General features: G+C 67.3%; 56 protein-coding genes and 1 other RNA gene (2 of these 57 cut by a window edge). 23 read left to right on the forward strand and 34 right to left on the reverse strand.

Features of this window, described 5'->3' with window-relative positions:
• Positions 1-1,272: the 3' portion of a protein adenylyltransferase SelO gene (locus ACGRVM_RS04195; RefSeq protein ID WP_377168383.1), read on the forward strand. 153 nt of this gene lie to the left of the window's left edge; only the last 1,272 of its 1,425 coding nucleotides appear in the window; the start codon falls outside the window, past its left edge; the stop codon is at positions 1,270-1,272.
• Between the two features lie 13 nt (positions 1,273-1,285).
• Here the strand turns inward: ACGRVM_RS04195 and ACGRVM_RS04200 are convergent, their stop codons facing one another.
• Together ACGRVM_RS04200 and ACGRVM_RS04205 are read right to left on the reverse strand one after the other, a co-directional pair.
• Positions 1,286-1,444 (reverse strand): hypothetical protein, encoded by a 159-nt coding sequence (locus tag ACGRVM_RS04200; RefSeq protein ID WP_377168381.1) that lies wholly within the window; start codon positions 1,442-1,444, stop codon positions 1,286-1,288.
• Positions 1,445-1,573: 129 nt separating this feature from the next.
• A complete protein-coding gene (locus ACGRVM_RS04205) occupies positions 1,574-2,881 on the reverse strand; it encodes a DEAD/DEAH box helicase (RefSeq protein ID WP_377168379.1) in 1,308 nt (435 codons plus the stop codon).
• Positions 2,882-3,263: 382 nt separating this feature from the next.
• Here ACGRVM_RS04205 and ACGRVM_RS04210 point away from each other — a divergent pair, with 382 nt between their 5' ends.
• Positions 3,264-3,677: a Fur family transcriptional regulator gene (locus ACGRVM_RS04210; protein WP_377168377.1), complete on the forward strand. Its 414-nt coding sequence runs from the start codon at positions 3,264-3,266 to the stop codon at positions 3,675-3,677.
• On the opposite strand, the gene ACGRVM_RS04215 is transcribed toward ACGRVM_RS04210, so the two are convergent.
• Positions 3,664-4,812 (reverse strand): FAD-dependent monooxygenase, encoded by a 1,149-nt coding sequence (locus ACGRVM_RS04215; RefSeq protein WP_377168375.1) that lies wholly within the window; start codon positions 4,810-4,812, stop codon positions 3,664-3,666. The genes ACGRVM_RS04210 and ACGRVM_RS04215 overlap by 14 nt on opposite strands.
• Positions 4,813-4,883: 71 nt before the next feature.
• Positions 4,884-5,357, reverse strand: a complete 474-nt coding sequence (gene dksA / locus ACGRVM_RS04220) for an RNA polymerase-binding protein DksA (RefSeq protein WP_377168373.1) — start codon at positions 5,355-5,357, stop codon at positions 4,884-4,886.
• Between the two features lie 143 nt (positions 5,358-5,500).
• On the opposite strand from dksA, the gene ACGRVM_RS04225 reads away from it, so the two are divergent.
• The 4 genes from ACGRVM_RS04225 to ACGRVM_RS04240 all read left to right on the forward strand — a co-directional run bounded on the left by ACGRVM_RS04225 (position 5,501) and on the right by ACGRVM_RS04240 (position 9,292).
• A complete protein-coding gene (locus ACGRVM_RS04225) occupies positions 5,501-6,340 on the forward strand; it encodes an AAA family ATPase (protein ID WP_377168371.1) in 840 nt (279 codons plus the stop codon).
• A gap of 214 nt (positions 6,341-6,554) precedes the next feature.
• On the forward strand, positions 6,555-7,919 hold the full coding sequence (locus ACGRVM_RS04230) for a DUF2927 domain-containing protein (RefSeq protein WP_377168369.1): 1,365 nt from the start codon (positions 6,555-6,557) through the stop codon (positions 7,917-7,919).
• 3 nt (positions 7,920-7,922) lie between these two features.
• Entirely contained in the window at positions 7,923-8,093 is a 171-nt protein-coding gene (locus tag ACGRVM_RS04235) for a hypothetical protein (RefSeq protein ID WP_377168367.1), read from the forward strand.
• 14 nt (positions 8,094-8,107) lie between these two features.
• Positions 8,108-9,292: a vWA domain-containing protein gene (locus ACGRVM_RS04240; RefSeq protein WP_377168365.1), complete on the forward strand. Its 1,185-nt coding sequence runs from the start codon at positions 8,108-8,110 to the stop codon at positions 9,290-9,292.
• Between the two features lie 64 nt (positions 9,293-9,356).
• Here ACGRVM_RS04240 and ACGRVM_RS04245 read toward each other — a convergent pair whose 3' ends face one another.
• Positions 9,357-9,923, reverse strand: coding sequence for a 5-formyltetrahydrofolate cyclo-ligase (locus ACGRVM_RS04245; RefSeq protein WP_377168363.1), 567 nt, complete (start codon positions 9,921-9,923; stop codon positions 9,357-9,359).
• Entirely contained in the window at positions 9,920-11,320 is a 1,401-nt protein-coding gene (mgtE, locus tag ACGRVM_RS04250; protein WP_377168361.1) for a magnesium transporter, read from the reverse strand. Before mgtE ends, ACGRVM_RS04245 begins: the two co-directional genes overlap by 4 nt.
• A 203-nt stretch (positions 11,321-11,523) precedes the next feature.
• Between mgtE and ACGRVM_RS04255 the strand changes: the two genes are divergently transcribed.
• Complete coding sequence (locus ACGRVM_RS04255) at positions 11,524-11,778, forward strand: hypothetical protein (RefSeq protein WP_377168359.1); 255 nt, start codon at positions 11,524-11,526, stop codon at positions 11,776-11,778.
• A gap of 3 nt (positions 11,779-11,781) precedes the next feature.
• Here ACGRVM_RS04255 and ACGRVM_RS04260 read toward each other — a convergent pair whose 3' ends face one another.
• The 3 genes from ACGRVM_RS04260 to ACGRVM_RS04270 all read right to left on the reverse strand — a co-directional run bounded on the left by ACGRVM_RS04260 (position 11,782) and on the right by ACGRVM_RS04270 (position 13,600).
• Complete coding sequence (locus tag ACGRVM_RS04260; RefSeq protein ID WP_377168357.1) at positions 11,782-12,237, reverse strand: CAP domain-containing protein; 456 nt, start codon at positions 12,235-12,237, stop codon at positions 11,782-11,784.
• Positions 12,238-12,314: 77 nt separating this feature from the next.
• Positions 12,315-13,133: an inositol monophosphatase family protein gene (locus ACGRVM_RS04265; RefSeq protein ID WP_377168355.1), complete on the reverse strand. Its 819-nt coding sequence runs from the start codon at positions 13,131-13,133 to the stop codon at positions 12,315-12,317.
• 86 nt (positions 13,134-13,219) lie between these two features.
• Positions 13,220-13,600, reverse strand: a complete 381-nt coding sequence (locus ACGRVM_RS04270) for a helix-turn-helix domain-containing protein (protein ID WP_377168353.1) — start codon at positions 13,598-13,600, stop codon at positions 13,220-13,222.
• Positions 13,601-13,897: 297 nt separating this feature from the next.
• On the opposite strand from ACGRVM_RS04270, the gene ACGRVM_RS04275 reads away from it, so the two are divergent.
• Positions 13,898-14,860 carry an NADPH:quinone oxidoreductase family protein gene (locus tag ACGRVM_RS04275; protein ID WP_377169997.1) on the forward strand — a complete coding sequence of 321 codons (963 nt, stop codon included), beginning with the start codon at positions 13,898-13,900 and terminating at the stop codon, positions 14,858-14,860.
• A 4-nt stretch (positions 14,861-14,864) separates the two neighbouring features.
• Here the strand turns inward: ACGRVM_RS04275 and ACGRVM_RS04280 are convergent, their stop codons facing one another.
• Positions 14,865-15,734 (reverse strand): LysR family transcriptional regulator, encoded by an 870-nt coding sequence (locus ACGRVM_RS04280; RefSeq protein WP_377168351.1) that lies wholly within the window; start codon positions 15,732-15,734, stop codon positions 14,865-14,867.
• 126 nt (positions 15,735-15,860) lie between these two features.
• Between ACGRVM_RS04280 and ACGRVM_RS04285 the strand changes: the two genes are divergently transcribed.
• Both ACGRVM_RS04285 and ACGRVM_RS04290 read left to right on the forward strand, forming a co-directional pair.
• Positions 15,861-16,070 (forward strand): DUF1127 domain-containing protein, encoded by a 210-nt coding sequence (locus ACGRVM_RS04285; RefSeq protein ID WP_377168349.1) that lies wholly within the window; start codon positions 15,861-15,863, stop codon positions 16,068-16,070.
• A gap of 153 nt (positions 16,071-16,223) precedes the next feature.
• Entirely contained in the window at positions 16,224-16,943 is a 720-nt protein-coding gene (locus tag ACGRVM_RS04290; RefSeq protein WP_377168347.1) for a Bax inhibitor-1/YccA family protein, read from the forward strand.
• A 63-nt stretch (positions 16,944-17,006) separates the two neighbouring features.
• On the opposite strand, the gene ACGRVM_RS04295 is transcribed toward ACGRVM_RS04290, so the two are convergent.
• The 7 genes from ACGRVM_RS04295 to gatC all read right to left on the reverse strand — a co-directional run bounded on the left by ACGRVM_RS04295 (position 17,007) and on the right by gatC (position 21,734).
• Positions 17,007-17,507: a VOC family protein gene (locus tag ACGRVM_RS04295; RefSeq protein ID WP_377168345.1), complete on the reverse strand. Its 501-nt coding sequence runs from the start codon at positions 17,505-17,507 to the stop codon at positions 17,007-17,009.
• Positions 17,508-17,680: 173 nt separating this feature from the next.
• The gene (gene rpmG / locus ACGRVM_RS04300; protein ID WP_007204264.1) at positions 17,681-17,848 is read right to left on the reverse strand and encodes a 50S ribosomal protein L33; all 168 of its coding nucleotides are present in this window, start codon (positions 17,846-17,848) and stop codon (positions 17,681-17,683) included.
• 198 nt (positions 17,849-18,046) lie between these two features.
• An RNA gene (gene rnpB / locus ACGRVM_RS04305) (RNase P RNA component class A) lies at positions 18,047-18,444 on the reverse strand.
• An 11-nt stretch (positions 18,445-18,455) separates the two neighbouring features.
• Positions 18,456-19,160, reverse strand: a complete 705-nt coding sequence (locus tag ACGRVM_RS04310) for an N-acetylmuramoyl-L-alanine amidase (RefSeq protein WP_377168342.1) — start codon at positions 19,158-19,160, stop codon at positions 18,456-18,458.
• Positions 19,161-19,169: 9 nt separating this feature from the next.
• Complete coding sequence (locus ACGRVM_RS04315; RefSeq protein WP_377168340.1) at positions 19,170-19,910, reverse strand: hypothetical protein; 741 nt, start codon at positions 19,908-19,910, stop codon at positions 19,170-19,172.
• 49 nt (positions 19,911-19,959) lie between these two features.
• The gene (gatA, locus tag ACGRVM_RS04320; protein WP_377168338.1) at positions 19,960-21,447 is read right to left on the reverse strand and encodes an Asp-tRNA(Asn)/Glu-tRNA(Gln) amidotransferase subunit GatA; all 1,488 of its coding nucleotides are present in this window, start codon (positions 21,445-21,447) and stop codon (positions 19,960-19,962) included.
• The gene (gene gatC, locus ACGRVM_RS04325; RefSeq protein ID WP_377168336.1) at positions 21,447-21,734 is read right to left on the reverse strand and encodes an Asp-tRNA(Asn)/Glu-tRNA(Gln) amidotransferase subunit GatC; all 288 of its coding nucleotides are present in this window, start codon (positions 21,732-21,734) and stop codon (positions 21,447-21,449) included. The genes gatA and gatC overlap by 1 nt, the downstream gene beginning before the upstream one ends.
• A 169-nt stretch (positions 21,735-21,903) precedes the next feature.
• Between gatC and ACGRVM_RS04330 the strand changes: the two genes are divergently transcribed.
• On the forward strand, positions 21,904-22,608 hold the full coding sequence (locus tag ACGRVM_RS04330) for a metal-dependent hydrolase (RefSeq protein ID WP_377168334.1): 705 nt from the start codon (positions 21,904-21,906) through the stop codon (positions 22,606-22,608).
• Positions 22,609-22,719: 111 nt separating this feature from the next.
• Here ACGRVM_RS04330 and ACGRVM_RS04335 read toward each other — a convergent pair whose 3' ends face one another.
• Positions 22,720-23,172, reverse strand: a complete 453-nt coding sequence (locus ACGRVM_RS04335) for a nucleoside deaminase (protein WP_377168332.1) — start codon at positions 23,170-23,172, stop codon at positions 22,720-22,722.
• Positions 23,173-23,247: 75 nt separating this feature from the next.
• On the opposite strand from ACGRVM_RS04335, the gene ACGRVM_RS04340 reads away from it, so the two are divergent.
• From ACGRVM_RS04340 to dtd, 11 genes are all read left to right on the forward strand, one after another.
• Positions 23,248-24,342 carry a pseudouridine synthase gene (locus ACGRVM_RS04340; protein WP_377168330.1) on the forward strand — a complete coding sequence of 365 codons (1,095 nt, stop codon included), beginning with the start codon at positions 23,248-23,250 and terminating at the stop codon, positions 24,340-24,342.
• A gap of 205 nt (positions 24,343-24,547) precedes the next feature.
• Positions 24,548-24,754 (forward strand): hypothetical protein, encoded by a 207-nt coding sequence (locus ACGRVM_RS04345; RefSeq protein WP_377168328.1) that lies wholly within the window; start codon positions 24,548-24,550, stop codon positions 24,752-24,754.
• A 4-nt stretch (positions 24,755-24,758) separates the two neighbouring features.
• Positions 24,759-25,661 (forward strand): 5-bromo-4-chloroindolyl phosphate hydrolysis family protein, encoded by a 903-nt coding sequence (locus tag ACGRVM_RS04350; protein WP_377168326.1) that lies wholly within the window; start codon positions 24,759-24,761, stop codon positions 25,659-25,661.
• Positions 25,661-26,857, forward strand: a complete 1,197-nt coding sequence (locus ACGRVM_RS04355; RefSeq protein ID WP_377168324.1) for a toxic anion resistance protein — start codon at positions 25,661-25,663, stop codon at positions 26,855-26,857. Before ACGRVM_RS04350 ends, ACGRVM_RS04355 begins: the two co-directional genes overlap by 1 nt.
• Positions 26,858-26,863: 6 nt before the next feature.
• A complete protein-coding gene (locus ACGRVM_RS04360) occupies positions 26,864-27,826 on the forward strand; it encodes a DUF2927 domain-containing protein (protein WP_377168322.1) in 963 nt (320 codons plus the stop codon).
• A gap of 72 nt (positions 27,827-27,898) precedes the next feature.
• Positions 27,899-29,170: a Hint domain-containing protein gene (locus ACGRVM_RS04365; protein WP_377168320.1), complete on the forward strand. Its 1,272-nt coding sequence runs from the start codon at positions 27,899-27,901 to the stop codon at positions 29,168-29,170.
• Positions 29,149-30,273, forward strand: coding sequence for an SPFH domain-containing protein (locus ACGRVM_RS04370; protein ID WP_377168318.1), 1,125 nt, complete (start codon positions 29,149-29,151; stop codon positions 30,271-30,273). Before ACGRVM_RS04365 ends, ACGRVM_RS04370 begins: the two co-directional genes overlap by 22 nt.
• A 49-nt stretch (positions 30,274-30,322) precedes the next feature.
• Complete coding sequence (locus tag ACGRVM_RS04375; RefSeq protein WP_377168316.1) at positions 30,323-31,429, forward strand: TFIIB-type zinc finger domain-containing protein; 1,107 nt, start codon at positions 30,323-30,325, stop codon at positions 31,427-31,429.
• Positions 31,430-31,505: 76 nt separating this feature from the next.
• Complete coding sequence (locus ACGRVM_RS04380) at positions 31,506-32,267, forward strand: DMT family transporter (protein WP_377168314.1); 762 nt, start codon at positions 31,506-31,508, stop codon at positions 32,265-32,267.
• On the forward strand, positions 32,252-32,410 hold the full coding sequence (locus ACGRVM_RS04385) for a hypothetical protein (RefSeq protein WP_377168312.1): 159 nt from the start codon (positions 32,252-32,254) through the stop codon (positions 32,408-32,410). The genes ACGRVM_RS04380 and ACGRVM_RS04385 overlap by 16 nt, the downstream gene beginning before the upstream one ends.
• 46 nt (positions 32,411-32,456) lie before the next feature.
• Positions 32,457-32,894 (forward strand): D-aminoacyl-tRNA deacylase, encoded by a 438-nt coding sequence (gene dtd / locus ACGRVM_RS04390; RefSeq protein WP_377168310.1) that lies wholly within the window; start codon positions 32,457-32,459, stop codon positions 32,892-32,894.
• A 52-nt stretch (positions 32,895-32,946) separates the two neighbouring features.
• Here dtd and ACGRVM_RS04395 read toward each other — a convergent pair whose 3' ends face one another.
• From ACGRVM_RS04395 to ACGRVM_RS04410, 4 genes are all read right to left on the reverse strand, one after another.
• On the reverse strand, positions 32,947-34,134 hold the full coding sequence (locus tag ACGRVM_RS04395; RefSeq protein WP_377168308.1) for an HlyD family type I secretion periplasmic adaptor subunit: 1,188 nt from the start codon (positions 34,132-34,134) through the stop codon (positions 32,947-32,949).
• Position 34,135: 1 nt separating this feature from the next.
• Positions 34,136-36,370 (reverse strand): ATP-binding cassette domain-containing protein, encoded by a 2,235-nt coding sequence (locus ACGRVM_RS04400; RefSeq protein ID WP_377168306.1) that lies wholly within the window; start codon positions 36,368-36,370, stop codon positions 34,136-34,138.
• Complete coding sequence (locus ACGRVM_RS04405) at positions 36,367-37,596, reverse strand: TolC family protein (protein ID WP_394624022.1); 1,230 nt, start codon at positions 37,594-37,596, stop codon at positions 36,367-36,369. Before ACGRVM_RS04405 ends, ACGRVM_RS04400 begins: the two co-directional genes overlap by 4 nt.
• Before the next feature lie 225 nt (positions 37,597-37,821).
• Positions 37,822-41,625 (reverse strand): Ig-like domain-containing protein, encoded by a 3,804-nt coding sequence (locus tag ACGRVM_RS04410; RefSeq protein WP_377168302.1) that lies wholly within the window; start codon positions 41,623-41,625, stop codon positions 37,822-37,824.
• A gap of 341 nt (positions 41,626-41,966) precedes the next feature.
• Here ACGRVM_RS04410 and argE point away from each other — a divergent pair, with 341 nt between their 5' ends.
• Positions 41,967-43,133: an acetylornithine deacetylase gene (gene argE / locus ACGRVM_RS04415; RefSeq protein WP_377168299.1), complete on the forward strand. Its 1,167-nt coding sequence runs from the start codon at positions 41,967-41,969 to the stop codon at positions 43,131-43,133.
• Between the two features lie 4 nt (positions 43,134-43,137).
• Here the strand turns inward: argE and trmB are convergent, their stop codons facing one another.
• The 12 genes from trmB to nuoG all read right to left on the reverse strand — a co-directional run.
• Entirely contained in the window at positions 43,138-43,851 is a 714-nt protein-coding gene (trmB, locus tag ACGRVM_RS04420) for a tRNA (guanine(46)-N(7))-methyltransferase TrmB (RefSeq protein ID WP_377168297.1), read from the reverse strand.
• A 165-nt stretch (positions 43,852-44,016) separates the two neighbouring features.
• A complete protein-coding gene (nuoN, locus tag ACGRVM_RS04425; protein WP_377168295.1) occupies positions 44,017-45,462 on the reverse strand; it encodes an NADH-quinone oxidoreductase subunit NuoN in 1,446 nt (481 codons plus the stop codon).
• Positions 45,463-45,472: 10 nt separating this feature from the next.
• Complete coding sequence (locus tag ACGRVM_RS04430; RefSeq protein ID WP_377168293.1) at positions 45,473-47,026, reverse strand: NADH-quinone oxidoreductase subunit M; 1,554 nt, start codon at positions 47,024-47,026, stop codon at positions 45,473-45,475.
• Complete coding sequence (nuoL, locus tag ACGRVM_RS04435; RefSeq protein ID WP_377168291.1) at positions 47,026-49,098, reverse strand: NADH-quinone oxidoreductase subunit L; 2,073 nt, start codon at positions 49,096-49,098, stop codon at positions 47,026-47,028. Before nuoL ends, ACGRVM_RS04430 begins: the two co-directional genes overlap by 1 nt.
• A 4-nt stretch (positions 49,099-49,102) precedes the next feature.
• The gene (nuoK, locus tag ACGRVM_RS04440; protein WP_377168289.1) at positions 49,103-49,408 is read right to left on the reverse strand and encodes an NADH-quinone oxidoreductase subunit NuoK; all 306 of its coding nucleotides are present in this window, start codon (positions 49,406-49,408) and stop codon (positions 49,103-49,105) included.
• 89 nt (positions 49,409-49,497) lie between these two features.
• A complete protein-coding gene (locus ACGRVM_RS04445; protein ID WP_377168287.1) occupies positions 49,498-50,106 on the reverse strand; it encodes an NADH-quinone oxidoreductase subunit J in 609 nt (202 codons plus the stop codon).
• Complete coding sequence (locus tag ACGRVM_RS04450) at positions 50,103-50,513, reverse strand: carboxymuconolactone decarboxylase family protein (RefSeq protein WP_377168285.1); 411 nt, start codon at positions 50,511-50,513, stop codon at positions 50,103-50,105. Before ACGRVM_RS04450 ends, ACGRVM_RS04445 begins: the two co-directional genes overlap by 4 nt.
• Positions 50,510-51,004, reverse strand: coding sequence for an NADH-quinone oxidoreductase subunit NuoI (gene nuoI / locus ACGRVM_RS04455; RefSeq protein WP_377168283.1), 495 nt, complete (start codon positions 51,002-51,004; stop codon positions 50,510-50,512). Before nuoI ends, ACGRVM_RS04450 begins: the two co-directional genes overlap by 4 nt.
• Before the next feature lie 101 nt (positions 51,005-51,105).
• Positions 51,106-52,143 carry an NADH-quinone oxidoreductase subunit NuoH gene (gene nuoH / locus ACGRVM_RS04460; protein WP_377168281.1) on the reverse strand — a complete coding sequence of 346 codons (1,038 nt, stop codon included), beginning with the start codon at positions 52,141-52,143 and terminating at the stop codon, positions 51,106-51,108.
• 7 nt (positions 52,144-52,150) lie between these two features.
• Positions 52,151-52,519, reverse strand: a complete 369-nt coding sequence (locus ACGRVM_RS04465) for a hypothetical protein (RefSeq protein ID WP_377169995.1) — start codon at positions 52,517-52,519, stop codon at positions 52,151-52,153.
• A gap of 32 nt (positions 52,520-52,551) precedes the next feature.
• The gene (locus ACGRVM_RS04470) at positions 52,552-52,941 is read right to left on the reverse strand and encodes a hypothetical protein (RefSeq protein WP_377168279.1); all 390 of its coding nucleotides are present in this window, start codon (positions 52,939-52,941) and stop codon (positions 52,552-52,554) included.
• Between the two features lie 3 nt (positions 52,942-52,944).
• Positions 52,945-54,289, reverse strand: the 3' portion of a protein-coding gene (gene nuoG, locus ACGRVM_RS04475) for an NADH-quinone oxidoreductase subunit NuoG (protein WP_377168277.1). Its footprint extends 668 nt past the window's final position; 1,345 of the gene's 2,013 nt are visible here — the last part of the coding sequence; its start codon lies off the right edge, out of view; the stop codon is at positions 52,945-52,947.

Here is a 54,289-nt window from a genome sequence, read left to right on the forward strand (position 1 = left end):
TCCGAGCTCGCGCGCATCTTCGCGGGGAACGAGTTGCCCGAGGGCGCCGAGCCTATCGCGCAGGCCTATGCGGGCCACCAGTTCGGCGGGTTCTCCGCGCAACTCGGCGACGGGCGCGCGACGCTTCTGGGCGAGGTCGTGGACCATCACGGCGTGCGGCGCGACATCCAGCTCAAGGGCTCGGGGCCGACGCCCTGGTCGCGCGGCGGCGACGGGCGCGCGTGGCTCGGGCCGGTGCTGCGCGAATACGTCCTGAGCGAGGCGATGTACGCGCTCGGCATTCCGACCACCCGCGCGCTCGCCGCCGTGCGCACGGGCGAGGAGGTCTGGCGCCAGGAAGGCGCCCTGCCCGGCGCGGTCCTCACCCGCACCGCCGCGAGCCATCTGCGCGTCGGCACGTTCCAGTATTTCGCCGCGCGCCGCGATCTCGAGGGTCTGGCACGCCTTTTCGGCTATGCCAAGGCGCGGCACTATCCCGAGGCCGAGGGCCCGGCGGGCTTCCTGCGCGCCGTGATCGCGCGGCAGGCCGCGCTCGTCGCGCGCTGGATGGGCGTCGGTTTCATCCACGGCGTGATGAACACCGACAACACCTCGATTTCCGGCGAGACGATCGATTACGGCCCCTGCGCCTTCATGGACGCCTATTTCGCCGATCAGGTCTTCAGCTCGATCGACCGGCAGGGACGCTATGCCTATTCGAACCAGCCGCATCTCATCGTCTGGAACATGGCGCAGCTCGCCACCGCACTCGTGCCGCTGATGCCCGATCAGGAGGCCGCGATCGCGGATTTCACCGAGGCGGTGCATGCGATGCCCGGCCTTGTCGAGGCCGAGTGGCTCCGCGTCTTCGGCGCCAAGATCGGGCTGGCGGCGCCGTGCGAGGAGGATCGCGCGCTGATCGAGGATCTGCTCGGGATTATGGAGGATGGCGGCGCGGATTTCACCAACACCTTCCGGGCGCTCTCGCGCGGGACGGCCGCCGCCGAATTCACCGATCCGGCGCCAATCGAGGCGTGGCAGGCGCGTTGGCGGGCGCGCATCGCCCATGAGGATGGCTGGAGAGAGCGCATGGAGCGGAGCAACCCCGCCGTGATCGCGCGCAATCACCGCGTCGAAGAGATGATCGCCGCGGCGGTCGCCGGGGACGACGCACCCTTCCACCGCATGATGGAGGCGCTTGCGATGCCCTACGAGGATCGTCCGGAGGCCGCGTATCTCAAGACGCCGCCCAAGCCTTCGGAGATCGTGCGTCGGACCTTCTGCGGCACCTGACGCGCTGCGCGGCTCACTCCTTGAGGCGCTGCGCGCGGTAGAGACCGAAACCCACGAGCGCGGAGGCCAGCAACAGGACGGGCCAGAGCTGCGTGGCCGGACCCGCGAGGCCGGTGCCGGATTCTCTCAGGATCGCGCCGATCCAGCTGATGTCGAGACCTTCCGCTCCCATTGCGATTCCCTTCCGTGCCGCGTGGTATGAGGCGCGGGTAGTGCAACAATGGGGCGAAATTGTGGTGAGTGTTTCGCGGCGCGCGACAAACTGCCGGCGCGCCGCGTATCTTGTCGCTCGGGCGGACGGTCAGGCGGCCCGGCTGCTGCGTGCGCCGCCCCCGCCACCGCCACCGCGCCGACGGCGCGGTTTGGACGCGGCGCCGCCGCCACCGCCGCCACCCGGCTTGCCGCCACCGCCGCCCCGGCGGCGGCCAGCTCCGCCACCGCCGCCGCGCTTGGGCGCGGCCTTGGGATCGGGCAGCTCTTCCCAGGCGCGGCCCGAAGCGACGGGGATCGAGAGGCCCATCACCTTCTGGATATCCTTCAGCTCGCCCATCTCGTCGGGCGCGCAGAAGGCGATGGCCGCACCGTCCTTGCCCGCGCGGGCCGTCCGGCCGATGCGGTGGACATAGTTCTCGGGCACGTTGGGCAGATCGAAATTATAGACATGCTTCACATCCGGGATATCGAGGCCCCGCGCGGCCACATCCGTTGCGACCAGCACATGGATCTGCCCGTCGCGAAAGGCCTTGAGCGCCCGCTCGCGCTGGCCCTGGCTCTTGTTGCCGTGGATCGCCGCCACCTTGAAGCCCGCGCTTTCGAGCTTGCGCGCCAGCTTGTCCGAGCCGTGCTTGGTGCGTCCGAAGACGAGCGCCAACTCGCCCTTGTGCTTGGCCAGAAGCTCGATCAGAAGGTTCGGCTTCTCCGCCTTGGCGATGAAATGCACGGCTTGCGTGACCTTGTCGGCGGCCTTGCCCGGCGGGCTCACCTGCACCTTGCGCGGATGGGTCAGATAGCTCCCGGCAATCTCTTCCATCTGCTTGGACATGGTGGCCGAGAAAAGCATCGTCTGACGCTCCTTCGCCAGAAGCGCGGCGATCTTGCGCAGATCGTGGATGAAACCCATGTCGAGCATCTGGTCGGCCTCGTCGAGTACCAGAAAGCGCGTCGCGTCGAGCCGGATCGCCCGGCGGTCGATGAGATCGAGAAGACGCCCCGGCGTCGCCACCAGGATATGCGTGCCCTTCTCGAGCCGCGCGATCTGAGGATTGATCGACGCGCCGCCGACAACGACGTTGATCTTCATCGGCGTGTCCTTGACCAGCGGGAGCAGCGTGTCGCGGATCTGGTTTGCCAGCTCGCGCGTCGGCGCGAGGATGAGGCTTGTGGCCGTTCTCGGCTTGGGACGCTCGTCCGCGGCCATCATCTGCGCGATCAGCGGCAGGCCGAAGGCGGCGGTCTTGCCGGTGCCGGTCTGGGCGAGGCCCATGACGTCATGCCCGTCGAGCGCATACGGAATCGCATGCGTCTGGATCGGCGTCGGCTCGGTGATGCCCATGTTGCCCAGCTTGCGGACCATTACGGGCGGAAGGCCCATTTCTTCAAAGAGGTTCAAAATCTTGTCCTTTCGGACATGGGACTGCCCCATGCCGTTTCACGGGCGCCGCGCGCCCGCTCGAAGGGCGGCGTCCTGCCTGCCCTGTCGTGGTTCCGCCAAGGCCCTGACGCACAGGCGGAATTGCCCGTCGCGCCGATCCGGCGGCTGGCCCCACGCGTGATATTGGGATCAATTCGCGGCGTTTCGGTATCTGGGGGCGGCCATGCAGGCGGCCCGGCTGCTCACGCGGCAGGAAACGTCGTTGAACGCTAAATGGACGCGGACGGCATCAAAGTCAACCGCCCTGCGCATGTAGACCGTGTGCGCGGACGTCGAGAGCGGTGGAAATCCCGGCCCATGCGCGGTATTCAAGACGCCACGAGACCCAGCGGATGGCCCCATGACCGACACCATCACCGACCGTTGCGAAGCGCGCGGACTGCGCATGACCGGCCAGAGGCGCATCATCGCGGCCGTTCTCGAGGAGGCCGAGGATCATCCCGACGTGGACGAACTCTATGCCCGCGCCTCGGCGCGCGATCCGAAGATCTCGATCGCGACGGTCTACCGGACCGTGAAGCTCTTCGAGGAATCGGGCATTCTCGAGAAGCTCGAATTCGGCGACGGGCGCGCGCGCTACGAGGATGCCGAGCGCGGCCATCACGACCATCTGATCGACCTCGAGACCGGCGACGTGATCGAATTCTTCGACCCCGAGATCGAACGTCTTCAGGAAAAGATCGCGGCGCGGCTCGGCTACAAGCTGAAGGGCCACAAGATGGAACTCTACGGCCGCCCGCTCAAGAAGGGCTGAGGGGCGCCGCGCCGTCGGTCACGTCATGGCCGTAGATCCAGTCGAACCGGCCCATCATGCGCCCCGGCGCGATCGCACCGCCCAGCCTGAGCGCCGCATGAGCCGCGGCGCGGAGTGGCTTGAACTTCAAGTGATATTTCCACGCATTGCCGTTGGCCGCTTCGACGATCGCGCGGGCGCGATCCTCCCGGGCGGACTGGTAGGCGGCAAGCGCGGAGGCAAGATCGGGCGCTGTGTGCAAAGAGGCCGCCAAAACCCACGCATCCTCGAGCGCGAGGGACGCGCCTTGCGCCATGAAGGGCAGCGTCGGATGCGCGGCATCGCCGAGGATCGCGAGCCGCCCCTCGCCCCAGAGCGGCGCCACCGGATGCCGGAAGAGCCCCCATTTGCCCACGCGCTCCACCTGCGCCAGCATCGCCTGCGTCTCCGCGCCGAAATCGGCGAAACGCGCGCGCAGATCCTCAGGATCGCCCGCCGCGCTCCAGCTTTCTTCCGACCAGCCCGCGCGCTCCTCGATCGCGACGAGGTTGAGCGCGCTGCCGCCGCGCAGCGGATAGCTCACGATATGGCGGCGCGGCGCCATGTGAACGCGCGCCTCGCCCATCCGGCTGCCGTCATGCGGGATCACCGCGCGCCACGCCACCTGCCGCGTGAAGAAAGGCGCGAGCGTGCCGTTGAGCGCGCGGCGCACCACCGAATGGAGGCCGTCCGCGCCAATCACGAGATCCGCGTCGAGCGCCGCCGGATCCGTCACCCGGCACCCGAGCTCGATCCGCACGCCCGCCGCGCGCGCGCCCTCGTGCAGGATATCGATCAGATCGGCCCGGTGCAGGAACCAGTAGTCGCGCGAGGCGAGCCGCGTGAGATCGAGCCGCACGACAGGCCCGCGCCGGTAATCATAAAGCGCGACGGCGCTGCCCTGAACACCCGCGCCGCGTAGCGCGTCGCCGAGGCCGAGAGCGCGCAGCACCGCGAAGCCGTTGGGCGAGATCTGAAGACCCGCGCCGACCTCGGAAATCGCGCCGGCCTGTTCGAGCACACGGACCCGTGCGCCACGGAGCGCCAAAGCGCGTGCGGCGGCCAGCCCGCCGATGCCCGCGCCGATGACGGCGATATCGAGGCCCTGCATGTCCATGCCCCTAGATCATACGAAAAACGCCGGAGCGAAAGCCCCGGCGTTCCGAATTTCGGCCGAAGGCCACGCGCTCAATCGTCGCGATGCACCTTCTCGCGGCGCTCGTGGCGTTCCTGCGCCTCGAGCGTCATGGTGGCGATGGGGCGCGCATCCAGCCGCTTGAGGCTGATCGGATCGCCCGTCATCTGGCAATAGCCGAACTCGCCCTCGTCGAGGCGGCGGAGCGCCTGGTCGATCTTGGCGACCAGCTTGCGCTGGCGGTCGCGGGTGCGCAACTCGAGCGCGCGGTCCGTCTCCTCACTGGCGCGGTCGGCGACGTCGGGAATGGCGCGCGTGCCATCCTGAAGCGCCTCGATCGTGTCGCGGCTGCCGGCCAGCAGATCCTCGCGCCAGCTGATAAGCTTGCGGCGGAAATACTCTTGCTGGCGCTCGTTCATGAAGGGCTCGTCTTCGACGGGCTGGTAATCATCGGGCAGGAAAACTTCGGCTTTCAAGCGTTGATCCTCTTTATTATCAAGGTCCAAGGCGTCAGGATGCTGTGTCATCTGGCTCCCCCTCGAGTGGCGTTTACTGCAATGGGGCGCAGTTGTCACTACACGAAATATGCGCGCATTGATCGCGTGGCGCCTGCGCGCTATGCTGGCCTTCGCGCCGGATGAACAGTGCCGCCAAGAGGATTGAAAGAGCTATGAAATTTGAAGGGACGGACAGCTACGTCGCCACCGATGACCTGACCGTCGCCGTGAACGCAGCCGTCACGCTCGAGCGCCCTCTCCTCGTCAAGGGCGAGCCAGGCACCGGCAAGACCGAGCTGGCGCGGCAAGTGGCCGCCGCGATGGGCCTCGAGATGATCGAATGGAACATCAAATCCACCACCCGCGCGCATCAGGGCCTTTACGAATACGACGCGGTCAGCCGCCTGCGCGACAGCCAGCTGGGCGATGCGCGGGTGCATGACGTCGCCAATTACATCCGCCCCGGCAAGCTCTGGCAGGCCTTCACCGCGACCGAGCGGGTCGTCCTTCTGATCGACGAGATCGACAAGGCCGATATAGAGTTTCCGAACGATCTGCTGCAAGAGCTCGACCGGATGGAATTCCATGTCTACGAGACCGGCGAGACCATCCGCGCCGCGCGGCGCCCGATCGTCATCATCACGTCGAACAACGAAAAGGAGCTGCCGGACGCCTTCCTGCGCCGCTGCTTCTTTCATTACATCCGCTTTCCCGACATGGAGACGATGCGCCGTATCGTCGAGGTCCATCACCCCGGCATCAAGGAGGCGCTGCTGACCACGGCGCTGACGCAATTCTACGAGATCCGCGAGCAGCAGGGCCTCAAGAAGAAGCCCTCCACCTCCGAAGTTCTGGACTGGCTGCGCCTGCTTCTGGCCGAGGATCTGACGCCCGAGGATCTGCGCAAGGACGCCAAGGCGGCCCTGCCGCGTCTGCACGGCGCGCTTCTGAAGAACGAGCAGGACGTGCATCTCTTCGAGCGACTGGCCTTCATGGCGCGGCGCGGGGGATGAAGATCGCGCGGCCTCTGTGGCAGGTGGCCCCCACCCGCTTGCGGGGCGCGGTCGCTTTCGGCGCGATGCCTAAAAATGGTCTCAAATGCTCCTTAGAGAGGGCCACATGAGACGTCAGCGTGAGGATCGGCCCGTCAAGGACATCGGGCCGCGCCCCCGCTGCCAATCGGCCGACCGAGGTGCGTCTTTGTCCGATGCGACCATGGGGATGCACATGCGCCGAATGATTTTGCCGATCTGCCTGATGCTCGGAGCTTGCGTGCCGGGCACGTCCGGCGATGTCGCCTCGCGTGCGGCCACGCCCGAGCTGGGCGGAATGCCGGCGATCAAGATGTTCTCGGTGCCCCATCCCGATGCGCCCTCGCGCTCGAACAAGGACATGGCGCGCGACTTTATGGACCTTTCGATGCGCCTCGAGTCGGGCCGCGACCTGCCCGTTCTGACCCGCTTCGAGGGGCCGATCAGCGTGCGCATCACCGGCGCGCCCCCCGCGACGCTGCAATCGGATCTCTCGCGCCTGTTGCACCGGCTGCGCAGCGAGGCCAGCATCGAGATCAGTCAGGTGACCGGCCCCGCCAACATCACCATCGAGGCGGTGAGCCGCGACGACATCCGCCGCGCCCTGCCCCAGGCCGCCTGCTTCGTCGTGCCCAACATCTCGACCCTCGCGGAATACGCCAAGGCCAAGCGCAGCAGCGTCACCGCCTGGAGCAGCCTTCAGACACGGCGCAAGGTCGCCATCTTCGTGCCGAACGATTCGAGCCCGCAGGAGGTGCGCGATTGCCTCCACGAGGAGCTGAGCCAGGCGCTCGGCCCGCTCAACGATCTCTACCGCCTGCCCGATTCCGTCTTCAACGACGACAACGTGCACACGGTCCTGACAGGCTTCGACATGCTGATGCTGCGCGCCTTCTACGCGCCCGAGCTGCGCTCGGGCATGTCGCGCCGCGAGGTGGCGGCCAAGATCCCCGGCATCCTTGCGCGGCTCAATCCGAGGGGCGAGCGCATCGCGTCGCGCCCGCTGCCGACGACGCCGCGCGCCTGGGTGCGCGCGATGCAGACCGCGCTCGGGCCGGGCGCGAACAACGCCACCCGCCGCGCCGCCGCCGAGAAGGCGATGCGCATCGCCGAGACGGTGGGCCTGACCGATCACCGCCGCGCCTTCGCCCATTACGCCATCGGCCGCATCAGCCAGAGCAGCGATCCGGCCTATGCGCAGAACCAGTTCGCCGCCGCCGAGGCCTATTACCGCCGCGCGCCCGAAACCTCGCTTCACCGCGCCCATGCCGCGGCGCAACTTGCCGCCTATGCGATCACGCAAGGCCGCGGCGAGGCCGCGCTGGCCATTCTCGGCCCGCAGATCGTGGTGGCCGAGCGGCACGAGAATGCCAGCCTTCTCGCGCAGCTCATGATGATGCGCGCCGAGGCGCTCGAGCTGGCGGGCCGCGTCTCCGAAGCGCGGCAGGTCCGGCTGGACAGTCTGGGCTGGGCGCGATACGGCTACGGCGCGGATTGGGCCGTGCGCGCCAAACTCCGCGAGGTGTCGAACCTCAATCCTCTCAAGGGAAGGAACGGCTAAGGCATGATCGTCATACTCGCGGCACTCGTCGGCGCCCTCATCGGCGCGCTGGTGGCCCGCCGCCGTAAGGGCCGGCCCGCAGATATCGCGCAATTCGCCTTCGTCTATGCGCTGGTCTTCGGTCTTGCCGCGCTCTTCGTGACGATCCTGATCCAGCGCGCCAAGATGCTTTAGGCGGGCGGGACGCGATGTTCCTGCCCTTCTTCGAGGCCCTGCGCGCGGCGAAACTGCCGGTCTCGCTGCGCGAATATCTCGTCTTTCTCGAAGGCGTCTCGGCCGGTCTCGTCACCTACGACATCGACGGCTTCTATTATCTCGCCCGCGCCGCGATGGTGAAGGACGAGCGGCATATCGACCGTTTCGATCGCGCCTTCGCCGCGAGCTTCGAAGGCCTCGCGCAGATCTCCGACGCGGACGTGCTGCGCGCCGTCGATCTGCCCGAGGACTGGCTGCGCAAGATGGCCGAAAAGCACCTCACCCCCGAAGAGCGCGCCGAGATCGAGGCGCTCGGCGGCTTCGAGGCGCTGATGGAGACGCTGAAACAGCGCCTCGCCGAGCAGAAGGGCCGCCACCAGGGCGGCTCGAAATGGATCGGCACCGCCGGCACCTCGCCCTTCGGCGCCTATGGCTACAATCCCGAGGGCGTGCGGATCGGGCAGGACAGATCGCGCCACCAGCGCGCGGTGAAGGTCTGGGACCGGCGCGAGTTCGCCAATCTCGACGGCGACGTGCAGATCGGCACGCGCAACATCAAGATGGCGCTGCGCCGCCTGCGCCGCTGGGCCCGCGACGGCGCGCGCGAGGAGTTCGATCTGCCCGGCACGATCCGCGCCACCGCGCAGCAGGGCTATCTCGACGTCAAGACCCGCCCCGAGCGGCGCAACGCCGCGCGCGTCCTTCTTTTCCTCGATGTCGGCGGCTCGATGGATCCGCATATCCGCGTCGTCGAGGAGCTTTTCTCGGCCGCGCGGGCCGAGTTCAAGCATCTCGAATACTACTATTTCCATAATTGCCTCTACGAGGGCGTTTGGCGCGACAATCGCCGCCGCTGGGCCGAGCAGATCCCGACCGACGAGATCCTGCGCACCTACGGCCCCGAATATCGCTGCATCTTCGTCGGCGACGCGGCCATGTCGCCCTACGAGATCGCCTATCCCGGCGGCGCGAACGAGCATTGGAACGCGGAATCGGGCGAGACCTGGCTGCGCCGCGCCCGCGCGCAATGGCCCTCGAGCCTCTGGATCAACCCCTTGCCCGAAACCCGTTGGCCCTACGCCCAATCGACCCGCATGATCGCCGACATCTTCGAGGATCGCATGGTCCCGATGACACTACGCGGCCTCGACGAGGGCATGCGCCTCCTGCTGCGCTGAAGCGGCTTTCATCTTGGCCCGAATACTCCCGCCGGAGGCGCGCGCCTTTAGCTCAGCCGCCCGCTCAGCCGCGGGGCGGCTCGAGGATGCCGGCCTCGGTCACGATCAGATCGAGCGGCTGGTCCACGGGCTCGAGCGGCAGATCCTCGGCCTCCTGCGCGGCGAAGGCATAGCCGATGGCCATCGCCGGGCCCGCCGCCCTCAGCATCTCCAGCGTGCGGTCGTAGAACCCACCGCCATAGCCCAGCCGCCCGCCCTTGCGGTCGAAGGCGACGAGCGGCACGATCAGGATCTCGGGGGTGATCCACTCCTCGACCTCGGGAACGCGCGCGCCGAAGGGGCCGTCCTTCATCGGGGTGTCGGGCGTCCAGCGGGAAAAGCGCAGTGGCTGCGCGCGACCCATGATGACGGGCACGCAGACCGGGCCATGCGCCGCGGCCTCGCTCATGGCGGGCAGCGGGTCGATCTCGGTGCGCATCGGCATGTAGCCCGAGAGCGGCACGCCGCGATAGCCGGCCAGAACGGATGACAGGAAGGCGGCGGGCGCGGGACCGCGCGCGGCATGGGCGGCGGCGCGGCGCTCGAACGCGGCGCGGCGGGCGGCATCCTTGAGCGCGGCGAGATCGCTCATAGCAGGAAGGCCGCGGCGAGGCCGAGGAAGGCCAGAAAGCCCACCACGTCGGTCACGGTGGTCACGAAGGCGCCCGAGGCGAGCGCGGGATCGACGCCCGCCTTCTCGAGCAGCACGGGAATGCCCGTCCCGGCCAGGCCCGCGACCACGAGATTGATCACCATCGCCGCAGCGATCACATAGCCGAGCGCGGGCGAGCCGAACCAGATCACCCCGATCACGCCCATCACGACCGCGAAGATCAGCCCGTTGACGAGCCCGACCAGCGCCTCGCGCCGGATCACCCGCCAGACATTGGCGCCCGTGAGATCGCGCGTCGCGATCGAGCGCACCGAGACGGTGAGGCTCTGGGTGCCCGCATTGCCGCCCATCGAGGCCACGATGGGCATGAGGACCGCGAGCGCCACGAATTGCGAGATCGTCGCCTCGAACTGCGCGATCACCAGCGAGGCGAGGATCGCCGTCACAAGATTCACCGCGAGCCACGGGAAGCGCTGGCGTGTTGTGTCGATGAAATTGTCGTTGAGACCGCCCTCGCCCACACCGGCGAGGCGCAGGATGTCCTCCTCGTGCTCCTCGTCGAGCACGGCCATCGCGTCGTCGATGGTGATGACGCCGACAAGGCGCTCGTTCTCGTCGACGACGGGGGCGGAAATGAGGTGATACTGATTGAATGCATAGGCCACGTCCCCCTCATACTGCGTCACCGGAATGACGTGAAACGTCTCCTCGACAAGGCTCGAGAGCATCACCTCGCGGCGCGAGGACATGAGCTTGCCCAGCGTGACGTTGCCGACCGGGTGCAGCTTCGGATCGACGAGGATGATGTGATAGAACTGCTCGGGCAGGTCGGTCTGGTTGCGCATGAAATCAATGGCTTCGCCCACGTTCCAATGCTCGGGCGCCATGACGACCTCGCGCTGCATCAGGCGGCCGGCGGAGTATTCGGGATAGGTGAGCGACTGGCGCACCGCCATGCGGTCGCTGTCCTCGAGCACTTCGAGAATGGCGTTCTGCTGATCGTCCTCGAGATCCTCGACAAGATCGACCACGTCGTCGCTGTCGAGCTCACGCACCGCCTCGGCCAGAACCTCGGGGCTCAAATAGCCGAGCACCTCCTCACGGATCGAGAAATCCAGCTCCGAAAGGATATCGCCGTCGAATTCGTCGCCGTAGAGCTCGATCACCCGGCGGCGGTCGAAGGAGTTGATCTGCTCCAGAAGGTCGGCGATGTCGGCGGGGTGCAGCGGCTCCATCTCGGCGACGAGCTGCTCGCGGTCGCCGTTGTCGACCGCATGGACGATGCGCGCGGCGGTGTCAGGGCGCAGCTCGTAGGCGTCGTCGTGGCGCTCCTCATCGCTGGGCGAGACAATGGGTGTCGGGGTGTCGTCGCTCATCTCGGCCTCGCTCTGAAAGGATCGCTCGGCGCAGCATTAGCCAAGCGACGACGAAAAAACAATGCGCGCGCAGGGTGGCGCGCGTCTCGGCTCAACGCGCGCGCTGCGCCCCTGTTCCCCGCCACTCGCGCCGTGCATCGACGCCCCTCGCCGGGATCGCGGCGCGGGCTAGGTGCTGTTTGAGAAGAAGGAGAGACGCCGCGATGCCCGACAGCCCCGATACCGCCCCCGCCCGCCATCTCGCCGAGGCCGTGCGCGCCATAGATGCCGAGTTCGGCGCGGGATACGCCGCCAAGCATCCCGAGTTGGTCGCCTCGCTGGTGCAATCGGCGACGGTCGAGGCGGCGGTCTCGACCGGCTACGGCGCGCATCAGGAGGCGATGGGCCTCGCGCGCGAACTGACCTCGCAGATCTGCGAGACCCTGCTGAAACTCAAGCCGAAATTCTTCGGAAGCTGACGCTCAGCAGCCGGGCCGGCCCAGCACCATCACCCAGATGTTTCCCGCCTCTTCGACAAGCGCGAATTCGCGCGCGCCCTCGCTGAGGATGTTGCGGCGATGCCCGGTGGAGCCCATCCAGCCCTCCATCACCTGCGCGAGGCTGCCTTGCCCCTTGGCGATGTTCTCGGCGATGAAGCAAAAGCCATAGCCCGCCGCGCGTGCGCGGTCTCCGATGCCGGACCCGTTCGAGCCGGTATGGCTGAAGAACCCGTTGGCCTGCATGTCGCGCGCATGGGCGGCGGCGGCCTGAACCAGCCTCGGGCTGACATCGAGGGGCGCGAGGCCGTGCCGGCTGCGGATATCCGCGACGGCCGCGCGCGCGGCGGCGCTTCTGTCCTCTGCGGCGGCTGCGGAGGATGGAAAACCGAGGGTGAGGCCGATAACGATGGCCGGAATGGTGAACGGAAAACAACGCATGATCTGGCTCCGCTGAAGGGTCGGGCTGCGGGGACGTTAACCAATCGGCCCGCATCGCGCCAGTCCGAACGCGGGCGTCAGGCCACCTGCGAAAGGATATCGAGCGCGGCGCGGTGCTGCTCGGGCGCGGCGGCGGCGAGGATGCGCCCGCCGCGATGCGCCGGCCCGCCCCGCCAATCGGTCACGATGCCGCCCGCCGCCTCGATCACCGCGATGGGCGCGCAGATGTCGTAAGGCTTCAGCCCGGCCTCGATCACGAGGTCGATCTGTCCGAGCGCGAGAAGCGCGTAGGCGTAGCAGTCATAGCCGTAGCGCACCATGCGCGCGCCTTCCGCAATCCGCGCGAATGCCGCGCCCTCCGCCTCGGTGCCGACAGCGGGAAACGTGGTCATCACCGTCGCCTCGCCCAAGCTGCGGGGCGCCCGAGCGCGCAGGGCGCGCGGGCCCATCGGGCCGACCATCCCGGCGCGGCCGAGACCGCCCTCGAACCGCTCCTGCGTATAGGGCTGGTCGATCACACCGTAGAGCGGCCCCGCATCGGTGCAGGCGGCGATGAGCACACCCCAGGTGGGCGTGCCGGCCAGAAACCCGCGCGTTCCATCGATGGGATCGAGCACCCAGGTCAGCCCGCTCGCGCCCGCGCTCTCGCCGAACTCTTCGCCCAGAATGCCGTCCTCGGGCCGCAAGCGCGCCAGAACTTCGCGCATCGCCCGCTCGGCGGCACGGTCGGCGGCGGTCACCGGATCGAAGCGCCCCTCGCTCTGCACGCCGGGCGCGTATTTGTCCTCGATTTCGAGCGCATCCAGCCGGAAATAGGGCAGGATCGCCGCGCGCGCCGCATCGGCGGCCGCATGGGCCGCGCGGATGATTTCTTGATGGTCGTGCTGATCGTGCATCGCGGCGCTTCACCCGAAAGAGCGGGCCGCGGTGTCGGGCCCGGGCCCAGCTTTAGGCCGGGCACGGGCTGAGGCGCAAGGGGGCGTCAGGCGACGTCGCTGAGAACGCGGGCCAGATCGAAGAGACGGCGGCGCTGGTTCTCGGGGATGGCATAGTAGGAGCGCACTAGATCGAGCGCTTCCTTGTCCCCCAGAAGATCGGCGGGGCCGCTGCGCGCAGGCACCTGAGCGGCGTCCTGGCCATTCGCCGCGTCCACACCCTCGAAGAAGAAGGCGACATCGACATCCATCGAGGCCGCGATGTCCCAGAGGCGGGAGGCGCTAACGCGGTTCGCGCCGGTCTCGTACTTCTGGATCTGCTGGAACTTGATCCCGACGCTTTCGGCAAGTTGCTGCTGGGTCATCCCGACCAGCCACCGGCGGTGGCGAATACGTTTACCCACATGAATATCGACGGGATGCGGCATGAATTTTTCCTTTTACCAAGAGGATAACCGACGAAGATCGGCCATCATACATTCGTTACAACGGCCAATCGCCACGCTGTCATACCTTCGTTCAGTAACGTCGAAAGATTAACATCCCGGATGCGATACACAAGAAAATTTATACGCGCCAGGATGTTTGATCAAAAAATTCACAATCAAAACGGGTGTTTTTGAAGGGATTTCTTCGTTTCCAGAAAAATTGACAGCAGCCTCACAGGTCCGTTACGTCGCTTTAGCCATAAAAGCGTTACACGCGAAGGGTGTCATAAGATGAAGATGCGCAGCTTTCGCGTGACCTCGCACCAAGAGCAACCTTCGATTGTCGAAGGCATGCGGATGCATCCCGGCCCCGGTCAGATCGGCGTGCGCATCCAGGCCTGCGGGCTGAATTTCGCCGATCTTCTGATGATGAGCGGGCGCTATCAGGACACGCCCACCCTGCCCTTCACCCTCGGGCTTGAGCTTGCGGGCACCGTCGAGGCGCTCGGCGCGGGCACCGAAGGCCCCGAGGTCGGCACCCGCGTCGCGGTCTATGCAGGTCAGGGCGGGCTCGCGGAATACGGCGTCTTCGATGCGGCGCGGGCGCTGCCGCTGCCGGATACGATGAGCTTCGAGGCCGCCGCCGCCTTCCAGATCGCCTATGGCACCTCGCATCTCGCGCTCGCGCATCGCGCGCGGCTGCAGGAAGGCGAGACGCTTCTGGTGCTTGGGGCTGCGGGCGGCGTGGGCCTCACGGCGGTCGAGATCGGGCGCGCGATGGGCGCGCGGGTGATCGCCTGCGCGCGCGGCAAGGACAAGCTCGAGGCGGCGCGCGCCGCCGGGGCGCATGAGCTGATCGACAGCGACACGGACGACATCCGCGAGATTTGCAAGGCCCTCGGCGGCGTGGATGTCGTCTACGATCCCGTGGGCGGCGCGCAGTTCACCGCCGCCTTCCGCGCCTGCCGCCCCGAGGCGCGGCTTCTCACCATAGGGTTCGCCAGCGGCGAGGTGCCCCAGATCCCGGCCAATCACCTGCTGGTCAAGAACCTCACGGTGATGGGGCTTTACTGGGGCGGCTACCTCGCCTTCGCGCCCGAGATCCTCACCGGCTCGCTCGGCACGTTGCTCGAATGGGCCGAGGCGGGCCGGATCGCGCCGAAGGCGCATCACCTCTACCCGTTCGAGCGGACCGCCGAGGCGCTCGAGCTTCTGCGCGCGCGCAAATCCACCGGCAAGATCGTCGTCACGATGCCCTGAGCCGTCAGGACGCGACCGCGAGCGCAGGCGCGCGGAAGCTCTGCCGCACGATACCGGCGAGCTGCGTGACAAGCTCGCTGCGGGGCATCTCGGCGCCGTACATGTTGATCTTCTGCTCGCCCAGATCGGGCAGACCCGCGCCCTGCGGCACCGGCTCGAGCAGATGCGGCGCGGTGCCTTCGAGCATCGCGGTCACGGCCAGATCGGCGGTGATGGTCGCCTCGACCGCGCCGTCCGATTCCGAATCGATGGCGCTCTCCCAGTCGATCCCCGCCTTCTCGAGCAGACGGATCGCCTTGGGCCGGAAGATGCAGTTGCGGCAGGTGGCGATGCGCAGCGGGCGCTGCTTCCATGCGGCGCCGTTCTTGGCCCCGAAGAAACGCAGCGGCACTTCGGTCAGGGTCTCGCCGCCCGGGCGCAGGCTGCCTTCGGTGGTCAGGATGAGATCGATCTCGCCCTTCGCATGCGACTCGAGAAGGATGCTCGAATAGAGCGAGATCAGATGCACCTTCACGCGCGGGAATGCGGCATTGAACTGCTTGAGCACGCGAGGGATGACCGGGTGAATGATGTCGTGCGGCACGCCAAAACTTACCTCGCCCTCCCAGACCTGATCGGTCAGGCGCCCGACCGCTTCGTCATTCAGCGCGACGAGGCGGCGCGCATAGCCCAGCATCTGCTCGCCCGCGGGCGTGAGCGCGATGCGCCGCGCCGAGCGGTCCAGAAGCCCCAGACCCAGAAGATCCTCGAGCCGCTTGAGCTGCATCGAGACCGCCGATTGCGTGAGGTTGAGCATCTGCGCCGCGCGCGTGACGCCGCCGTGATCGGCCACCGCGACGAAGGAGCGGAGCGTCGTCATGTCGAGATTTCTCATACATCAATCTTTCTGATGGGTAAGGGCATGAACATTCATTTCCAATATTGATCATATCCCTGCATACATATCAACAGACGAAATGAGTTGCCGCAAACATATCGACATATCGAAAAGGAGATCGCCATGACCAGCCTGTCCCGCACCCGCCCCGTCTCCATCGGCGCCCTGCCCCGCATCAAGGACGCGCTCGTCCTTGCCCGGTCGCGCCGGGCGCTTGCGGATCTCGACGCCGCGGCGCTCGAGGATGTCGGCCTTGGCCGCGCCGAGGCGCTGCGCGAGGCGCGCCGCCCCATCTGGGACATGCCCTGCGGCTGGCCGCGCTGCCGCAAGTGAGACGCGCGTGCCCGCGCGGCGCGGGCGCTGCGGCAATCCGCCTCATAGGCCCCTGAAATCCCTCACCGAAAACCCTTGAAAACGAAGGGCACCCCCCCGATATTGTCTGCAAAGCCCCCGAAAGGGGCCGGTTTCAGCAACACGGAGGCTTAGATGGCTGAATTCAACACGATCCGGACAGCGGGCGGCACCCGCACCGCCGAGATCGATCAGGGCCTGCGCGCCCATATGAACAAGGTGTATGGCACCATGTCCGTCGGCATGTTGCTCACCTTCCTCACGGCCTGGGCCGTGGGCAACAACGCCGCGATGATGGAGACGCTCTTCACCGGGATCACCCGCTGGATCGTCATGTTCGCGCCGCTCATCATGGTCTTCGCCTTCGGTGCGGTGATCAACAAGCTGTCGGCTGCCGCCGCGCAGCTCTTCTTCTACGCCTTCGCGGCGGTGATGGGCATCTCGATCAGCTACATCTTCGTGGTCTTCACCGACCTCTCGATCGCTCAGGTCTTCCTGACCACCTCGATCGCCTTCGCGGGACTCTCGCTTTGGGGCTACACCACCAAGAAGGACATCTCGGGCTGGGGCAGCTTCCTGATCATGGGCGTGATCGGCCTCATCGTGGCGTCGATCATCAACATCTTCCTCGGCTCGCCGGCGATCATGTTCGCGATATCGATCATCGGTCTGCTGATCTTCGCGGGTCTGACCGCCTACGACACGCAGTCGATCAAGAACGAGTATCTGGCCCACGCGCATCACGGAGACAGCGAGTGGCTGGGCAAGTCGGCGATCATGGGCGCCCTGCGCCTCTATCTCGATTTCATCAACATGTTCATGTTCCTGCTGCAACTCATGGGCAACCGCGAGTAACCAGCACCGACCGGACTGACGAAGGCCGCCCCTCGGGGCGGCCTTTTTCGTTGGGTGCGAGGCTCAGACGCCCGCGCGGCCCTCTGCAATCAATGCCTCCACAGCGAGCGGCGCGTTGCTCAACCTGAGCGCGCCATGCGCATCCCTCGGCCACTCGGCCTCGGGCCGGTCGCGGTAGAGCTCGAGCCCGTTGCCGTCGGGATCGCTCAGATAGACCGCCTCGCTCACCCCGTGATCGGCCGCCCCGCTCAGCGCATGCCCCGCCGCGCGGAGCCGCGCGATCACCCGTCCGAGCGCCCGCCGGTCCGGCAGAAGGAAGGCGACATGGTAAAGCCCGGTATGCCCCTCGGGCGGCGGCGTGCCGCCCCGGCTGTGCCATGTGTTGAGGCCAAGATCGTGGTGATACTCCCCAAATGCCAGAAAGGCCGCCGCATCGCCGTAGCGCGCCGTCACGCGCATTCCGATCACATCGCGATAGAACGCGACCGCCCGTTCGAGATCCGCCACCATCAGATGCGCATGGCCGACGCGCGCGCCGTGCAAGCTCGTGTTGCCTTCGGTCATGACTGTCTCCCCTCTCTGGTCTGGCGCCACGCTAGGCCGGCTCGGCCATCCCGCGCAACGTCCGCCAGCGCACAGGAGATGTGCGCCACGGCCCGGCGAAAGTGGCGCCGATCAGACGAAAAAGGCCGCGCTTCAAAAGCGCGGCCCTTTCTGTCCAGGTGGGTCGGAAGATCTTACTTGATCTTGCCTTCCTTGTACTCGACATGCTTGCGCACGACGGGGTCGTATTTCTTGATCGCCATCTTTTCGGTCATCGTGCGGGCGTTCTTCTTGGTCACATAGAAGTGGCCCGTGCCCGCGGTCGAATTCAGGCGGATCTTGATTGTGGTCGGCTTCGCCATTGGTCATCTCCTGCGCCGGGCAGCCGGGCTGCCGGTAATTCAATTTCCTGCCTTTTAACCGCGCCGCGTCCCGAGTCAACCGCATAAGGCCAGATAGGCAGCGCGTCGCACGTGTTTTTTCTTGGCCCAAATACCCACGCCCGGCCCGCTCACCCTCGGGAGCGCCCGGAGCGGGGCGCCGGGATGCCTGGGCGGGATATGCGCGGAGGGCCTGTAAGCCGGATTCTGTCCACCCCGGGCCGTGACCCGAGGCTGGATGGCCATTCATCTGAAGACGGTGTCGCCACCGCCCCTTTGGCTGCCAACCCGGACCGCAGGGCCAAGACGTGCCATGCGCGGTCCCTATTTGGCATTGCTCCCGGTGGGGCTTGCCGTGCCGGGACTGTTGCCAGCCCCGCGGTGGGCTCTTACCCCACCGTTTCACCCTTACATGCGGGGGATCGCGAGCGATCCCTGCATGCGGTTTCTTTTCTGTGGCGCTTTCCCTTGGGTTACCCCAGCCGGGCGTTACCCGGCACCGTTGTCTTGTGGAGTCCGGACTTTCCTCCAGATGCGAAACCCGAAGGTCCGCACCCAGCGGCCATCCGGCCCTCCGCGCTCCGCAGGCCTATGCGCCCGCGCCCTCCCGGTCAACGCCAAAGCGCGCCGCGATATCCGCGAGGACCGCCATATCGGCAGGCTCGAGAGGTCCGCGCGCCCAGGGCCGCCAACGCAGGCGCAGCGCCGCGAGCACCTGAGCGTCGCTGAACTCCTCGCCATAGCCCACCTGCCCTGCAAGGCGGCGGAAGGCCTCCAGCGGCGCCTCGGCGCCCGCCTCGGGCCAGACGGCAAGCCCCTGAAGCGCCAGCCTGCGCCAGTCGAAACGCGGGCCGGGATCGTCCTTGCGGTCGGGCGCGATGTCCGAATGGGCGATGACGCCTTCGGCCGGGATGCTCCAGCGCGCCATGATGCCGCGCGCCAGATCCTCGAGGCGGCGCATCTGCGGCTCGGGGTAAGGATGCGTGCCGCGATTCGCGAGCTCGATCCCGATCGAGCGGGAATTCACGTCGCCCGCCCCCCGCCAACTGCCGCGCCCGGCGTGCCAGGCGCGCGCGGCCTCGTCGACAAGCTGCCAGAGCCGGCCATCCTCGGCGATGACGTAATGCGCCGAAACCTCGGCGCCCGGATCGCACAGACGCTCCAGCGCCGCCTCGGCGCTGGCCATCTGCGTGAAATGGATCATCAGAAGATCGGGGCGCAGCCCGTTCCGGCGCGCCCCGCAATTGGGCGATGGATGCCAGATGGCCCCGGCCTCGCCCGCCTCCTCGGTCATGCGCGCGGGTCAGCCGCCCGCCGCGCGGCGGAAGGGGCGCGGATCCCATGAGCAGGCATAGCCGTCGCCATCGGGATCGAGCCCGAGGCGGTCGCGCTCGGGGCCGCCCTTGCTCAGGAAGTCGATCTGCGCGAGATCGGGCCCGGAATAGCCCGCGCAATTGCGCTCGAACTTGGCCTGCTTGTTGAGGCCCGCCCGGCGATAGAGCTGCGTGCCCGGTGCGTGGCTGGTGCTGAGCGCATAGGCCACGATATTGGGCCCCTCACCGCCCGTGCGGCTCGGCAGCGCCTCGACCGAGGCGACCTCGTATTGCCGGCGCTGCGCCGCGACGAGCGCCGCGTCATCCTCGATCGAGCGTTGCGAGCTGACCGCGTCGAAGCTGTTCTCGACCGAGATGCCGGGGCTTTCGGTGATCTGCGGCGCCGGATTGTCGGGGCCGGCTTCGATGACGGGCCGGCCGGAATTCGCCGCGAGATCGGCGGCACCCGTGCCCAGCGCCGCGCGGGTGCGCGCCGCGATATCCTCGGCCTCGCTGCCCGTGCCAGTGCTCGCAGTGGCGTCCAGTGGCTCGGACGAAACGGCATCGGGGGCAGGCAAAGTATTCCCGGCCAGCGCCGCATCGCGCCGCGCCTGGTATTCCGCGTAATCGCCGAAACCCACGCCCGCGCCCAGATCCGGCCCGCTTTCCGGGATGGAAGTGCCACAGGCGGCGAGCGCCACAAGCGCCGCACTCGTCAGGATAATCCGCATCGTCTCATTCGCCTCGTTGCAATCCGGCACAAAGCCTTGGACGCCGGAGTTACCACCATTTGCCGGGCTTGGCCACAAATCCGGCCGCCTGCTCGAGCGCATAGGCGCAATTCAGCAGATCGCCCTCTTCCCACGGCCGCCCGATCAGTTGCAGCCCGAGCGGCAGGCCCTTGCCGTCGAGCCCCGCCGGCACGGCAACGCCCGGAAGCCCCGCAAGGTTCACCGTCACGGTGAAGACGTCGTTGAGATACATCTGCACCGGATCGGCCTCGGCCATCTCGCCGAGACCGAAGGCGGCGCTCGGCGTGGCGGGCGTGAGGATCGCGTCGACCCCGGCCGCGAAGACGTCCTCGAAGTCCCGCTTGATGAGCGTGCGCACCTTGCGCGCACGGTTGTAATAGGCGTCGTAGAAACCGGCGCTCAGAACGTAGGTTCCGACCATCACGCGCCGCTGCACCTCGGCGCCGAAGCCTTCGGCGCGGGTCTTCTCGTACATCTCGGTGATGCCGTCGCCGGGCGCGAGCTTGGCGCGGTGGCCATAGCGCACCCCATCATAGCGCGCGAGGTTCGAAGACGCCTCGGCGGGCGCGATCACATAATAGGCGGGCAGCGCATACTTCGTGTGCGGCAGCGAGATATCGCGGATCTCGGCGCCCGCATCCTTCAGCATCGCGGTGCCGTCCTGCCAGAGCGTCTCGATCTCGGCGGGCATGCCCTCCATTCGGTACTCGCGCGGAATGCCGATCACCTTGCCCTTGATGTCGCCGGTCAGCATCGCCTCGAAATCGGGCACGGGCAGGTCCGAGCTGGTGCTGTCCTTGGGATCGTGGCTGCACATGGCGTTCAGCATGATGGCGGAATCGCGCACGGTCTTGGTCATCGGCCCCGCCTGATCGAGCGAGGAGGCGAAGGCGACGACGCCCCAGCGCGAGCAGCGCCCGTAGGTGGGCTTGATGCCGGTGATGCCGGTGAAGGCGGCGGGCTGGCGGATCGAGCCGCCGGTATCGGTGCCCGTCGCGCCGAGGCAGAGATCGGCCGCGACCGCGCTCGCCGAGCCGCCGGAGGAGCCGCCGGGCGTCAGGTGCGCTTCGTCATTGCCGCGCCGCCAGGGGTTCACCGCGCCGCCGTAGACGCTGGTCTCGTTGGACGAGCCCATCGCGAATTCGTCCATGTTGAGCTTGCCGAGCATGACCGCGCCCGCGTCCCAGAGGTTCTGCGTCACGGTCGATTCGTATTCCGGCACGAAGCCGTTCAGGATTCCGCTTCCCGCCTGGCTCGGCACGCCCTTGGTGCAGAAAAGATCCTTGATCCCGAGCGGGATGCCGCACATCGCGGGCGCATCGCCCTTTTTCAGACGCGCATCGGCGGCGGCGGCCATCTCGCGCGCCTTCTCGGGGGTGCCGTGCACGAAGGCATTGAGCGCGCCCGCGCCCTCGATGGCCGCAAGGCACGCCTCGGTCAGATCGGCGCTCGTCACGTCGCCCCGGCGCAGGGCGTCGCGTGCCTCGGCGATGGTCAGCGTATTCAGATCGGTCATCATTCCACCACCTTCGGCACCGCGAAAAAGCCCTCGCGCGCGTCGGGCGCGTTCGACAGGACCGCTTTCTGCCGATCCCCGTCCGTCACCTTGTCCGCGCGGCGCGGCAGGCGCATGGGCGTGACCGACACCATCGGCTCGACCCCGTCGACATCCACCTCGCCCAGCTGCTCGATGAAGCCGAGGATCGTGTTGAACTCGGCGGCGAGCGCCGGGAGCGCATCCTCCTCGACGCGGATGCGCGCCAGTTTGGCCACGCGGGCGGCGGTTGCGGTGTCGATGGACATGGGCGCGATCCTTCGGTCTTTGGAGTGGCTCGGATATCGCCCCGCGTTTACCGCCGCGCCGCCCCCAGTGCAAGCGCCCCCATCCCCGCCGGGGAACCACTGCAAGCCCGCCCGCGCTGTGCTAGCGTGCATCCGCGGGAACCCCAACGCGACATCAAGGAGGATACTCATGAAGATCATCTGGCTCGGCCACAGCTCGTTCCGCCTCGAATGGGGCGGCCTCACGCTGCTCATCGATCCCTGGCTGAACGGCAACCCGATGCTGCCCGAGGAGAGGCATGCGGAAGCCACAGAAGGCGCGACGCATATCCTGCTGACCCACGCGCATTTCGATCATGCCAGCGACACGCTCGATCTCGCGCGCAGACTGGGCGTGCCGGTCGTCGGCCAGTTCGACCTGATGAACCATTGGGCGGAGACCGAGGGGATCGAGACGGTCGGCTTCAACAAGGGCGGCACCGTCGACCTCGGCGGCGAGCGGGGCGGCATGCGCGTCACGATGGTGCATGCGGTCCATTCCAGCAGCTTTGCCGGCAAGGACGGCCCCCATGTTCCGGGCAGCGAATGCGGCTACATGATCGAGGCCGAGGGCCGCACGATCTATGTCAGCGGCGACACCGATGTGATGGCGGATATGAAGGTCTTTCAGGACCTCCACGCGCCCGAGATCGGCATCCTCTGCGCGGGCGGGCATTTCACGATGGACATGCGCCGCGCCGCCTACGCGGCCAAGACCTTCTTCGATTTCAAGACGGTCATCCCCTGCCATTACCGCACCTTCGACGCGCTCGAGCAATCCGCCGAGCGACTGATCGCCGCCCTGCCCGGCTGCAACGTGATCGAGCCCGAAGTCATGGCGCCGATCGAGCTTTGACGGCGAATATAGAGTATTTTACGATAAGATGAAGCAATGCGCGGCGCCCGTCCTTCATCTTGGCCCCAATACTCCCGCCGGAGGCGCGCGCCTTCAGCTCTCGCCGCCCGCTTACCCGCGGCGTGCGGCGAAGAAATCGCGCAGGAGCGCCTCGCAGGCGTCCGCCGAGATGCCGTCGTAGATATCGGGCGCATGATGCGCCTGCGGGTGAGAGAAAACGCGCGCGCCGTGCAGGACGCCGCCGGATTTCGGGTCGGACGCGCCGAAATGCACCGCGCGCAGCCGCGCGGCGGCGATGGCGGCGGCGCACATCGCGCAAGGCTCGAGCGTGACGTAGAGAACATGGCCCGGCAGTCGCTCGCTGCCGGCGGCGGCGCAGGCGGCGCGCAGAACGAGGATCTCGGCATGGGCGGTCGGATCGCTCAGCTCGCGGGTGCGGTTGCCGGCACGGGCCACGACGTCGCCCGACGGCGCGACCAGAACCGCGCCCACGGGCACCTCGCCGCGGGCGGCGGCGGCGCGGGCCTCCTCGAGGGCGGTATCCATGTGGCTCACGAAGCTCATGGCGCCCTTCTGCCACGGCGGCGCGCGCCGCGATAGGCGCTTTCGCACCTGAGCCGATTGCGCTATCTCCCGCGCATGAGCACAGACACCCCCCCGCCCGGCGACCGGATCGCCAAGGTCATCGCCCGCGCGGGCGTTGCGAGCCGCCGCGAGGCCGAGCGGCTGATCGAGGCCGGCCGCGTCACGGTCAACGGCAAGCCGGTGACGAGCCCCGCGCTCAACGTGACGCCGCGCGACCGCATCACGGTGAACGGCGCGCCCCTCGCCGCGCCCGAGCCGCCGCGCCTCTGGCTCTATCACAAGCCCGTCGGCCTCGTGACGACGAACAGCGACGAGCAGGGCCGGCGCACCATCTTCGACGAGCTGCCCGAGGGCCTGCCCCGCGTGATGACGGTGGGCCGGCTCGATATCACCTCCGAAGGGCTCTTGCTCCTGACGAATGACGGCGCGTTGAAGCGCAAGCTTGAGCTGCCGTCGACGGGCTGGCTGCGCAAGTACCGCGTGCGGGTCAACGGCCGTCCGACCGACGCGACCTTCGCGCCGCTGCGCGACGGGCTCGTGATCGACGGCGAACGGTTTCAGCCGATGGCCGTGACGCTCGACCGCCAGCAGGGCGCGAATGCCTGGGCGACGGTGGCGATCCGCGAGGGCCGCAACCGCGAGGTGCGCCGCGCGATGGAGGCCGTGGGCCTCACGGTGAACCGCCTCATCCGCGTGAGCTACGGCCCCTTCCAACTCGGCCAGCTCGCGTCGGGCGCGGTCGAGGAGATCCGCCCGCGCGTCCTGCGCGATCAGCTCGGCCTGCCGCCCGAGGCGGAAGAGAGCACCGGCGCCGCGAAATCGAGGCCGCGCCGCAAGGTCTCGCGCGCGGGCAAGCCCGGCGCACCGCGCCCCGAGGCGAAGGCGCCGGCCAAGCGCGTTCAAAGACGCGGCGAGGCGCCCGATGCGGCGCCGGGCCAGCGTCCGGGGGTCAAGCAGGGCGCGAGGAGCGGCGGCCAAGCCTCTGGCAAGACAGCTGAAAAGACCGGCACCAAGCGCGCCGGCAAACCCTTTGGCACGTCCCCGGGCAAGGCAACCGCCAAGCCAGGGGGCAAGCCATCGGCCAAGCCCGGCAGCCGCACGGCGCCCCGCCCCGCTTCCGGCGCACCGCGCCCGCGCGGCAAGAGCTGAGCGCCCACGGCCTCGACCCCGAGCCACCCCGCCGACGGACCAATGAGAGTGCGGCGACGAGACAGACGCGCAACGCGCCGCGCGGCGCAGCCACATGGGCGGTTTGCGCTAGGGTGCGGAACTTCCCTCTGGCAAGGCGCATTCCTATCCCCTAGGCTTCGCCGCGAGGCTTGAAGGGGATCGGGACGGGCACCGCTTGGCACGCTTGTTATTCATCATCGGCGCTGTGCTCGTGCTGGCCCTCCTGCTCGGCGCGGCCATCACCGCCATGGCACGCGCCGCCCGCGAGGGGCAGAAGACGGCGCAGGCGCTCGCGCCGCGAATGGAAGGGAACGGAATGGAAAAGGTCAGCTACGCGGCCCTTTTGCTGTTGATGCTGGGCGTGACCAGCGGCTTTCTCGGGGGGCTTTGATCGCATGGCGCGGCGATTTGGCGGCAAGTTCAGCCCCGGCGGCGAGGGCAAGGAGGCGGGGCGCGCCACGGGGGCAGCGCGGCCCCGTGTCGATCCGGTGGGCGCGCGCGCGAACCTCATGTTCCTGCCCGCCGTGGTGGTGCTCTTCGCCTCGCTGACCGGCGGCGCGCTCGTGCTGGCCATCGGCGCGGCATCGGCGGCGGTTCTGGCGCTCTCGGCGTGGCTACTCAGGGGCGGGCTGCGCGCCGAAGCCGCCTATGCCGAGCGCAAGGTCGCGCGCCGTCCGGGCATTCCGCGCAAGCTCTTTTCGGCGGTGTTGGCCGGCGCCGGGATCGCGCTCGCCGCCTATGCCGGCTCCGGGGTCATCGCGGCCGCGCTCTACGGCATCGTCACCACCGGGCTTCATGTGGCCGCGTTCGGCCTCGATCCGATGCGCGACAAGGGCATGGAGGGGATCGACACGTTCCAGCAGGACCGCGTCGCGCGCACCGTGCGCGAGGCCGAGGCGCTTCTGACCGAGATGTCGGATGCCATCCTGCGCGCGCGGGACCGCCGCCTCGAAGAGCGTGTCGCCGCCTTTCAGCAGACGGTGCGCACCATGCTGCGCACGCTCGAGGACGATCCGCGCGATCTGAGCGCCGCGCGCCGCTATACCGGCGTCTATCTCATGGGCGCGCGCGACGCGACGATCCGCTTCGCCGATTTGTACGCGCGCAGCCAGGATGCGGCGGCGCGCGCCGACTATCTTGCCCTTCTCGATGATCTGGACAACAATTTCGCCGCGAAGACACAGAAGCTGCTAGAGAATGACCAGGGCGCGCTCGATATCGAGATCGGCGTGCTGCGTGACCGGCTGGAACGCGAAGGCGTCCATCTGCCCCCATCCCCGACCCGAGAGGATCCTTGATGCCCGAGAATGTCCGCCAAAAGGCCGAAGCCAGCCTTGCCGAAGTCGAAGAGGTCAGCCGCAATATCCTGCCCATGCCGAGCGACGCGAACGCGATCGTGCCGCTGAAGGACGCGGACAAGCCTGCGAGCGCCGAGATCAGGAAGCGCATGGCCGAGATCGACATCGAGGATACGCAATCCATCGTCTCCTTCGGCTCGACCGCGCAGGCCGAATTGCAGGAAATCTCGCAATCCATGCTGCAAGGCGTGCGCAACAAGGATGTGGGGCCTGCGGGCGACAGCTTGCGCGGCATCGTGACGACCATCCGGGGCTTTTCCGTCTCCGAGCTCGACGTGCGCCGCGAGCGGACATGGTGGGAGAAGCTTCTGGGCCGCGCCGCGCCCTTCGCCAAGTTCACCGCCCGGTTCGAGACCGTTCAGGCGCAGATCGACAAGGTGACGGACGATCTTCTGCGGCACGAGCATGTGCTCCTCAAGGACATCAAGTCGCTCGACATGCTCTATGACCGCACGCTCAGCTTCTACGACGAGCTCGCGCTCTACATCGCGGCGGGCGAGGAGAAGATCCGCATCCTCGACGAGACCGAGATTCCCGCCAAGGAGGCCGAGGTCGAGAAGGCGCCCGAGGACGATCAGGTGATGAAGGCGCAGGAATTGCGCGATCTGCGCTCGGCCCGCGACGATCTCGAGCGGCGGGTGCATGATCTGAAACTGACGCGGCAGGTCACGATGCAATCGCTCCCGTCGATCCGCCTCGTGCAGGAAAACGACAAGTCGCTCGTGACCAAGATCAACTCGACGCTGGTCAACACCGTGCCCCTTTGGGAGACGCAGCTTGCGCAGGCCGTCACCATCCAGCGCTCGCGCGAGGCCGCTGAGGCGGTGCGCGGCGCGAATGATCTGACGAACGAGCTTCTGACCGCCAATGCCGAGAACCTGCGCCAGAGCAACAAGGTGATCCGCGAGGAGATGGAGCGCGGCGTCTTCGATATCGAGGCCGTCAAGAAGGCCAATGCCGATCTCATCGGCACCATCGAGGAGAGCCTCCAGATCGCCGACGAGGGCAAGGCGCGCCGCGCCGCCGCCGAGGAGGATCTCAAGAAGATGGAGACCGAGCTGCGCGACACGCTCGCCTCGGCCAAGGCCCGCAAGACCGGCCTCGGCGATACTGTCGGCACGGCCGCCAAGGGCTGAGCGGGCATGCGGGCGCGGCGCATCGAGGCTGCGGGCGCGGCGGGGCTTTTGGCCCTTTTTGCCGCCTGCACCGATGTGCCCCAGCCGCCCAGCACGCCCCCGCAGGCCCGCCCCGCGGGCCTGCAGCCGCCCGCCCCCGCGCCCGATCCCGGCCCGTCCGAGCAAAGCCGCGCGCTCGCCGCGCATTACGCCCGGGTCGAGACGAGCCTTCTCGCGCAAGGGCTCTTGCGGACGGATGGCGGCGGGCCGGACACGCCCTATACCGACACCGATCTTCTGCGCAATTTCGAGAAGATCGCCTTTCATGACGAATACGCGCGCAATCGCGGGCTCGCGCCGGGCGACGGGCGCGCGGGCGGTCTGCGCAAATGGACCGAGCCCGTGCGCATGTCGGTCGAGTTCGGCAGCTCCGTGCCGGAGGCGCAGCGCGCCCCCGACCGCGCGATGGTGCGCGACTATTCGGCCCGCCTCGCGCGCGTGACCGGCCATCCCATCGCCATGGGAACGCCGGCGGACGCCAATTTCAACGTTCTTTTCATGGGCGAGGACGACCGCAGCGAGGCGGTGAGCCGCATCCGCGCGCTCGTGCCCAACATCAACCCCGCCTCGCTCGACCTCATCCGCAGCCTGCCGCGCCCGATCCACTGCCTCGTCATCGCCTTTTCGGGCAACAACGACGATTTCACCTATCGCCGCGCCATCGCCGTGATCCGCGCCGAGCATCCCGATCTCTTGCGGGAATCCTGTGTGCACGAGGAATTGGCGCAGGGCCTCGGCCTTGCCAATGACAGCCCGCGCGCGCGGCCCTCGATCTTCAACGACGACGACGAATTCGCGCTGCTGACCACGCAGGACGAGGAGATGCTGGCCCTGCTCTATTCGCCGCGCCTGAAGCCCGGCATGAGTTTCGAGACCGCCCGCCCGATCCTCACACAGCTCATCGCCGAGCGCCGCGGCGGCCCGAGCTGAACGCGCCTCAACCTTATCTTCACCAATCGACTCTAGGACTGACCGAAGGCGCCCGCGATCCCGTGCGGGCCGATGCCTGGGGGCGATGCGATGGTGGCCAATCTCGGCGGTGTGCGGTTCGATCAGGTCTATACCGACAATTCGCAAGACGGGCCGGAGTTCGACAGCGACGGCGACGGCATCGCGACGCAGGAGGACGAGTTCGTCTCTCTCACCAATGACGCAGGCGAGCCCGTCGATATCTCGGGCTGGCAGATCTGGTCGCAAGGCAAGGGCAGCAACGCGCCCGACAGCGCGCGCGAGGGGCATTACCACACCTTCCCGCCAGGCACCGTCCTCGCACCGGGCGAGACTCTCTACATCATCAACGAGATCACCGGCACGCCGCCCCGCTGGGCGCAGGAGGCCTCGGAAGGCGGCGTCGAATCCGGCGCGGGCGGGCATTCGACCAACATCATGACCGAAGGCAATACCGGCCATCCCGACGCGCTCGCCCTCGTCGATCCGGCCAGCGGCGCCTACATCGTCTTCAACATGGACGCCGCCCCGCCCCGGATCGCGGCGCTGCCCGGTTTTCCCGGCAGCGTGCCCGTCGGCACCGACGATGGGCAGGCCGTGCAGGACGATCAGGCCGCCGGCTATTCCTACCAATACGACACCGCCAGCGGCGGCTATGCCTACCGCGCCGTGTTCGTGCCCTGCTTCGCCGCCGGCACGCGCATCGCGACGCCCACGGGCGCGGCACGCGTCGAGCATCTGCGCGCGGGCGATCTGGTACTGACGCGCGATCACGGCGCGGTCCCAGTGCGGATGGTCATCGCGCGCACCGCGCTTTTCGGCCCCGCCCCGCACAAGTACAAGCCGATCGAGTTGAAGCCGGGCGCGCTCGGGCACGGCACGCCGGAGGAGGTGCTGGTCCTGTCGCCCAATCACCGCATCCTGATCGAGGATGCGCGCGGGCGCGAGGTGCTGGTTCCGGCCAAGGCGCTCGCGGGGCGCACGGGCATCCGCCAGCGGCAGGGCGCGCGGCAGGTGCGCTATGTGCACCTCGTTCTGGACCGGCACGAGATCGTGCTGGCCGAGGGCGCGGCCGTCGAAAGCTTTCTCGCCGGCGATCATGCGCTGGCGGCGGCGCTTCCGGGGCTGCGACGCGCCCTCGCGCGCCTGCCCGGCCCCCTGCCGACCGAGCCCGCGCGCCCCCTCTTCGGCGCATCGGCGGCGCGGCGCATGCTGGCCGCGCGCGCACCCGGCAAATGCTTGGCACCGCCCGTGAAACATGCGACGCTTCCGCCCGAACGGATCGGGCAAGGGGGCTGCGCGCCATGGGCATCTTCGATTTTCTGACGGGCGAATTCATCGACGTCATCCACTGGACGGACGACACGCGCGACACGATGGTCTGGCGCTTCGAGCGCGAGGGCCACGAGATCAAATACGGCGCCAAGCTCACCGTGCGCGAGGGGCAGGCGGCGGTCTTCGTGCATGAAGGGCAATTGGCGGACGTGTTCACGCCCGGGCTCTACATGCTCGAGACGAACAACATGCCGATCATGACGACGCTCCAGCACTGGGATCACGGCTTCCGCAGCCCGTTCAAGTCCGAGATCTATTTCGTCAACACGACGCGCTTCAACGATCTGAAATGGGGCACCAAGAACCCGATCATGCTGCGCGATCCGGAGTTCGGCCCGACGCGCATCCGCGCCTTCGGCACCTACACCGTGCGCGTCGCCGACCCCGCGCTCTTCCTGCGCGAGATCGTCGGCACGGATGGCGAGTTCACCCGCGACGAGATCACCTTCCAGATCCGCAACATCATCGTGCAGGAATTCAGCCGCGCGATCGCCGCCTCGGGCATTCCGGTGCTCGACATGGCCGCCAACACGGCCGATCTGGGCAAGCTGGTCGCGGGCGCGATCAGCCAGACGGTCGCCGCCTACGGCCTGTCGATCCCCGAGCTCTACATCGAGAACATCTCGCTGCCGCCCGCCGTCGAGAAGGCGCTGGACAAGCGCACCTCGATGGGGATCGCGGGCGACTTGCAGAAATACACGCAGTACTCCGCCGCCGAGGCGATGGGCGAGGCCGCCGCGAACCCGTCGGGCGGCGGCGGCATGGGGGCCGGGCTCGGCATGGGGATGGGCATGGCGATGGCCCAGCAGATGAGCCAGCAAGGCCCTTGGGGCGCGCAGCCCGCCCAAGGCGCCGCGCCCGCCGCGCCGCCGCCCCCGCCCGCCCCCGAGCGGGTCTGGCACGTCGCGGAGAACGGCGAGACGCGCGGGCCCTTCTCGCGCGCCGCGATGGGCCGCATGGCCGCCAAGGGCGAGCTCGCACGCGGCACGATGGTCTGGACCGCCGGACAGGACGGCTGGCTGCCCGCCGAGGATGTGGCGGAACTCGCGCAGCTCTTTACCGTGATGCCGCCGCCCCCGCCCCCGGCGGGCTGACCCCCGGCTTCATCTTGGCAAAAATACTCACCTCCCGATCGGCCAGACCATGCCCCCGCCCGACCTCGACGTGACCGCCCTCCCCGAGCACCGCTTTCCCTGCGATGCCTGCGGGGCGGACATGCGCTTCGCTCCCGGCGCGGGCGCGATGATCTGCGATCATTGCGGCAACCGGCAGGAGATCGAAGGCCCCGGCCCCTGGGCGGGCGCGATCCGCGAGCAGGACCTCGCCGCCGCGCTCACGGCCCCTGCCGAGGACGAGACCGAGGAGAAGCCGCTCCTATCATGCCCCAACTGCGGGGCCGAGGTGGCGCTCGCCGGGGCGGCGCATGCGGGCGAGTGCCCCTTCTGCGCGACGCCCATGGTCACCTGCACCGGCGCGCATCGCCGTCTGAAGCCGCGCGGCGTGCTCCCCTTCGCCATCGACGAGCCGGCCGCGCGCGAGGCGATGTCGGAGTGGCTGGGCCGCCTCTGGTTCGCGCCCTCGGGCCTCAAGGACTATGCGCGCAAGGGCCGCAGCCTCAACGGCATCTACGTTCCCTACTGGACCTTCGACGCCGCCACCCGCTCGGCCTATCAAGGCGAGCGCGGGACGGTCTATTACGAGACGCGCAGCGTGATGCGCGACGGCAAACGGCAGACGGTGCGCGTGGCCAAGGTGCGCTGGCGCGGCGTCTCGGGCCGCGTCGCGCGCGCCTTCGACGATGTGCTGGTGCTGGCCTCGCATGCCCTGCCCAAGCGTTACACCGACGCGCTGCCGCCTTGGGATCTGGCCGCGCTCGAGCCCTACAACCCCGAATTCCTCGCCGGCTTTTCCGCCGAGGCCTATACGGTCGAGCTGGCCGACGGCTTTACCGAGGCGCGCGCGCAGATGGACGCGGTGATCGCGCGGGACGTCAAGTTCGATATCGGCGGCGACCGGCAGCGCATCCACCATATCGACACCGAGGTGAGCGACGCCTCGTTCAAGCATGTCCTGCTGCCCGTCTGGATGGCCGCCTACAAGTATCGCGGGCAAAGCTACCGCTTCGTCGTCAACGGCCGCACGGGCCGCGTGCAGGGCGAGCGGCCCTGGTCCGCGTGGAAGATCGCCTTCGCGGTGATCGTCGGCCTCGCGGTCGCGGGCGCCATCGGCTACGTCGCGGCCATGCAATAGCGCGGGCGGGTGCGCTTAGAACGATTTGCGCAGGAAACGGGTCGCGCGCCGCGCCGTTCGGGGGCATGAGACCCGCATGACATCCCCGACCATCTCCCCCGCCTCCGCGCTCATGATGCTGGCTCTTTCCGCCATCTGGGGCGGCTCGTTCTTCTTCGCCGAGATCGCCCTGGCCGAGGTGCCGCCCCTCACCATCACGCTCCACCGCGTGATCTGGGCGCTGCCGCTTCTCTGGCTGGTCGTGCGGCTACGCGGCATCGCGGTGCCGCGCAGCCCGCGCGTGTGGGGCGCCTATCTCGTGATGGGTGCGCTCAACAACGCGCTGCCGTTCTCGCTGATCTTCTGGGGCCAGAGCCGGATCGAGGGCGGGCTCGCCTCGATCCTCAACGGCACGGCGGCGGTCTTCGGCGCCGTGGTCGCGGGGCTGCTTCTGGCCGACGAGCGGCTGACGCGGCGCAAGATCGGCGGCGCGGCGCTCGGCCTTCTGGGCGTCGCGGCGGTGATCGGGCCGGACGCGGCGCGCGCGCTCGATCCGCGCAGCCTCGCGCAGCTCGCCGTGATCGCCGCCGCGCTCAGCTATGCCTTCGCGGGGGTCTGGGCACGCAAGCACCTCTCGGGGCAGCCGCCGCAGATGAACGCGCTCGGGATGCTGACGGGGAGCGCCTTTCTGATGATCCCGATCGCTCTATGGGTGGACGGGGTGCCGCGCCTCGATCTCGCGCCGGACACATGGGCCGCGCTCATCGCGCTCGCCGTGCTCTCGACGTCCTGTGCATATCTTCTCTATTTCGCGATCCTGCGCCGGGCGGGTGCGGCCATTTCATGCTGGTCACGCTGATGATCCCGCCCTTCGCGATCGCGCTCGGTGCGGTCTTTCTCGGGGAGAGCCTCGGGCCTTGGGCCTATATCGGCTTCGCGATCATCGCCGCGGGCATTCTCGTGACCGACGGCCGCCTTGCCGCACGGCTCCGCCGCTCTTGACGGCCCCGCGCCCCTGCCGCAGCATCCGGCCCGAAAAGGAGCCGTCATGCGCACACTCATCCAACGTGTCACCCATGCCGCCGTGGAGGTGGAGGGCGAGGTCATCGGCCGCACCGGGCCGGGCCTTCTGATCCTCGTCTGCGCGATGCAGGGCGACGGCGAGGCCGAGGCACGGCAGATGGCGGCCAAGATCGCCAAGCTGCGGATCTTCAAGGACGCCGCGGACAAGATGAACCTTTCTTTGAAGGAGACGGGCGGCAGCGCGCTCGTCGTCAGCCAGTTCACGCTCGCCGCCGATACGCGCAGCGGCAACCGTCCGGGCTTTTCCGCCGCCGCCCCGCCCGCCGAGGGCGAGCGGCTCTATACGCTTTTCACCGAGGCGCTGAGGGCCGAGGGCATCACTTGCGAGACCGGGCGCTTCGGCGCATCGATGCAGGTGAGCCTCGTCAATGACGGGCCGGTGACCATCTGGCTCGACGTCTAGCGCGGCGCCTAGAGGCTGACCCGAGCGCGCCGGCGCGTGCCGGCCCGCGCCCCTATGGCTCGCGCAGGGCCTCACGGGATTTGTAGAGCGGTTTCAGCAGGTATTGCAGCACCGTCTTCTGGCCCGTGTGCAACTCGATCTCGGCCTGCATGCCGGGGCGGATCTCGATGCTGGCCTGGCGGGGCGTGAGGTCGCTCATGTCGACGCGCACCGTTACCTTGTAATGCGGATTGCCGTCCGCCTCGCGGGCGCGCTCGTCCTTGAACGTGTCGGCCGAGATGAAATCGACCGCGCCCTTCAAGGTGCCGTAGATCGTGTAGTCATAGGCCGTGAGCTTGATCGTCGCCTCCTGCCCGTGGCGCAGGCCCGCGATATCCTCGGGCGCGACGCGCGCCTCGACGAAAAGCTCCTCGTCAAGCGGGGTGATCGACATGATCTCCTCGCCCGGGCGCACAACGCCGCCGATCGTCGTGACGCTGAGATTGTTCACGACGCCCCGCATCGGGCTGACCAGCATGGTGCGGTTGAGCTGGTCCTGGCTCGACTTGAGGTTCTGCTTGAGCGTCGCCAGTTCCTTGAGCGTTTCGGAATATTCCTGCGCGCGCTCGAGCTCGGTCTGCGTCACGATCTCGTCATAGCGCTTTTGCGCATCCGCATGTTCCTTGCGCGCGCGGGTGACCTCGATCAGCGCGACGATCTTGCGCGTCAGCATGTTCTCCATCAGCGCGCGTTCCTCGGCGGCCTGCTTGAGGATGCTTTTCGCGCCCTCGCTGCGCTTGACGAAATCGGCCTGCCGCGCGGCCAGAAGCGCGCGTTCGGAGGCGACCATTTCGGGCGTGCGCTCGGCCATTTCCTCGGGAACGGTGAAGTCGAACTGCCCTTCGAGCTCGGCCTCGAGGCGCAGGCGCCGGATCTCGAGCGCGGTGATCTGGTCGCGCAGATCGGCGACCGAGGATTTGAACTGCGTGCCGTGAAGCCGCGCGAGAACGTCGCCGCTCTGCACGATGTCGCCCTCCTGCACGAGCAGCTCCGACAGGATGCCGCCTTCGAGGTTCTGGATGATCTGCGGGCGGCTCGACGAGATGAACGAGCCTTGCGCGCGCACGATCTCGTCGAGCCACGCGAAGGCCGCCCAAAGGATGAAGACCCAGACCGACGCGGCGCAAAGCCAGATGGTGAGCGACGGGCCGGCGAGGCGCTGGTTCAACTGCGCGGCGAGGTTCGTGCTCGAAACGGCCATGTCAGTTCCCCTCCTGTGCGGCGGCGAGATGCGCCAGCACCTTGTCGCGCGGGCCGTCCACGGCCATGCGCCCGTTTTGCAGGATGAGCGTGCGCGTCGTCAGTTTCAGGATCGGCATGCGGTGCGTCGCGATGACCGCCGTGCGCCCGGCGAGCCATGTCTCGAGGCGGCTGACCAGCGTGCGCTCGAGCGTCTGATCGAGCGCGGCGGTCGGCTCGTCCAGAAGGCAGACGCGCGGATTCTGAAGCCAGAGGCGCGCCCAGCCGATGGACTGGCGCTGCCCTTGGCTGAGGCCGCCGCCGCCGTCGAGGATCTCGAGGTCGAGGCCTTTCGGATGGCTGCGCACGAAGGGGCCGAGGCCCGCGAAATCGAGCGCCTCCATCATGCGCGCGTCGTCCCGCTCCAGCAGGTTGAGATTGAGGTTCTCGCGCAGCGTGCCGGTGAAGAGGCGCACGTCCTGCCCCAGATAGCCGATGCCGCGGCGGATGTCGCGCGGCTCGATCTGGCTCATGTCGGTCCCGTCGAGCAGGATGCGGCCCTTGGCGGGCGCATAGAGGCCCGACAAAAGCTTGAGCAGCGTCGATTTGCCCGACCCGTTCGTGCCCAGCACCGCGACCACCTGTCCGGGATTGAGTTGGATGGCGGGAATGTCGAGCGTCGGCGCGCCTTCGGGGTCGTAGGCGAATTGCACCTCGCGCAGCTCGAACGCGCCGTCGATGCGCTCGCGGCGCAGATAGCTGCGCTCCTCGCTGCGATCCTGCGGCGCATCGGCGATGGCATCCAGCCCGTCGAGCGCGGATTTGACATTGCCCCACCGCGCCATCGTGCCCGCGATCTGGGTGAGCGGCGCGAGGGTGCGCGAGGTGAGGATGCTGACCGCGATGATCGACCCGACGGTGAATTGCCCGGCGAAGACCAGATAGGTGCAGGTGATGATGGCGGCGACATAGGTCGCCTGCTGCACGCCCTGGCTCCAGAAGGTCAGCACCGAGGCGAGCTTGCGCTGGTCCGAGGATTTCAGCGCGCTCAGCGTCGTCAGCTCGGTCCAGATGCGGCGAAAGCGGTCCTCGGCGCGTTGGGTCTTGAGCGTGTCGAGCTCGAACACTGTCTCGTGCAGCAGGCGCGATGACTTGGCGCTCGCGCCTTGCGTCTCCTGCGTGAGGCGTATCATCTTCTTTTGCAGGAAGAACCCCGGCACGACCATCACGATGCCGCCGATGATGAGCACCCAGACGACATTGCCCGCGATCGATGCGACGAGCAGCAGGAAGATAAAGAGGAAGGGAATGTCCGCGATCGTGCCGACGGTCGATGCGGTGAAGAATTCACGCACCGAGCTGAATTCGCGCATCGAGCTGAAAAGCTGCGAGGGCGCGCGGCCGGCGGCATCCGAGCGCATCCCGAGGATGCGGTCCATCAAGAGCCCCTGCACACCGACCTCGATTTGCCGCCCCGCCCCGTCCATGAGGCGCGCGCGGGCGATCTTGAGAAACGATTCCATCAAGAGCGCCAGCCCCGCGCCGAGCGCGAGCACCCAGAGCGTCGCGACCGATTGGTGCGGGATCACGCGGTCATAGACCTGAAGGCTGAAAAGCGCGACCGCCACCGCGAGGATGTTCGCCACGAAGGAGCCGAGCGCGATCTCGGCGAAATGGCGGCGATAGTTGCGGAACTGACCCCAGAACCAGTGCGGCGCCGCCTCGGGCGCGACATGCGCGCGCGACAGCGCTTCGACCGGCGCCTCCGCGCGCACGACGATGCCGGTGAAATAGGGCTCGAACTCGGCCAGCGAGACCTCGGCGCGGTTGTCGGGGCATGTGGTGTCGTAGATCACCAGAAGCCCCGCGCGCTGCGACAGGACCAGAAGGAATTGCCCGCTCGTCATCTGCGCGAGGGCGGGCCAGTGATCGCCGGTGATATTGGGAACCGACATGACCTCGGTCAGCATGCCGCAGGCCGCCATGCCGTCGGCGAGGGATTGCGGCTGGAGCGCGCCGCTCTCGCCGCCGCCCGCCGCCGCCCGGCGCTGCATCGTGTCGAGAACGTCGCGCGGCTCGATGGTGACGCCCAGAATGGCCGCGTAGGTGGCCGCGAGGCGCGCGCGCGTCGTCGCGCGGTCCTCGCTTCCGCGCGGGGCGGCATCCTCGCGGGGGGCATTGGCGACAAGGGGGTTCGGCGCCGCGATGCTCTGCGTGCGCCCGCTCGTGATCGTCAGGGAGACGGGGCCCTTGGTCAAATCCGGCTCCCGTCTGCAAGAAGGCCCAGGAGTCGCGCCGATTTGAGGCGCGCGCGGGCCAACTCGTATTTGCGGCTGAGCGCGCTTTGCTCGCGTGCGGCGAAGGTCTCGTAGACGCCCACCACATCCATCACCTGCCGCTGGCCGCTGTCGTATTGTTCCTGGAAAAGATCGAGATTGGCGCGCGCCTGCGCGGCCAATGCGGCGGCCTCGCCCACCTGCCGCTCGAGCGCGATGATTTCCTGCTCGAGACGGCGCAGCGTGCGGGCGGCATCCTCCTCGGCCTGCCGCGTCTTGCGCGCGGCGGCGTCCTTCTGCATCTCGATCGCGCGCAGGCTGTCCCCGGTGCCGAGCCCCAGAAGCCCGCCGCCGAGATTGACGCCCCCGTCATTGTCGCTGCCGACCGTGCCGCTTGCCGTCAGGCCGGGCAGAAGGCCCGCGCGCTCGGTGCGGGCCTCGGCGACGCTGCGGTCCTCCTCGGCCATGGCGCGCAGCACCGACAGCGGCTCCGCCTCGGGCATGGGCCCGGTCAGATCCCGCAGGCCGCTCACATCGTCGAGCGGCGTCGCCGCCATCGCGTTCAACTCCGCGAGCGCGGTGCGCTCGGCCTCCTCGGCGGAGGTCAGGCTGAGGCGGATCTCGCCCAGTTTCTGGGCGAGGATGCTCAGATCCGAGCGGTCCGACACGCCCCCCTCGACACGCTGGCGCATGATCCACTCGAAATGCGACATGTCCTTGAGCGTCCGGCTGTCGAGCGCGCGGCGCTCGCGCGCTTCGGCGGCGCCGAGATAGAGCGTGAGCGCGGTCAGAACCCGCTCGTTCGTGTCATCCGCGAGGGCGACCGCCGCGACCTCCACATCGGCCTTGGCGAAGGCGCGCTCGGCCTTGAGGCGGCCATGACCGAAGAGCACTTGCTCGAGCACGAGATTGGCGACGACATCGCTGAGGCTGGTGAGGCTGATCGACGGGCCGATGCGCGGCAGCCAGTTCTTCGAGGCGGCGGCGGCGCGCAGGCGCGCGGCGCGCAACTCGGCCTCTGCGGTGCGGCTGTTGGCGGCCAGAACCGCGTTCGAGACCGTGCTGTAGGCGCTCTGAGGCGGCAGGATACTGCGCCGCGCCTGCAATGCGGAGATGACGGGAGAGGCCGCCGCTTCGCGCTGCTCGGGTGTCGGCTCGGGCGCACCGGACGGCCCGGTGGCAAGGCGCGAGACTTCGTCCCCGCCCATGTTTCCAAGGCATCCCGCCATGGCGAGGCAGCAGGCGGAGGCAATCAGCAGATGGCGCGGCACGCAGAGATGCCGGCTGGCGGCGCCGCGCGCCCGCCCCTGCATCTGAGTGCCCCAAAACCCCATCGGTCTGCCCGCCTTCTTGCCTCGGAGCCCATTCGAGGGGCCCCTTTTCTTGCGCGCGGCACGAGGTCGAGACCCAATGCCACGCGGGATCTTCTTGTCTCAGATCACCACGTTGGTGATCTCGTCGTCCAGCAGAACCTGCGCGCTGTCGCCCAGCGTGTAGATCGTGTGCGATGCGCCGTCCACCATGACCGAGCCGCCGCGCACCGCGCCCAGCATCGTGACATGATCGTCGGCGCCGCCATGCACGACCACCGTGTCGCTCGTCTCGGAGAGGCGCTTCACGATGTCTTCGGTCAGCGTCAGCTTGCTCTGGTCCCCGAAGCTGAGGTCGATCGCCTCGATCTGGAGCCCCTGAAGATTGGGGTTCGAGATGTTGACGATATCGGTCGCCGTCTCGTCGAGCACGACATAGGTGCTCGAGGCGTTGCCGGCGGCATCGGTATTCGTGACGATGAGCTGCGAGCCGTCGGGAATGGTCCGCGAGCCGCCCGAGGCGTTCAGGAAGTGGTAATCCGTCTCGCCGAGGAAGCTGTCCACGCTCTCATGCACCGGCGTTTCGGTGACGCGCCCGTCGCGCCCGACGCTCGAGATGGTGATGTCGTCGTCCGATGTCTCCATCGTGACCGAGCGATAGCCGCCGCCTTCGCGGAAGTAACCCACGATATCGGGATGATCCGGCACGGTCGTGTCGATGTCGAGCGTGTCGGTGATGGATGTTGTGTTGCGCGCGGCGTCGGTCGCCGTGACGGTCATCGCATAGCTCTGATCCGCGACGGGGATATGCGCCGCCGGGATGTCGAGGGTCCAGGCGCCGTTCGCCGCCACGACCGCGCTGTAGCTGCGGCCCAGCACATCGACCCGCACGGTCGAGCCCGGCTCGACCTCGCCCGTGAGGCGCACGCCCTGCTGCGCTTCGGCGGCATTCACCGTGCGGTCGCTGCCGAACAAGTCGTCCGCGCGCGTCAGCTCGTCCACGAACGTGTCGACCCGCACGCTGCTGCCCACTTGTGAGACGTTGCCCGCATCGTCCACCACATCGACGGTGATGTCGGCGTCGTACTGCCCGCCCCGGACGCTGCCGCCCTCGAAGCGCGCGGTCCAGTTGCCGGTGACGGGATCGACCGTCGCCGCCCGTGCGACGCCCGCGACCGTGACCATGACCGTCGAGCCCGGCTCGACCGTGCCCGTCACGTTGAAGCCCGAGCGCGCCACCGCGTCGTTGATGACCGACACGCCATCGCTGCCCACCACGAGGTTCGGCGGCGTGAGGGCGAGGTTGTCGACCTGCGTGTCCACATGCACGGTCGCATCGACCCGCGCGGTGTTGCCCGCCGCATCGGTGATCGAGGCCGAGACTTCGGGCATGTATTCGCCCTGCCGGATCTCGTGCTGCTGGTAGGTCGTGCGCCAGACATTGCCCGGCCCTGCCATTACCTGATGCTGCACCCCGTCCAGCGTGACGGTGACGAGCATGCCCTCGGGCGCCTGCCCGGTGACGAGCACGCCCGCGCGCGCCTCCTGGAAGTTGATCGTGCCGTCGCCGCCGATCGCATTGGCGTTCAGCGTCAGAAGCCCCGCCTCGGTGTCGATATCGACCGGGGTGGTGATCGTCTGCGTGTTGCCGGCGCGGTCGGTCGCGGTGGCGGTCATGCTCTCGATGCGCGTGCCGACGGGGATCTGGCTCGCCGCGAAGCTCGCGGTCCAGTTGCCGTTCGGGGCGACCTGCGCCTGAACCGTGCGGCCCGCGAGGGTCACATCGACGCGCATGCCGGGCTCGCCCGTGCCGCTCACGGTGAGGCCCTGGGCCGCTTCGGCCGCGTTGATCACGCCATCGGCGCCGCCGATGCCGCCCGATTGGGTGAAGTTCTCGACCCGCGTGTCGATATGAATCTGCCCGCTCGTGCTGGCGGTGTTGCCCGCCGCATCGGTGCTCGAGGCGGTAACGGGCATGTCATAGGCGCCCTGCGCGAGGCCGGTGCCGGCGAAGGTCGCCGTCCATGCGCCGGTGCTGCCCGCGATCACGGTCTGCGAGCCGCCGTTGAAACCGACGACGACCGATGCGCCCGGCGTTGCGCTGCCGGTGATATCGATGCCACCGCGCGCCTCGGCGCCGTTGACGATGCCGTCGCCTTCGACGGTCGCCGTGTTGATGGTGACGGTGTTGGGATCGGTGTCGAGACTGATCTGGCGGCTCGCCTCGGCCACGTTGCCTGCCATGTCGGTCGCCGTCGCGGTCATCGTCTCGACGCGCGTGCCCGCCGGGATCTGGCCGGGCGCGAAGCTGGCGGTCCAGCTTCCATCGGCGGCCACCTGCCCCTGCACGGTCTGGCCCGCGAGGGTCACATCGACGCGCATGCCGGGCTCGCCCGTGCCGCTCACGGTGAGGCCCTGCGCCGCTTCGGCCGCGTTGATGACGCCATCGGCGCCGCCTGCGCTGCTGGTGATCGCGAAATCCTGCACGAGGGTGTCGATGCGGATCGCCCCCGTCACGCTGTTTACGTTGCCCGCATCATCCGTGCTGGTGGCGGTCACGTCCATGTCGTACTGGCCCGAGGCCAGACCGCTGCCGTCGAATGTCGCCGTCCAGGCGCCGGTGCTGCCCGCGGTCACGGTCTGCGTGCCGCCGTTGAACGCCACCACGACCGATGCGCCCGGCGTCGCCGTTCCGGTGATGTCGATGCCGGCCTGTGCCTCGGCATGGTTGACGATGCCGTCGCCTTCGATCGTGGCGAAGTCGATGGCCACGTCGTTCGGCACGGTGTCGATGCGCACGCCATCGGTGATGGTCGTGGTGTTGCCCGCCGCGTCCGAGGACACGATGCTCACATCCGCGATGCGCTCGCCGCCCTCGAGCGTGCCCGGCTCGTAGCGGACGGACCAGCTTCCGTCGCCCGCCACGGTCGTCTCGCGCACCACGCCATCGACGGTCACGGTGATCGTCGCGCCCGGCTCGCTCGTGCCGGAAATGTCCACGCCCGCCGCGAAATCGTCGGCGTTGTAATAGTCGCCGGCGCCGATCGTGCCTTCGGTCACATCGGCGGCGGGGGGCGTCGTGTCGATGACGACCTCGGGGCCGGTCAGTGTCGTCTCGGTCCCGTCCGGCTCGGTCACCTTCACGGTCACGTCATGTGTGCCGTCCGAGGGGAAGGTCTCGTCCTCGAAGGTCGTCTCCCACTTGCCGTTCTCGTCCGAGGTGGTCGTCTGCGTCTTGTCGCCGATGGTCACTTCGACGGTCGAGCCGGGCTGGGCCGTGCCGCTCACGTCGATCGACGCGTCGAGCCCGTCGCCGCCAAGGGTGATGTCGGTGTCCTGGTCGATAGTCGGCGGAATGCGCCCGCCGCCGCCTCCGCCGCCCGTTCCCGTGCCGCCGCCGGTGCCGTCGCCGTTCAGAAGCGCGCCGCCCGCGACGACAGCCGCACCCGCCGCGCCCGCGCCCCAGAGACCGCCGCCGCCGAGGCCCAGAAGGCCCGCGCCAAGCATCGTCGAGGCTTCTTCCTCGCCGGTGCCTGCGGCGGCCACTTCGGTGCCGTCGAGAAAGATCAGCTCGTCCGAGGGGCTCCACTTGCTCCATTCGGCGGTCGGACCGTACTGGGCGTAGATCGTGCCGTCGACATCCTCGGTCAGAACGACCTCGTTCAGATATCCGTCGGCGCTGATGAAGAGGCGCCCATTGCCTTCGGCGCCGAAGTAATCGGTCAGCACGATGACCCGGCCATCGGCGAGCGTGATCTCCAGATCGTTGCCCGCGCGCTGGTAGCCGCGAATATCGGCCTGCCGCAGATTGAGGGAAATCTCGCCGGAGCCGGAGGCGTCGATGATCGCATTCTCACCGTTCGCCGAAACCGCGCCATGCGTCGAAGGGCCCGTAGATGTACGGACAACGAAATTAATCGCGCTCATTGGATCACCGCTCTTCCTCAAATGCGGCGCTTTGTGCACCGCTTATAAATCTCGTCCGGTATCTTCCGGCTCGTGACTATCTTTTGATGCACAATTAACGAAATCGCGCCACATTCGCCAGAGTTTTTATGGGAGCGCTCATTTTTTTGCATTCGGGCTCAGAAATCGGCCTTTTAAGTGCTTTTTCGCAACATCGCGCGCAAGAATGATGTTTTGCGGCCACACTTGGCAGGGACGCCGGCCCGTGGCACAGATCGGGAGATGCGGGGGCTGCGGCCCCCTTTCGATCGCCGAATTCCGGCCCACCCACAGTGCAACTCTGGCCGCGAAGGATGCGCCTCTTGTCCTTGCCCATCGAAGACACGCTTTACCTGCTGCGCTCGCTCATCGCCTTTCCGACCGTGTCGCAGGACAGCAATCTTGAGATGATCGACTATCTCGCCGCCCGGCTCGAAGCCTCGGGCGCGCGGGTCGAGGTGATGCAGGACAGCTCGGGCGCCAAGGCCAATCTCTTCGCCACGATCGGCCCCGAAGGCGATGGCGGCATTGTCCTGTCGGGCCATAGCGACGTGGTGCCCGTGGCCGATCAGGTCTGGGCGAGCGATCCCTTCACGATGCACGAGGAGGATGGCCGGCTCTACGGGCGCGGCGCCTGCGACATGAAGGGCTTCATCGCCGCCGCGGTCGCGATGGCCCCCACCTTCGCGCAGCGCATCGGCAACCGGCCGCTGCATTTCTCCTTCACCTATGACGAGGAGACGGGCTGCGTCGGCGCGCGCGATCTGGCCAATGTGCTGACCGAGCGGGGCCTGCGGCCCGCCGTGGCGCTGATCGGCGAGCCGACGATGATGCGCGTGATCGAGGGCCACAAGGGCTGCTGCGAATACACGACGCGCTTTTCGGGCCTCGCCGGGCATGGCTCCGGCCCCGATCGCGGCGTCAACGCGGTGGAATACGCGGCGCTTTTCGTCGCACGTCTTCTGGCGCTCAAGGACACGCTGCGCGCTCGCGCGCCCGCCCATAGCCGCTTCGATCCGCCCTGGACCACGATCAACACCGGCGCGCTGGTGGGCGGCGTCGCGCATAACGTCATTCCCTCCGCCGCGCAGGTCGATTGGGAGATGCGCCCCGTCCAGCATTCGGATTTCGCACTGGTGAAGGAGGATCTGCACCAGTATTGCAACGAGATCCTGCTGCCCGCGATGCGCGCCGTGCATCCCGACGCCGACATCACGACCGAGACGATCGGCGAGGTCGAGGGGCTGATCCCCGCCGAGATTTCCGAGGCGCGCGACATCATGATGGAGCTGACCGGCGCGAACGGCGCCGATGTCGTGCCCTTCGGCACCGAGGCGGGCATCTTCCAGACGATGGGCATGTCCGCCATCCTCTGCGGGCCCGGCTCGATCGAGCAGGCGCACAAGGCGGACGAGTTCGTCTCGATGGACCAGATGACGCAATGCCTCGAGATGCTCGACCGGCTCAGCGTCAAGATGCAGGGCTATTGACCGCTCAGAGGCGGCGGAACCGCAGGTAATGCGGCACCCGCCCCTCGCGCAGCGCCTTCTGCTCGTAGCGGGTCGAGATCCAGCCGTCCCAGGGCCTGCGCCAGTCCTGCGGACCCTCGGCCAGCCACTCGAACCCGCAGCGCGGCACTTCCTCGAGCGTCTGGCGTACGTAATCCTCGATATCGGTGGCGATGCGCAGCTCCGCCCCCGGCCGCATGGCGCGGGCGAGCGGTGCGAGGTGCTCTTCGGTCACGAAGCGGCGGCGATGATGGCGCGCCTTGGGCCAGGGATCGGGATAGTGCAGGTAGGCCCGCCCGACCGACGCCTCGGGCAGCACGTCGAAAAGATCGCGCGCATCGCCCGGATGCACGCGCAGGTTCGGGCGCGGCGTCTTGCGCAATTTCGTCAAAAGCATGGCGACGCCGTTGAGATAGGGCTCGCAGCCGATGAGCCCGACATCGGGCTCCGCCCCGGCGATATGCACCAGATGCTCACCCCCGCCGAAGCCGATCTCGAGCCAGAGATCGCGCCCGCCGAAAAGCGCATCCACATCCAGCTCCCGCCGCTCGGGGTTCTCGTCCCAGTCCACCGCGCCTGGCGAGAGCGCCGCGAGATCCTCGTCGAGCACGGCCTCCTGCGACTTGCGCAGGGCCTTGCCCTTGAACCGGCCATAGAAGTTGCGCCACGGAGCGCCGGAGGGATGCTTGTCCTTGATCATGGCGGAGGCACTAGCGCGCCATGCAGCGCCGCGCAAGACACCCCCCTCGACCGCCCGCTTTCTTCTTGCTGAAAATATCCCCGCCGGAGGCATCCGGCCTTCGATTCAAAAGACGCGCCCCGATCGGAGCGCGTCTTTCGTCGTCTCGAAAAGGCTGAGCGCGCCTCAGCGCACCAGCGTCGCCGCCGCGGCCTCTGCCGCACTCTCGATGCCGAACATGTTGACGCCCGGCAGCCAGGCGAGGCCGATGATCGTCGCCGAGACCATCAGGAAGCTCCAGAGCACCGGCGATCCCGGCGGGTCGAGCGCCTCGCGCTCCTCGCCGAAATACATGTAGAAGACGATGCGCAGGTAGTAGAACGCACCGATGACCGAGCCGATCACGCCCAAAACGGCCAGCCAGACCAGCCCGCCCTCATAGGCTGCGCGCAGCACGTAGAGCTTGCCGAAGAAGCCCAGAAGCGGCGGCACGCCCGCGAGGCTGAAAAGCAGCACCAGCATCGCCAGCGCCCGGCCCGGATGCGCTTTGGAATACAGATTCAGGCTGCGGATGTCGGTGGTCGGCAGGCCGTCCTTCTGCATCGACAGCACGAAGGCGAAGGTGCCCACGTTCATCGTGACGTAGATCGCAAGATAGATTAGCATCGCCTGCACGCCGAAGCCGGTCCCCGACGCGAGCCCCATGAGCGCAAAGCCCATATGCGCGATCGAGGAATAGGCCATGAGGCGCTTGATATCGGTCTGGCCGATGGCGGCGAAGCTGCCCCAGAAGATCGAGAGCACGCTGAGGAGCGCTATGATCTGCTGCCAGTCGGGCACAATGCCCCCGAAGGCGCCCCAGACGACACGGGCGAAAAGCGCCATCGCCGCCACCTTGGGCGCTGTCGCGAAGAAGGCGGTGATCGGCGTCGGCGCGCCCTCGTAGACATCGGGCGTCCACATGTGGAACGGCACCGCGCTGACCTTGAAGGCAAGGCCGGACATGACGAAGACGAGGCCGAGAAGCAGGCCAACCGGCGCGCGGCCCTCGGCGGCCTCGATGATTCCGGCGAAATTCGTGGTGCCCGCGTAGCCGTAGACGAGCGATGCGCCATAAAGGAGCAGGCCCGAGCTGAGCGCGCCCAGGACGAAATACTTCAGGCCCGCCTCGGTCGACTTGGCGCTGTCGCGGCGCAGCGACGCCACGACGTAGAGCGCCAGCGATTGCAGCTCGAGCCCCATGTAGAGCGACATGAGATCCCCGGCGCTGACCATGACCATCATGCCGACGGTGCCGAGCGCGATCAGGATCGGGTATTCGAAGCGCAGCATGCCGCGGCGCGACATGTAATCCTGCCCCATGACCATCACGGCGGCGCCGCTGAGCAGGATCATCACCTTCGCGAAGCGCGAGAAGCCGTCATCGACGAACATGCCCGAGAATGCGGTGCGCGCGCCCGTGCCTGTCGTGCCGATCCAGAAGGCCATCGCGACGAAAAGCGCGGCGGTCAACCAGATCAGAAGGCCCGCGGCCTTGTCCTTGACGGTATAGACCCCGCCCATGAGGGCCAGCATCGCATAGACCGCGATGACGATCTCGGGCAGGATAACGTTCAGATCAGCCTGGATCATCTGGGCCTCCTCAATGCGCGGCTTCGGCGGTCCGGACGGCGGCGTCGCCGCCCCCCTCCGCCAGCGCGGTGTCATATTGCGAGATCAGCGCCTCCGTCGACGGGCCGATGATATCGGTCACGAGGCTCGGATAGACGCCGAGGAGCAGGGTCATCACCACCAGCGGCGCGAAGATCGCGCGCTCGCGGCCGGTCATGTCGCTGATCGACTTGAGGCTCTCCTTGATGAGATCGCCCAGCACGACCCGGCGATAGAGCCAGAGCGCATAGGCCGCCGACAGGATCACGCCCGAGGTCGCGACGAGCGCCACCCAGGTATTGACCTTGAAGATGCCGACGAGCGTGAGGAATTCACCGATGAAGCCCGACGTGCCCGGCAGGCCGACATTGGCCATGGTGAAGAAGAGGAAGATCAGCGCATAGGCCGGCATCCGGTTCACGAGGCCGCCGTAGGCGTCGATCTCGCGCGTGTGCATCCGGTCGTAGATGACGCCGACGCAGAGGAAGAGCGCGCCCGAGATGAAGCCGTGCGACAGCATCTGGAAGATCGCGCCATCGACGCCCTGCTGGTTGGCCGCGAAGATGCCCATCGTGACATAGCCCATATGGGCGACCGACGAATAGGCGATCAGCTTCTTCATGTCCTGCTGCGCGAGCGCGACGAGCGAGGTGTAGACGATGGCGATGACCGACAGCCACAGCACGAGCGGCGTCATGACCTCCGAGCCGATGGGGAACATCGGCAGGCTGAACCGCAGGAAGCCGTAGCCGCCCATCTTCAGAAGGATCGCCGCCAGCACGACCGAGCCTGCGGTCGGCGCCTGGACGTGCGCGTCGGGCAGCCAAGTATGGACAGGCCACATCGGCATCTTGACCGCGAAGCTCGCGAAGAAGGCGATGAAGAGCAGCGTCTGCATGCCGCCGACGATGGTGATGCCAAGCACGCTGAACGTCTCGGAGGCGAACCCGTGACGCATGAGCGTCGGGATATCGGTGGTGCCCGCATCGGCGAACATCGCGACCATCGCCACCAGCATCAGCACCGAGCCGAGGAAGGTGTAGAGGAAGAACTTGAAGGATGCGTAGATCCGCTCCTTGCCGCCCCAGATGCCGATGATGAGGAACATCGGAATGAGCCCCGCCTCGAAGAAGAGGTAGAAGAGCACCATGTCGAGCGCCATGAAGACGCCCAGCATCAGCGTCTCGAGGATCAGGAAGGCGATCATGTATTCCTTGACGCGCGTCTTGATGTTCCACGAGGCCGCGATTGTGAGCGGCATCATGAAGGTGGTCAGCATCACGAAGAGCACCGAAATGCCGTCGACGCCCATCTTGTATTGCAGGCCGAGGAGCCATTCGCGCTCTTCCACGAACTGAAAGCCCGTGTTCGACGGATCGAAATCGAAGAGGATGAAGAGCGAGACGAGGAACGTCACGACCGTCGCGGCGAGCGCCACCCACTTGGCGTTGCGCTGCGCCGCCTCGTCCTCGCCGCGCAGGAAGATGGCGAGGATGGCCGCTGCGATCAGGGGAATGAACGTGGTGATCGACAGAACGTTTTCCATCAGTTTGCCCCTCCGGTGAACGTCATCCATGTGACGAGGACTGCGATCCCGATCACCATGGCGAAGGCATAGGTAAAGATGTAGCCGGACTGCGCGCGGCCCGCGAGACGGGTGAAGAAGGGCACGACACCCATTGCCAGACCGTTGATCCCGCCGTCGATGACGCTGCCGTCACCGCGCTTCCAGAGGAAATTCCCGAGCTTTTTCGAGGGCTGGACGAAGAGTACGTCGTAGATCTCGTCGAAATACCACTTGTTCAGCAGGAAGTCGTAAAGCGGGCGCTGCGCCGCCACCCATTTCGCGGGTGTGCCAGGGCTCCAGATATAGAACCAGAGCGCCGTCAGCAGGCCGAGGATCATCGCGACGAAGGGCGAGAGCTTCACCCAGGTCGGCACGTAATGAGCCTCGTGGAGCACGGTGTTCTCGGGGCGGATATAGATCGCGGCCTCGCCCGGCGCGCTCTCCATCACGTAATGCAGCTCGGACGCCTTCGGGCTGCGCTCGGCCACGGCCTCGACCAGCTCCTGCGCGGGCTCGCCATAGGCGCCGCCGAAGAATTTCACGACCTCGTTCGTCTTGCCGAAGAAGCTGCTGTACCACATGGCGCCCGCCAGAACCGAGCCGACGGCCAGAACGCCGAGCGGCACCAGCATGACCATGGGCGATTCATGCGCATCCTGATGCGTATGCTTGTCCCCGCGCGGCGTGCCGAAGAAGGTGAGAAACATCAGGCGCCAGCTGTAGAAGCTGGTCAGAAGCGCGGCGATCACCAGCATCCAGAAGGCATAGCCCCCCTGCGTCGCGGCGAAGGCGCTCTCGATCACGGCATCCTTAGAGGCGAAGCCGGCGAAGCCGATCCAGCCGGTCAGCGGGATGCCGACGCCGGTGATGGCCAGCGTGCCGATCATCATCGCGCCGAAGGTATAGGGCAGCTTGTGACGCAGGCCGCCGTAATTGCGCATGTCCTGCTCGTGATGCATCCCGTGGATGACCGAGCCTGCCCCGAGAAAAAGCATCGCCTTGAAGAAGGCATGCGTCAAAAGGTGGAACATCGCGACCGAATAGGCGCCGACACCCGCCGCGACGAACATGTAGCCGAGCTGGGACATGGTCGAATAGGCGATGACGCGCTTGATGTCGTTCTGCACGAGGCCGATCGTCGCCGCGACGAAGGCGGTGGTCGCGCCGAGGAAGGTCACGAAGACCATCGCCTCGGGGGCGAATTCCATGATCGGCGACATGCGGCAGACGAGGAAGACACCCGCCGTGACCATCGTCGCCGCGTGAATGAGGGCCGACACCGGGGTCGGGCCTTCCATCGCGTCGGGAAGCCATGTGTGCAGGCCCAGCTGCGCCGATTTGCCCATCGCGCCGATGAAGAGCAGGAAGGCGATCAGGTTGGCGGCGTTCCAGTCCGTCCAGAGGAAGCGGACAGTCGTTTCGGCCAGTTCGGGACCGGCTGCGAAGATATCGTCGAAGTTGATGCTGTCGGTCAGCATGAAGAGCGCGAAGATGCCGAGCGCGAAGCCGAAATCGCCCACGCGGTTCACCACGAACGCCTTGATCGCCGCGGCGTTGGCCGAGGGCTTGCGGTAGTAGAAGCCGATCAGGAGGTAGGAGGCGAGGCCCACACCTTCCCAGCCGAAGAACATCTGCGCGAGGTTGTCGGCGGTCACCAGCATCAGCATCGCGAAGGTGAAGAGCGACAGATAGGCGAAGAAGCGGGGCCGATAGCTCTCGTTCTCGCCGAAATTATGGTCATGGGCCATGTAGCCCATCGAATAGAGATGCACGAGCGCCGAGACCGACGTGACGACGATCAGCATGATCGCTGTCAGCCTGTCGAGGCGGATCGACCAGGAGGTGTCCAGAAGGCCCGACTGGATCCAGTCGAGGATATGGATGTGCTGCGTCGTGCCGTCATGGCCCAGAAAGACGATCCACGACAGGAAGCAGGCGAGGAAAAGGAGCAGCGTCGAGACCCATTGCGCGCCCTTGTCGCCGATGATGCGCCAGCCGAAGCCCGAGATGATCGCGCCCACAAGCGGGGCGAAGAGGATGATCTTTTCCATTGGCTCAGCCCTTCATCACGTTGACGTCTTCGACCGCGATCGTGCCGCGGTTGCGGAAGAAGCAGACGAGGATGGCAAGGCCGATCGCCGCCTCGGCGGCGGCGACGGTCAGCACCAAGAGGGTGAAGACCTGCCCCGCCATGTCCTGCGCGAAGCTGGAGAAGGCGACCAGATTGATGTTCACCGCGAGCAGCATCAGCTCGATCGACATGAGCAGGATGATGACGTTCTTGCGGTTCAGGAAAAGCCCGAAGATGCCGATGACGAAGAGCGTCGCCGCAACCGTCAGGTAATGTTCAATTCCGATCATGTCTGTCCCTCCGGGCCGCGCCCGTCCGTCTTTTATCGTTCACTGGGCCGCCGGTCGGACCGGCGGCCTGGCTGATGCGCCGGGCGGGCCTAGAGGCCCTGCCCCGGCTTCACGTCCTTCAGCTCCATCGCCTTCTTGGGATCGCGCCACATCTGGTGCAGCACGTTCTGCCGCTTGACGTCGACACGGTGGCGCAGCGTCAGGACGATCGCGCCGATCATGGCGACCAGCAGGATGAGGCCCGAGAGCTGGAAGAGCAGGAAATACTTGTCGTAGAGCAGAAGGCCGAGCGCCGCGGTGTTCTGCACGTCGGTCGGCGTGGGCGCGGCGCGCGCGCCTTCGGCCCCGGCCGAGACCTCCCACGCGCCGAAGGCGATGCCGAACTGCATGAGCAGGACGACCCCGATCAGGAGGGCCAGCGGCATATAGCGCGCCATTTCGGCCTTGAGCTCGGCGAAATCGACATCGAGCATCATGACCACGAAGAGGAAGAGCACGGCGACGGCGCCGACATAGACGATGACCAGCAGCATCGCCACGAATTCGGCGCCCAACAGCACGAAAAGCCCTGCCGAGCTGATGAAACTGAGGATCAGCCACAGCACCGAATGGACGGGATTGCGGCTCACCACGGTGAAGAGGCCGCCGACAAGCGCGGATATCGCAAAGAGATAGAACGCAAAAGCCATCGCGGTCATTGGTCTTTTCCTTCCTCGGTTTCCCCGTCCATCACCTCGCGGGCCAGCTCCATCGCGCGGCTCGAGGCCGGCAGGCCCGCGAAGATCGACATGGTGGCGATCGTCTCGGCCACTTCGGCATCGGTCGCGCCGGCCTCGCGGGCGTGGCGCACGGTCATGCGCACCGCCGTATCGGCCTGCGCGCCCTGCATGGTCAGCCCCGCGAGCGTCAGCAGCAGGCGCGTCTTGGCATCAAGCCCCTCGGGGTTCAAGCCCTTGCCGAAGGTCATCTCCATGAGATCCTTCGGCATGGTCTGCCACATCGCCTCGAAGGCCTTGGGCGAGAAGGCGTCCATCGCGGGATTCATGGTCTTGGCCATGCCCTGCATCTGGCGCATCATCTGCTCGAAGGGGGTCGGGCCGGTCATCTGTAGGGCGCATCCAGTTCGAGATTGCGGGCGATCTCGGCCTCCCAGCGATCGCCGTTCTCGAGCAGCTTGTCCTTGTCGTAGAACAGCTCCTCGCGGGTCTCGGTCGAGAATTCGAAATTCGGGCCTTCGACGATCGCATCCACCGGGCACGCCTCCTGGCAGAAGCCGCAATAGATGCATTTCGTCATGTCGATGTCGTAGCGCGTGGTGCGGCGGCTGCCGTCGTCGCGCGGCTCGGCGTCGATGGTGATGGCCTGCGCGGGGCAGATCGCCTCGCACAGCTTGCACGCGATGCAGCGCTCCTCGCCGTTGGGGTAGCGGCGCAGCGCATGCTCGCCGCGAAAGCGCGGGCTGAGAGGGCCCTTCTCGTGCGGGTAGTTCAGCGTCGCCTTGGGCGCGAAGAAATACTTGAGGCCGAGGCCGAGGCCCTTCCACACATCGCTGAGCAGGAAGTAACCGGCAGCGCGTCCGTAGTCGATATTCGCCATGTCGTCAGCTCCTTGCGTTGGGGGTTGCCTGAGTCTCGTCCTTGCGCCGGGTCTTACCGGCATTCGGGCCGCCGTTCCAGCAGGTCTCGCGCGCCACCGGCTCACCCTCCCATCGCGAAGCGGGCCCAGAATGCGCCCAGGACTTCGAACTTGGCGAGGAAGGCGATGATGACGACCCATGCCAGCGACAGCGGCAGGAACACCTTCCAGCCGATGCGCATCAGCTGGTCATAGCGGTAGCGCGGCGTGATCGCCTTGACCATCGCGAAGAGGAAGAAGAAGAACGCCATCTTGCCGACCATCCACAGCACGCCGTCGGGGATGCCGGGAATGGGGCTGAGCCAGCCGCCGAAGAAGAGCAGCGACGTCAGCGCGCACATCAGGAAGATCGCGATGTACTCGCCCGCCATGAAGAGCAGGAAGGGCGTCGAGGAATATTCCACCTGATAGCCCGCCACCAGCTCGGATTCGGCTTCGGGCAGATCGAAGGGCGGGCGGTTCGTCTCGGCGAGGCACGAGATGAAGAACAGGAACACCATCGGCAGATGCGGCAGCCAATACCAGCCGAAGAAGCCGTATTGCGTGTCCTGCGCCGCGACGATGTCGCCGAAATTGAGGCTGCCGGTCGAGATGATCACGCCGATGATGATGAGGCCGAGCGAGACTTCGTAGGAGATCATCTGCGCCGCCGAGCGCAGCGAGCCGAGGAACGGGTATTTCGAGTTCGACGCCCAGCCGCCCATGATGACGCCGTAGACCTCGAGCGAGGAGACGGCGAAGACGTAGAGGATGGCCACGTTGATGTCCGACAGCACCCAGCCGTCATTCATGGGAATCACCGCCCAGGCGATCACGGCCAGAACGAAGCTGACCATCGGCGCCATGATGAAGACGGACTTGTCGGCGCCCGCCGGAACCACCACTTCCTTGAGGACGTATTTCAGCGCGTCGGCGACCGATTGCAGCAGACCGAAGACACCGACCACGTTGGGGCCGCGGCGCATCTGCACTGCGGCCCAGATCTTGCGGTCGCCGTAGACGAGGAACAAAAGGCTGACCATCACGAAGCCGAGCATCGCAAGGCATTGTGCAAAGATCAGCAGGACGGTCCCCAGCGGGGTGGTAAAGAATTCAGCCATCAGGTCCTCATACCATCGGTATTCCGTTTTCCGCGCAGTCGGCGGCCACGACTTCGGCGTCGATTGTTTTCAGCCCGCGCGGCAGGGCGGGCGAGATCGTATAAACCGCATCGGCGCGCCAGACGCCACCCTCATCGGTGATATTCGTGCGCACATGGCGCGCAAATCCATAGCCCCGGATCAGCGCGTATTGCGCCGCCGCGCATTCGGCATAGCGCGCGACATCCGCGCTGCCCCGCGCGCCGGCCATGCTGACGTGGAAATTCACCAGATCGCCGTCGAGCAGGTCGGTCTCGACGCCGCGATAATCGGGCGCGAAGGCCGCACCCGTGCCTTGCGCCTCGCATCCCGCGAGGCCGGAGGCCGCCAGTGCCATGAGCACCGCGCCCGTTCTGTGCGCGGCGGGGCTCATGCGCAGCCCGGTGTGGGCTTGCGGAACTCCGCGACGATCCAGTCCGTGCCTCGCTCCTCGCCGATCAGCGTGTAGCGGCAGGTCTTGGAATAGGGCACGTAGCTCGTCCCGAGCGTGGTCAGACCGCCGCCCCAGCCGCCCTTGCCGATGCCGACGCCCACCCCGATGGTCGGGCCCGGCGCGGGGCGGAAGCCCTCGTTCTTCATTTCCCACTGATAGGCGCGGCGCCCGTCGACGAGCTGAAACACCTCGTCCGGGCTCCCGTGATCGAGGATCACCACGCCGATGGGACGCCCGATATAGGACTCCATCTGGTGCGGGGCGGCGCAGCCCACGAGCGCGAGCGCGGCGAAGGCCGCCGCCGGGATATGACGCCCCGCCCGCATGACCTACTCGGCGGCCATCTTGGGCGCGCGGCGCGCCTTGGCGTTGGCGCTGAGCTCGGCCATGAGCTGGCTCGCGCGGGCGATCGGGTTGGTCAGGTAGTGATCCTTGATCGCGCTGCGGAATCTCGCCTTGCCCATCGCCTTGGGCGTGATCGGCTGCCAGTCGTTTTCGGCCACCTGATCGATCTGTGCCAGATACGGCACCGCCTCGATGAGCGCCTGGCGCAGTTGCGGCAGGCTGTCATAAGGCAGCGTCGCGCCCATCTCGCCCGAGAGCGCGCGCAGGATCGCCCAGTTCTCCTTGGCCTCACCCGGCGCGAAATTGGCGCGCAGCGCCAGTTGCGCACGCCCTTCGGTGTTGACGAAAAGCCCCTGCTCCTCGGTATAGGCGGCGCCCGGCAGGATGATGTCGGCGCGGTGCGCGCCGCGATCCCCGTGGCTGCCCTGATAGATCACGAAGGGCCCATCCTTGATTTCGGTCTCGTCCGAGCCGAGGTTGTAGATTACCTCCGCGCCCTCGAGCGCGGCCTCGAGCCCGCCATCGGTCGTGCAGCCCGCATCCATCGCGCCGACGCGGCCGGCAGCGGTGTGCAGCACCATGAGCATGCCACCGGTCTTCTCGACCAGCTGCATCGCATGGGCGAGAACGGCCTCGCCATCGGCTTCCTGCAAGGCGCCCTGCCCGACGATCACGATGGATTTGCCATCGGATTTCTCGGCGTTCTTCACCAGTTTTTCCAGCGCCGCGCGGTCATCGCCCAGATGCTCGTGTTCGTATGTCAGATCGCAGTCCTCGCCGATCAGACTGACCGTGCCGCCGCGCAGCCATCCCTTGCGGATGCGCGCATTGAGCACCGGCGCCTCGATCGCGGGGTTCGCGCCGATGATGGTGACGCTCGATGCGTCGTCGAGATCCTCGATCCGCGCCGTTCCGACATAGCCCGAGCGGTTGCCCGCGGGCAGCTTGGCGCCATCCGTGCGGCACTCGACATGGCCGCCCTGCCCCTCGATCAGCTGCTTGAGCGCAAAGGCCGCCTCGACCGGGACCAGATCGCCGACGAGGCCCGCGACCTTCTTGCCATTCATGGCGGCGGCGGCGGCACCCAGCGCCTCGGGCCAGCTCGCCGGGCGCAGCTTGCCATTCTCGCGGATATAAGGCGTGTCGAGTCGCTGGCGGCGCAGGCCGTCCCAGACGAACCGCGTCTTGTCGGAAATCCACTCCTCGTTCACGCCGTCATGGTTGCGCGGCAACATGCGCATGACTTCGCGGCCCTTCGTATCAACGCGGATATTGCTGCCGAGCGCGTCCATCACGTCGATTGTCTCGGTCTTGGTCAGCTCCCACGGG

It is taken from the genome of Roseovarius aquimarinus, from assembly GCF_043661195.1.
Lineage (GTDB): Bacteria > Pseudomonadota > Alphaproteobacteria > Rhodobacterales > Rhodobacteraceae > Roseovarius > Roseovarius aquimarinus.

Excerpts from the sequence above, each read along its gene's own strand:
- ACGRVM_RS04200 (WP_377168381.1), bottom strand. The coding sequence starts at position 1,444 with ATGGGAGCGGAAGGTCTCGACATCAGCTGGATCGGCGCGATCCTGAGA.
- ACGRVM_RS04210 (WP_377168377.1), top strand. The coding sequence starts at position 3,264 with ATGACCGACACCATCACCGACCGTTGCGAAGCGCGCGGACTGCGCATG.
- ACGRVM_RS04215 (WP_377168375.1), bottom strand. The coding sequence starts at position 4,812 with ATGGACATGCAGGGCCTCGATATCGCCGTCATCGGCGCGGGCATCGGC.
- dksA (WP_377168373.1), bottom strand. The coding sequence starts at position 5,357 with ATGACACAGCATCCTGACGCCTTGGACCTTGATAATAAAGAGGATCAA.
- ACGRVM_RS04225 (WP_377168371.1), top strand. The coding sequence starts at position 5,501 with ATGAAATTTGAAGGGACGGACAGCTACGTCGCCACCGATGACCTGACC.
- ACGRVM_RS04230 (WP_377168369.1), top strand. The coding sequence starts at position 6,555 with ATGCGCCGAATGATTTTGCCGATCTGCCTGATGCTCGGAGCTTGCGTG.
- ACGRVM_RS04235 (WP_377168367.1), top strand. The coding sequence starts at position 7,923 with ATGATCGTCATACTCGCGGCACTCGTCGGCGCCCTCATCGGCGCGCTG.
- ACGRVM_RS04240 (WP_377168365.1), top strand. The coding sequence starts at position 8,108 with ATGTTCCTGCCCTTCTTCGAGGCCCTGCGCGCGGCGAAACTGCCGGTC.
- ACGRVM_RS04245 (WP_377168363.1), bottom strand. The coding sequence starts at position 9,923 with ATGAGCGATCTCGCCGCGCTCAAGGATGCCGCCCGCCGCGCCGCGTTC.
- mgtE (WP_377168361.1), bottom strand. The coding sequence starts at position 11,320 with ATGAGCGACGACACCCCGACACCCATTGTCTCGCCCAGCGATGAGGAG.
- ACGRVM_RS04255 (WP_377168359.1), top strand. The coding sequence starts at position 11,524 with ATGCCCGACAGCCCCGATACCGCCCCCGCCCGCCATCTCGCCGAGGCC.
- ACGRVM_RS04260 (WP_377168357.1), bottom strand. The coding sequence starts at position 12,237 with ATGCGTTGTTTTCCGTTCACCATTCCGGCCATCGTTATCGGCCTCACC.
- ACGRVM_RS04265 (WP_377168355.1), bottom strand. The coding sequence starts at position 13,133 with ATGCACGATCAGCACGACCATCAAGAAATCATCCGCGCGGCCCATGCG.
- ACGRVM_RS04270 (WP_377168353.1), bottom strand. The coding sequence starts at position 13,600 with ATGCCGCATCCCGTCGATATTCATGTGGGTAAACGTATTCGCCACCGC.
- ACGRVM_RS04275 (WP_377169997.1), top strand. The coding sequence starts at position 13,898 with ATGCGCAGCTTTCGCGTGACCTCGCACCAAGAGCAACCTTCGATTGTC.
- ACGRVM_RS04280 (WP_377168351.1), bottom strand. The coding sequence starts at position 15,734 with ATGAGAAATCTCGACATGACGACGCTCCGCTCCTTCGTCGCGGTGGCC.
- ACGRVM_RS04285 (WP_377168349.1), top strand. The coding sequence starts at position 15,861 with ATGACCAGCCTGTCCCGCACCCGCCCCGTCTCCATCGGCGCCCTGCCC.
- ACGRVM_RS04290 (WP_377168347.1), top strand. The coding sequence starts at position 16,224 with ATGGCTGAATTCAACACGATCCGGACAGCGGGCGGCACCCGCACCGCC.
- ACGRVM_RS04295 (WP_377168345.1), bottom strand. The coding sequence starts at position 17,507 with ATGACCGAAGGCAACACGAGCTTGCACGGCGCGCGCGTCGGCCATGCG.
- rpmG (WP_007204264.1), bottom strand. The coding sequence starts at position 17,848 with ATGGCGAAGCCGACCACAATCAAGATCCGCCTGAATTCGACCGCGGGC.
- ACGRVM_RS04310 (WP_377168342.1), bottom strand. The coding sequence starts at position 19,160 with ATGACCGAGGAGGCGGGCGAGGCCGGGGCCATCTGGCATCCATCGCCC.
- ACGRVM_RS04315 (WP_377168340.1), bottom strand. The coding sequence starts at position 19,910 with ATGCGGATTATCCTGACGAGTGCGGCGCTTGTGGCGCTCGCCGCCTGT.
- gatA (WP_377168338.1), bottom strand. The coding sequence starts at position 21,447 with ATGACCGATCTGAATACGCTGACCATCGCCGAGGCACGCGACGCCCTG.
- gatC (WP_377168336.1), bottom strand. The coding sequence starts at position 21,734 with ATGTCCATCGACACCGCAACCGCCGCCCGCGTGGCCAAACTGGCGCGC.
- ACGRVM_RS04330 (WP_377168334.1), top strand. The coding sequence starts at position 21,904 with ATGAAGATCATCTGGCTCGGCCACAGCTCGTTCCGCCTCGAATGGGGC.
- ACGRVM_RS04335 (WP_377168332.1), bottom strand. The coding sequence starts at position 23,172 with ATGAGCTTCGTGAGCCACATGGATACCGCCCTCGAGGAGGCCCGCGCC.
- ACGRVM_RS04340 (WP_377168330.1), top strand. The coding sequence starts at position 23,248 with ATGAGCACAGACACCCCCCCGCCCGGCGACCGGATCGCCAAGGTCATC.
- ACGRVM_RS04350 (WP_377168326.1), top strand. The coding sequence starts at position 24,759 with ATGGCGCGGCGATTTGGCGGCAAGTTCAGCCCCGGCGGCGAGGGCAAG.
- ACGRVM_RS04355 (WP_377168324.1), top strand. The coding sequence starts at position 25,661 with ATGCCCGAGAATGTCCGCCAAAAGGCCGAAGCCAGCCTTGCCGAAGTC.
- ACGRVM_RS04360 (WP_377168322.1), top strand. The coding sequence starts at position 26,864 with ATGCGGGCGCGGCGCATCGAGGCTGCGGGCGCGGCGGGGCTTTTGGCC.
- ACGRVM_RS04365 (WP_377168320.1), top strand. The coding sequence starts at position 27,899 with ATGCCTGGGGGCGATGCGATGGTGGCCAATCTCGGCGGTGTGCGGTTC.
- ACGRVM_RS04370 (WP_377168318.1), top strand. The coding sequence starts at position 29,149 with ATGGGCATCTTCGATTTTCTGACGGGCGAATTCATCGACGTCATCCAC.
- ACGRVM_RS04375 (WP_377168316.1), top strand. The coding sequence starts at position 30,323 with ATGCCCCCGCCCGACCTCGACGTGACCGCCCTCCCCGAGCACCGCTTT.
- ACGRVM_RS04380 (WP_377168314.1), top strand. The coding sequence starts at position 31,506 with ATGACATCCCCGACCATCTCCCCCGCCTCCGCGCTCATGATGCTGGCT.
- ACGRVM_RS04385 (WP_377168312.1), top strand. The coding sequence starts at position 32,252 with ATGCTGGTCACGCTGATGATCCCGCCCTTCGCGATCGCGCTCGGTGCG.
- dtd (WP_377168310.1), top strand. The coding sequence starts at position 32,457 with ATGCGCACACTCATCCAACGTGTCACCCATGCCGCCGTGGAGGTGGAG.
- ACGRVM_RS04395 (WP_377168308.1), bottom strand. The coding sequence starts at position 34,134 with ATGGCCGTTTCGAGCACGAACCTCGCCGCGCAGTTGAACCAGCGCCTC.
- ACGRVM_RS04405 (WP_394624022.1), bottom strand. The coding sequence starts at position 37,596 with ATGGGCGGGGACGAAGTCTCGCGCCTTGCCACCGGGCCGTCCGGTGCG.
- ACGRVM_RS04410 (WP_377168302.1), bottom strand. The coding sequence starts at position 41,625 with ATGAGCGCGATTAATTTCGTTGTCCGTACATCTACGGGCCCTTCGACG.
- trmB (WP_377168297.1), bottom strand. The coding sequence starts at position 43,851 with ATGATCAAGGACAAGCATCCCTCCGGCGCTCCGTGGCGCAACTTCTAT.
- nuoN (WP_377168295.1), bottom strand. The coding sequence starts at position 45,462 with ATGATCCAGGCTGATCTGAACGTTATCCTGCCCGAGATCGTCATCGCG.
- ACGRVM_RS04430 (WP_377168293.1), bottom strand. The coding sequence starts at position 47,026 with ATGGAAAACGTTCTGTCGATCACCACGTTCATTCCCCTGATCGCAGCG.
- nuoL (WP_377168291.1), bottom strand. The coding sequence starts at position 49,098 with ATGGAAAAGATCATCCTCTTCGCCCCGCTTGTGGGCGCGATCATCTCG.
- nuoK (WP_377168289.1), bottom strand. The coding sequence starts at position 49,408 with ATGATCGGAATTGAACATTACCTGACGGTTGCGGCGACGCTCTTCGTC.
- ACGRVM_RS04445 (WP_377168287.1), bottom strand. The coding sequence starts at position 50,106 with ATGACCGCGATGGCTTTTGCGTTCTATCTCTTTGCGATATCCGCGCTT.
- ACGRVM_RS04450 (WP_377168285.1), bottom strand. The coding sequence starts at position 50,513 with ATGACCGGCCCGACCCCCTTCGAGCAGATGATGCGCCAGATGCAGGGC.
- nuoI (WP_377168283.1), bottom strand. The coding sequence starts at position 51,004 with ATGGCGAATATCGACTACGGACGCGCTGCCGGTTACTTCCTGCTCAGC.
- nuoH (WP_377168281.1), bottom strand. The coding sequence starts at position 52,143 with ATGGCTGAATTCTTTACCACCCCGCTGGGGACCGTCCTGCTGATCTTT.
- ACGRVM_RS04465 (WP_377169995.1), bottom strand. The coding sequence starts at position 52,519 with ATGGCACTGGCGGCCTCCGGCCTCGCGGGATGCGAGGCGCAAGGCACG.
- ACGRVM_RS04470 (WP_377168279.1), bottom strand. The coding sequence starts at position 52,941 with ATGCGGGCGGGGCGTCATATCCCGGCGGCGGCCTTCGCCGCGCTCGCG.